Source organism: Lentzea sp. NPDC020367 (assembly GCF_044387305.1).
Taxonomy (GTDB): Bacteria; Actinomycetota; Actinomycetes; order Mycobacteriales; family Pseudonocardiaceae; genus Lentzea.
Map to the genome: position 1 here is coordinate 114,528 of NZ_JBIRVV010000014.1, position 57,671 is coordinate 172,198.

The following is a 57,671-nucleotide window of genomic DNA, read 5'->3' on the forward strand; positions in this document are numbered from 1 at the left end:
CGGTGAGTGGAAGGTCCCGGTCGGCGGCATGGGCGGGGTCACCGCCGAGCTGGAACGGGTCGCGCGCGAGGCCGGTGTGCGGATCATCACCGGCGCCGAGGTCACCTCCGTCGAGTCGGACGGCAAGACCGCTTCGGTGACCTACGGCGACACGACCGTCGAGGCCCGGTTCGTGCTGTCCAACGTGGCGCCGTCGGTGCTGGGACGGTTGCGGGGGCTCGAAGTCCACGACGCGCCGGGCTGTCAGTTGAAGATCAACATGTTGCTGCGCAGGCTGCCCGAGCTGAAGTCCGGCGTCGACGCGCGGGTGGCGTTCGCCGGCACGTTCCACCTCGACGAGTCCTACGACCAGCTGGAGACCGCCTACCTGGAGAGCGCCGCCGGCCACGTGCCGTCGGTGCTGCCGGGCGAGATGTACTGCCACTCGCTGACCGATCCGTCGATCCTCGGGCCGTCGTTGCAGGGCCACGAGACGCTGACGTTGTTCGGCCTGCACCTGCCGGCGTCGTTGTTCGAGGGCCGCAACACCGAGCTGCGCGACGAACTGGTGAAGCGCTACCTCGACCAGCTCAACGCGCATCTCGTGGAGCCGATCCAGGACTGCCTGGCGCTCGACGCCCAGGGCGACCCGTGCATCGAGGCGCGCACTCCGCTGGACCTGGAGGAGGAGCTCGGCCTGCCGGGTGGCAACATCTTCCACGGGGAGCTCGACTGGCCGTTCGCCGAGAGCGACGACCAGGTCGGCAAGTGGGGCGTGGAGACCGATGTGGACAACGTCTTCGTCTGCGGTGCGGGCTCCCGGCGCGGCGGCGGCGTGAGCGGCATCGGCGGCCACAACGCGGCGAGGGCTGTTCTCGAACGCATTTGAGACATTTTTGATGACACTCCGCGTCATCTCTGGTTACAGTTGGCGGCGTGGGGGACTTCTACGGAATCGCGGAGATCGCCGACGCCATGGGGCTCAGTCGGCAGCTGGTGGCCGTCTGGCGCAAGAGACGCTCGCACGGCATTCCCGAGCCGGACGCGGAACTCGCGTCCGGCCCGATCTGGCGGCGCGAGACGGTCGAGCCGTGGATCGAACGCACGCGCGGCCGGCTGGGTCTCGCCGGCACGCGCGAGTCCGCGAGCAGGAGCCTTCGGCTGCGCACCTGCCGCCGAGTACTGCGGCTCGCGGCGTTGATGCTGGAGGAACCGCAACGGCCGCGGGTGCTCAACGAGGCCGCGGACCAGTTGCGCGACCTCATCCACGAGGTCGACCAGGCCGCGGACGACGTCGTCGGCGCGTTGCTGCGCGAGCTCATCGAGCCGGTGCGCGACCCGGACGTTCCGGCGGAGCTGCTGCGGGTGCCGGTGATCGAGTCGCTGCCGCTCGTGACCGCCGTAGCGCGCAACTCACCAGACTGGTGACGAGCGCGCCCAACGCGGCCAGCGCCATGTCGGCGTGCGCGTCCCACATGTCGCCCTGCTGGCCGTTGTAGGCCTCGGCGACGTCGGGCGCGAGCGTCATCGCGATCGCCCACTCCAGCAGTTCGTAGAGCGCGCTCGTCGCGAGCACGATCTCCACCGACCGCACCCACTTCCGCCGCAGGATCGCGGTCAGGCACACGCCGTACGCGAAGTGCACGAGCCGGTCGAAGTGGTTGCGGTCCCAGGAGAACGCCTCCGACAGCCGCACGCCGAACAGCGCGTTCGTCCAGTCGTCGTACGGGACGAACGAGTAGATCCACCGCGCCGCGATCGTGTGCAGCGCAAGGAAAACCAGCGCCCACGCCCACTGCGCGGTGTCCAGCCTGCGTCTCAGCAGCCACAGCGCCATGATCGCCACCGCCGTCAACGAGCTGTGCAACGCCTGCTCGGCGGGCCACGGCGGGTTGATCCACGTCACCGCCACCAGCGCACCGAACGCGCCCAGCAGCCACCACTTCCCCCAGGTCATGCGCACAGCTTGGCGGATCTTGGGCGGTTTTATATCAGGATTTATATATCAAGGAACCTTGCTAAAGGTTTGTTGATGTGGGTACCGTGGTGGCATGACGGACGCTCGCATCAGTGACCCCAAGGCGCTTCGGGCGCTCTCGCACCCGTTCCGGTGGAAGCTGATCAACCTGCTCACCGAACAGGGACCGAGTACTGCCACGCAGTGCTCGGTGAAGCTCGGGGAGAGCGTTGCCACCTGCTCCTACCACCTGAACATGCTGGCCAAGTACGGCTTCGTGGCGGAGGTGGAAGGCCCGGGCAGGCAGAAGCCGTGGCGGATCGTCACGCGTCACCAGATGATCTCGACCGAAGGCCTCGACGACGAAGGGGCACTGGCTGCCGAGGCCGCTGAGATGGCCTACCTGGACCAGGAGTTCGAGCGCATCCGCGAATACGCGCGCCAGCACGAGCACCTGTCGGAGGAGTGGCGCGATCACTGGGGGATCAGCAGCGCCACGACGTTCCTGACGCGTGAGGAGTTGCGCGAGGTTCAGCAAGGGATACGGGCGTTGCTCGATCGCTACGACGAGCGCGTGGAGAACCCGGAGTCGCGACCTGAAGGCGCCCGAGCGGTGCGCTTCTTCGTCAGCACGACCGTTTCGCCGGAGTAAGTCCTAACTGAGGGGATTCATCATGTTGTCGCACCACCAAGCGTTTGCTATCGCGAAGATGAAGCAGTCTGAGGTGGAGGCCGACGCTGCCGTCCGACGGCACGTTCGCGCATCTGAGGAGGCTTCGAAGCCGGAGAAGCGGGTCGGCGGAGGCTTACTCGCCACTAGCCGTCGCCGCTGGAGGCTGTTCGGGCGCGTTCGACCGGCGTAGCGTGTGAGCTCCCCGCCGCCGTAAACGTTTTCAGGACGTTACAACGGGGAGGACATCCGTGTTACGGAGACTCGGCGTGGCGGTGACCGCGGCACTGCTGGGCATCACGATGCTGGCGGAACCCGCTCAGGCGGCGGACTTCAACGTCAAGGACTACGGGGCCGCCGGCAACGGCAGCGCGAACGACACGGCGGCCATCGACAGGGCGATCACCGCGGCGAACGCGGCGGGTGGTGGGACCGTGCGGTTCCCGTCCGGCACGTACCGCTCGCCCAACTCGATCCACATGAAGAGCAACGTCACGCTCCAGCTCGACTCCGGCGCCACGATCATGGGCGCGAGCGGCAGCGGCTACGACAAGCCGGAGCCCAACCCCAACGACAAGTACCAGGACTACGGCCACAGCCACTTCCGCAACGCCATGATCTGGGGCGACCGGCTGACCAACATCGGCTTCGTCGGCTCCGGCACGATCGACGGCGGTGGCGCGCTGATCACCGGCAACCCGGACAGCGGGCAGGCCGACAAGATCATCTCGTTGACGCGCTGCGAGAACCTCACGGTCAGCGGCATCAAACTCCGGCGCGGCGGCCACTTCGCGATGCTGATCAACGGGTGCCGCAACGTCACCTCCGACCGGCTCACGATCGACACCGCGAGCGACCGCGACGGCTGGAACGTCATCAGCACCACCAACGTCACGATCACCAACGGCAACTTCGCGGGCAACGACGACGCGCTGGCGTTCAAGAGCGACTACGCGCTCGGTCAGAAGCTGAGCAACGGCAACGTGAAGGTCTACGACACCAAGCTCAGCGCGGGGTGCTGCAACGCGTTGATGTTCGGCTCGGAGACGTGCGGTGACTTCACCGGCTACGACTTCCAGCGCATCGACATCAAGGGTTCCAACAAGTCGGGACTTGGGCTCGTCTCGATGGACGGCTCGGTCGTCTCCGACGTGCACTACAAGGACATCACCGTCAGCGGGGTGCGGTCGCCGATCATGCTCAAGGTCGGCGCCCGCAAGCGCTGCGGCAACAGTCCGGGCGTCGGCACCATCAAGAACATCACCTACGACAACATCACGATCAACGGCGCCTCGCCGTCGTTCAGTCCCACGATCATGGGCGATGTCGACGGCCACATCAGCGACGTGACGTTCACCAACGTGAAGATCAACGTGCCCGGTGGCAACGGCACGATGTCGACGAACCCGCCGAGCAACGACCGCACCAACTACAACCCGAACAGCATCGGCACCCGGCCCGCGTACGGCTGGTACATCCGTTACGCCGACCGAATCAGGTTCCTCAACAGCGCCGTCGCGTTCACGAACAACGACGGCCGGCCCGCGGTGATCGCCGACAACTCCACCGACCTGACGTTCGACACGTTCGGCTGGGCGCGCGGCACCAGCAGCCCGACGGACTTCCTCTTCCGCAACACCAACGGGTTCTGCGTCCGCAACTCGGGCTCGCCGCGCGTGCAGAACACCGGTTCGACCGAGAAGTGCGGGGTGGGCAACGACTTCAGCATCGCGGTCGATCCCGCGTCGCGCGTGGTCAAGCCGGGAGACACGGCGTCGTTCACCGTCAGCGCGGCCTCGACCGGCTCACCGGGGCCGATCAGCCTCGACGCCGACAACGTGCCGGCCGGGACGGTCGTGCAGTTCAGTCCGCCCACGATCAACCCAGGTCAGGCGTCCACGATGACCGTGGCGACGCTGCCGGACACCCCGCACGGCTCGACGAACATCAACGTCCGAGGCACGGCCGGTCAGATCACGCGGTCGGCCGTCGCGATCCTGACCGTAGGCGACCAGCCAGCGGAACTGGAGCTGAGCGGACTGACCGTGGCGGACACCGGGAACGCGGGCGACTGGTCGGTGCAGACCGGCCTGCGCACGGGCGTCGCGCAGTACGGCGACCGCGACTTCACGTTCAGCGCCGTACCGGACGAGGTGGCGGGAGCGAAGTGGATCCGCACGGCCAACGACTCGAAGTCGGCGACGCAGAACCCGTTGGCGCGCTTCGCGATCAACCGCGACGCGCTGGTCTACGTCGCGGTCGACACGCGGCTCGGCAAACGCCCGTGGATGGACGCGTTGTGGCTCGACAGCGGCCTGCAGCTGGTCAACACCGAAGGGACCCCGAAGACCTTCCGCCTGTACGCCAAAGGTTTCCGGGCGGGGACGGTCGAACTGGGACCCAACGGCGGTGCCAGCAACTACAGCGTGATCGTCAAATAGCTTCCAGGCGCACGATCACGGACTTGGAGGTCGGCGTTCCCGAGATGTCCGCCTTGGAGTCCAGCGGCACCAACGGGTTCGCCTCGGGGAAGTACGTGGCCACGCATCCCCGCGCGGTCGAGTAGGAGACGATCCGGAACGACTCGGCGCGGCGTTCGACGACGCCCGTCGGGTCGTCCTTCCACTCCGAGATGATGTTCACCATCTGCCCGTCGGTGAACCCCAATTCCTTGATGTCGTCGGGGTTCACGAACACCACGCGACGGCCGTCCTTCACGCCGCGGTAGCGGTCGTCCAGGCCGTAGATCGTGGTGTTGTACTGGTCGTGGCTGCGCAGGGTCTGCATGATCAGGCGACCCTCGGGGATCTCGATGACCGTCAGCTCGTTCGCCGTGAAGTTCGCCTTGCCGGTCGCCGTCGCGAACTCCTGCGAGTCACGCGGCGGGTGCGGCAGCACGAAACCGTCGGGCTGACGCACGCGCGTGTTGTAGTCGGTGCAGCCCGGCACGACACGGGAGATGTGCTCGCGAACGACGTCGTAGTCCTTCTCGAACTCCTCCCACGCCACGGGGTGCGAGGCGCCGAGCGTCTTGCGCGCGAGCCGGCAGACGATCGAGACCTCGGACAGCAGCTGCTCCGACGCGGGCTTGAGCCGGCCCCGTGAGCGGTGCACGACCGACATCGAGTCCTCGACCGTGACGAACTGCTCGTCCGAGTGCTGGACGTCGCTCTCGGTGCGTCCCAGGGCGGGCAGGATCAGCGCGGTGCGGCCGTGGACCACGTGCGAGCGGTTGAGCTTCGTGGAGACGTGCGCCGTCAGCGAGCACTGCTCCAGCGCCTTCTCGGTCACCGGCGTGTCCGGGGTGGCGCTGACGAAGTTGCCGCCCATCGCGATGAACACCTTGCCGCGGCCCTGGCGCATCGCGTTGATGGCGTCGACGGTGTCGAAACCGTGCTTGCGCGGCACGGAGATGCTGAACTCGTTCTCCAGGGCCAGCAGGAACTTCTCCGGCATCTTCTCGTAGATGCCCATCGTGCGGTCGCCCTGCACGTTCGAGTGGCCGCGCACCGGGCACAGGCCCGCGCCCGGCTTGCCGATCATGCCGCGCAGGAACATGACGTTCGTGACCTCGCGGATCGTGGGCACGCTGTGCTTGTGCTGCGTCAGACCCATCGCCCAGCAGGCGATCGTGCGCTTGGAGTCGACGAACATCCCGGCCACGCGGGTGATCTGCTCGCGGGTCAGACCGGTCGCGGTGAGCACGCCGTCCCAGTCGAGTTCGCGCAGGCTCTCCGCGTAGGCCTCGAAGCCGTGCGTCTTGGCCTCGATGAACGTCTTGTCGAGCTTGTCCCACTGCAGCAGCAGGTGTCCGATCGCCTGGAACAGCGCCTGGTCGCCACCGACCTTGATCTGCACGAACTCGTCGCTCAGCGCGGTGCCGCGGCCGACGATGCCCGCGACGTTCTGCGGGTTCTTGAACCGCATAAGGCCCGCTTCCGGCAGCGGGTTGATCGCGATGATCTTCGCGCCGTTCTTCTTCGCGTCCTCCAGCGCGCTGAGCATGCGCGGGTGGTTCGTGCCGGGGTTCTGGCCGATGACCACGATGAGGTCGGCGAGGTCGAAGTCCTTGATCGACACCGAGCCCTTGCCGATGCCGATCGTCTCGTTCAGCGCCGAGCCGGACGACTCGTGGCACATGTTCGAGCAGTCCGGCAGGTTGTTGGTGCCGAACGAGCGGACCAGCAGCTGGTAGAGGAACGCGGCCTCGTTGCTGGTGCGGCCGGAGGTGTAGAAGATCGCCTCGTCCGGGTTCGACAACGCTGTCAGCTCGTCGGCGATGAGCGTGAACGCCGCGTCCCAGCTGATCGGTGTGTAGTGCGTCGCACCCGGCCGCAGCACCATCGGTTCGGTGAGCCGGCCCTGCTGGCCGAGCCAGTAGTCGGTCTTCGTGCGCAGGCTCTCGATGGAGTGCTCGGCGAAGAACTCGGGCCCGATTCGTCGTTTGGTGGCTTCCTCCGCGACGGCCTTCGCGCCGTTCTCGCAGAACTCCGCCATCTTGCGGTGACCCTGTGGTTCGGGCCACGCGCAACCAGGACAGTCGAAACCTTCACGCTGGTTGAGCAGTCGCAACGTCTTGACCGTGCGCCCGACACCCATCTGCTCGACCGCGCGGTCGAGCGACACGAGCACACCGGGAATACCCGCTGCCCAGGTCTTGGGGGTGCTGACTTCGAGCGCGGACTCGTCGACGTCGTTCTGCGGGGGCTTGCTGCTCATGGCTGCATTCTTCGCTGATAGACGTCGGCGCCGCCAGCGCCCCCGAAGAACGCGGCGGCGCCGTCGGCACGGGCCCCAAGGGGTTTGAACGGTCCGTGACGGTCAATTGTGATCGCCGTCACTCTCGTCCGGCACCTCTGAAAGAGTGATCAATCGCAGCTGTTCTCGGTCGGCACCTGTCCGTCCACGGAGAAGTACTTCTTCTCGTCGCCGGCGACGCCCTCACCGTGCTTGGGCGGCTCGGTGAACTGCGGCGCGAGGAAGCCGTCCTTCGCAGCCTGGCACGCGATCGAGTACTGGAAACCCGTCGAGTCCGAGGGCCACAGTCCTTCGGGAGTGATCGAGTAGGTGATCTTCTCGCGGACCGCCGCGACCATCTCCATCTGACTGAAGAGCTTCTTCGGCTCCGGCGGCTCGAACGCGTAGGCGAACACGTAGTCCGCCGTCACCGCCGGGTAGCCGTCCTTCTCCCCGAGAGTCATCTTCCCGGACACCTTGATGCCGTTCGGGAGCAGCTTCGTGCCCTGCTTGAGCCGGGTGGTCCAGCCCGCGATCTCCTTCACGACGTGCTCGCGCACCTCCGGCGCCAGCATCGCGAGGAACCGGTCCGGCTTGTGCTCGCCGAGCATCACCGGGTCGAGGCGTGAGGCGATCAGCGCCTGCCGGACCTGCTCGAACGCCGGATTGGCGTCCGGCGCGACGATGCCCTTGTCGCCGTCTGGCCACTGCTCCGCGGGCGTGCCGGCGAACGGGACCTCGACGTTCGCCCCCGCGTACGGCAGCTTCACGTCCGGCAGCGAGGCCTCGCCGAACTTCCCCGCCTTGTAGAGCCCGAACAGCACCGCGCCGATGACGAGCAGGGCGATGGCGGACACGACCTTGCCGCTGTGTCTGCCCCGCCTGGCCTTCCGTCGTTGCCTGCGGATGTCCCGCTTGGCGCGTTTGTTCGCGGCACGGATCCAGGCCGCGTCCTTCAGATCAGGATGGTCATCAATGTCGTACTGCAACGTTCCCCCCAGATGTTCGGGGCACATCTTCGGTCACTCCGAACCACGCTGTCGACCGGCTTGCGGTTGCCGCGGGGGCGTTATCAGGTATCTCGTTTCAAGTCGAGACCCTGGCCTCCGTAGACTTCACGGCTGTGACTGAACTCGACACCGCAACCCAGCGTCCTGACCTCCCCGCCGCGTGGACTCCGGCGGAGGTAGAGGCGGAGCTGTACCAGCGGTGGGTCGACCGGCGTTACTTCGAGGCCGACGTCAAGAGCGACAAGCCGCCGTTCACGATCGTGCTGCCCCCGCCGAACGTCACCGGTTCGCTGCACATGGGCCACGCGATGAACCACAGCGTGATGGACGCGCTGTCCAGGCGCCGCCGCATGCAGGGCTACGAGGTCCTGTGGCTGCCCGGCATGGACCACGCGGGCATCGCGACCCAGAACGCCGTCGAGCGCGACCTGGCCAAGCAGGGCATGTCCCGGCAGGACCTCGGGCGCGAGAAGTTCGTCGAGCGCGTCTGGGAGTGGAAAGAGGAGTACGGCGGCAAGATCCTCGACCAGATGAAGCGCCTCGGCGACGGCATCGACTGGTCGCGTGAGCGCTTCACCATGGACGAGGGGCTCTCGCGCGCCGTCCAGACGATCTTCAAGAAGATGTACGACGACGGCCTGATCTACCAGGCCGAGCGGATCATCAACTGGTGCCCGCGCTGCCAGACCGCGCTGTCGGACATCGAGGTCGACCACAGCGAAGACGAGGGCGAGCTCGTCTCGATCCGGTACGGCGACGGGGACGCGTCGATCGTCGTCGCGACCACGCGCGCCGAGACGATGCTGGGCGACACAGCGGTCGCCGTCCACCCGGACGACGAGCGCTACCAGCACCTCATCGGCACCGAGGTCGAGCTGCCGCTGACCGGCCGCCGCATCCCGATCGTCGCGGACGCGCACGTGGACCCGAAGTTCGGCACGGGCGCGGTCAAGGTCACGCCCGCTCACGACCCGAACGACTTCGAGATCGGCCAGCGCCACGGCCTGCCGAACCTCACGATCATGGACGGCCGCGCGACCATCACCGCGCACGGGCCGTTCGAGGGGATGGACAGGCTCGAGGCGCGTCCGGCGATCGTCGCCGCGTTGCGCGCGGAGGGCCGGATCGTCGCGGAGAAGCGGCCGTACGTCCACTCCGTCGGCCACTGCTCGCGGTGCAACACGGTCGTCGAGCCGCGCCTGTCGCTGCAGTGGTGGGTCAAGGTCGAGACCATCGCGGAGGCCGCGTCCGCCGCCGTCCGCGACGGCCGCACCAAGATCCACCCGGCCGAGCTGAACAAGCGGTACTTCGACTGGACCGACAACCTGCACGACTGGTGCATCTCGCGCCAGCTGTGGTGGGGCCACCGGATCCCGGTCTGGTACGGCCCGGCCGGCGAGGTCGTCTGCGTCGGACCGGACGACGAGGTGCCGACCGGTGAGGGCTGGCGTCAGGACGAGGACGTCCTCGACACCTGGTTCTCGTCGGGTCTGTGGCCGTTCTCGACGCTGGGCTGGCCGGAGTCCACTGAGGACCTCCGCAAGTTCTATCCGACGTCCGTTCTCTCGACCGGCTACGACATCCTGTTCTTCTGGGTCGTCCGGATGATGATGTTCGGCCTGTACGCGATGGACGACGTCCAGCCGTTCGACCACGTCTTCCTGCACGGTCTGATCCGCGACCAGTACGGCAAGAAGATGTCGAAGTCCAAGGGCAACGGCATCGACCCGCTGGACTGGATGGAGCGCTACGGCGCGGACGCCACCCGGTTCACGCTGCTGCGCGGCACGAACCCCGGTTCGGACATGGCCGTTGCCGAGGAGTGGGCGGCCGGTTCCCGCAACTTCACCACGAAGCTGTGGAATGCCACGCGTTTCGCGCTGGCCAACGGTGCGACGGTGGAGCGTCCGCTGCCCGACCGCGCCGAGCTGACGGCGGCCGACCGCTGGATCCTCGACGAGCTCGACGTCTTGGTGTCCACTGTGGACTTGAACTTCGAGGCGTTCCAGTTCTCCCGTGCGTGCGAGGCGCTCGCCAGCTTCACGCGGGACGAGTTCTGCGACTGGTACCTGGAGATCGCGAAGGTCCAGATCGCGGACGGCCGCACGGAGGCCACGCAGTCCGTCCTGGGCCACGTCCTCGACGTCCTGCTGCGTCTGCTGCACCCGTCGATCCCGTTCATCACCGAGACGCTGTGGACGTCGCTGACCGGCGGCGAGTCGCTCGTCGTGGCGCAGTGGCCGTCCGTCTCGGGTGCCGAGCGCGATCTTGACGCGAAGGCGGAGATCGAGGGCCTGAAGAAGCTCGCGACCGAGATCCGCCGGTTCCGTTCCGAGCAGGGCCTCAATCCCGGCCAGAAGGTCGCGGGCAAGGTCCGCGGCGCGTGCTGCGTCGGCCTGATCGACCAGGTCCCGTCCGTTCGGTCGCTGACGCGGCTCACCGAGCCCGGTGACGAGTTCACCGTCTCGGCGACGCTGGAGGTCGGCCTGCCCAAGGGCGCGGTGAAGGTCGAGCTGGACCTGTCCGGCACGATCGACGTCGCCGCCGAGCGCAAGCGCCTCGCCAAGGACCTCGCCGTGGCGCAGAAGGAACTCGAGGGCACGACGAAGAAGCTGGGCAACGAGGCGTTCCTCGCCAAGGCGCCCGCCGACGTCAAGGCCAAGATCGAGGAGCGCAAGGCCACCGCCGAGTCCGAGATCGCCCGCATCAACGAGCGCCTGGCCGCGCTGCCGGAGGCGTAAGCACCGTGGAAACGAACCTCGACGAGTTCCTCGACGTCGAGAACGAGCTCAACCAGCGGTGGCCCGAGACCAAGCTCGAGCCGTCGCTGGACCGGATCAAGGCACTTGCCCACGTGCTGGGCGACCCGCAGACGTCGTACCCGGTCGTGCAGCTGACGGGCACGAACGGCAAGACGTCGACGTCGCGCATGGTCGATGCGCTCTTCACGCGCATCGGCCTGCGCACCGGCCGGTTCACGAGCCCGCACCTGCAGCTCGCGACCGAGCGGATCAGCCTGGACAACCAACCGATCAGCCCGGAGCGCTACGTCGAGGTCTACCGCGACATCGAGCCGTACGTCGCCATGGTGGACGCCAAGTCCGAGATCCGGATGAGCAAGTTCGAGGTGCTCACCGGCATGGCCTACGCGGCCTTCGCCGAAGCCCCGGCCGACGTGGCCGTCGTCGAGGTCGGCATGGGCGGCACGTGGGACGCGACGTCCATCGTGGACACCCGCGTAGCCGTGCTCACCCCGATCGGCATCGACCACACCGAGTACCTGGGCAACCGCCCGGAGGACATCGCGGTGGAGAAGGCCGGCATCATCAAGCCGGGCGCCGTGGCGATCGTCGGCGAGCAGACGCCCGAGGTCATGAAGGTGATCCACGAACGCGTGGCCGAGGTGGACGCGATGATCGCCCGATTCGGCAGCGAGTTCGGCGTCCTGTCGCGCCAGGTGGCCGTAGGCGGCCAGATGATCACGCTGCAGGGCCTGGGCGGCGTCTACGAGGACATCTTCCTCCCGCTGCACGGCGAACACCAGGCGAAGAACGCCGCACTGGCACTGGCCGCCGTCGAGGCGTTCTTCGGCGCGGGCCCCGAGCGCAAGATCGACATCGAGATGGTCCGCGAGGGCTTCGCCTCGGTCGTCACGCCGGGCCGCCTGGAGCGCGTGCGGTCCGCGCCCAACGTCTTCGTCGACGCCGCGCACAACCCGCACGGCGCCGCGGCTCTGGCTCGTGCGCTGCAGTCGGAGTTCGGCTTCCGCAAGCTCGTGGCCGTGGTGTCCGTGATGTCCGACAAGGACGCCGAGGGCATCCTCGCCGCCCTGGAACCGGTCGTGCAGGAACTGGTGATCACCACCAACTCCTCCCCACGAGCCATGGACCCGGACGTCCTGGCCGGCATCGCCGTCCCGATCTTCGGCGAGGACCGCTTCGAAGTGCGTCCCCGCCTGGTCGACGCCATCGAGGAAGCCATCCACCTCATCGAGGACGAGCAGTCCGGCGGCGGCATCATCGTCACCGGCTCGGTCGTCACCGCGGGCGAGGCCCGCGCGCTGTTCGGAAAGGAGCCGGCATGACCGCCCCGGCCCCTCTGAAGAAAGACCCGATGAAGGCGTTCCGGGGCATCATGGCCGGCACGCTGATCCTCGAGGTCATCGTCGTCGCCCTGGCCCTCCCGGTGATCGCCAAACTGCACGGCGGCGTCACGTCCCTGGTCGGCTGGGTCGCGTTCGGCTTCATCGCGGTGTTCATCGCTATGTGCGCGTTCGTCCGCAAGCCGTGGGCCATCGGGGCTGTCGTGGGGCTGCACGTGCTGTTGATCGCCACCTGGCTGCTGTTGCCGGCCATGGGGGTGATCGGCGTGATCTTCGGGCTGGTCTGGGCTTATCTGTTGTGGTTGCGCAAGGACCTGCTCAAGCGCATGGCCGAGGGTCGACTTCCGGCGCAGCAACAGCAGCAGGCCGAACAGCAGTCCTGACCGAACGCGTTTCCACGCAATTCGGCAATAACATCAACCAAAGAATTCCGCACTTCGTACCCTCGCTTGTCGCAATGCGACGGCGAGGGTTCGTCGTGTTCACCCGATCGTGCTTTGAAACTGGGACTGGTCCCGCGACCTGGCGCTATGCTGATTGGCGCACGAATCTGCGGGGAGGGCACTGGGGATGAGCGGGACCAAGGTCGATCTGGAGACGCTGCGCGCGGCCATCAAGGAGTACGAGTCGATCCGCGACGACCTGATGCTGGCCGAGAATCAGGGCAAGGCCCTGACCAGCATCCAGGGCGCCGGCAAGGACCGGCCGAGTCAGGTCTACGCGAACTGGGCCTCCAACGCGGGCAAGATGCACGAGTTGTCGAACAAAGAGCTGCAGAAGACGCTGACCACTCGGATCGACAATCTGAACGCCACGCTTGCCCAGTACGAGCGGACTGAGCAAGGCAACCGGGACAACCTCAAGTAGAAGGACAAGGCTGTTGCGCATCCGATCGATCGTCGTCGGCACAGCCGCTCTCGCGCTGCTGGCGGGTTGTGGCACCGGCACCACCGGTAGTGCCACCACGGCCAGTCCTCCGACGAGCACGAGCAACAGCGGGGGAGCGCCCAAGATCGGCGACCCGCTGGACGTGAAGTCCTTCGTGGCCGATCCGTGCAGCGCGATCACCGCGGCTCAGATTCAGGCGTTCGGGCTTCCCGGAGTCAGCGGCAGGAACAACACCAGCGCTGTCGGATCGAGTTGTGTGTGGCTGGGCGCCAGCACCGCCGGAAAGATGGCGCCGGGGATGACGCTTCTCCCCGATGGCACGGACCTGCGCACGATCCTTCCCAACAAGGACTCGACCTACCAGTACTTCGAGCCGCGACCCGCGGTCCAGAGCTACCCGGCGTACATCGCTCTCTCGGTCGACCAGCGCAAGGACGGCGGCTGCGAGCTCCTCGTCGGTGTCGCCGACGACAAGGCGTTCCTCTTCACCTTCTCCAGCTTCAACGGCAGCCCCAAGTTCGCTGACCCGTGTGCCGCGGTCACCGAGTTCGCCGATCTCGCCATCACCACGATCAAGGCAGGTGCGAAATGACAAGGCCCGCGCCCAGCTGCTTCACCGAGGACAACACCAGAGCCGAGGGGTTCTCGGGAGCTGAGATCTACTCCCAGATGACCAGCGGACCCGGCACCGGGTCGGCGCAGGTCGCGGCGAACATCGCCAAGGATCTGGAGCGCAGCTACGCCGGCATCGAAACCAGGCTCAAGCGGGTCGGTGAGACGCTGGGCGAGGCGTGGACCGGGGCCAGCGCGGACGGCGCTCAGGCCGCCGCCAACCCGATCAACCAGGCCATGGTTCAGATGCAGGACGCGCTGCGGCAGGCCGATCACTCCATCTCGAACCAGGTCTACCAGTTCAACCTGAACAAGAACCAGCTCAAGGACATGCCGGCGGCCAAGCCGGACACGAGCTTCTGGGACGACGCGACCCCTTGGGACACGGACACCGAGGACAAGGTCAACAGCTACAACGCTGAAGAGAAGCACAACCGCGAGGTCTACTCGGAGTTCCAGAGCGCCAGCAACACCAACCGAGGTGAGCTGCCCAAGGAGTTCCCCGGCGTCACGGCCGACACGTTGCAGGTCGAGATCGCCAACACCGGCGGCAACAACGGTGAGGAGAAGACCACGACGAGCAGCACCACCACCTCGCGCTCGTCCACGTCCGGTCTCCCGAACTCCACGAGCACGCCGCAGAGCACGACGGGCACCGGCTGGACCGTGCCCACCACGAACGGCGACCAGACCACGACCAGTTCGTCCGACACCACGAACACCAGCAACACCGGCAGGCCCGCCATCGGCGACAACCTCACTGGCAAGCCCCCGGTCGGCAGCGTGATCGACAGGCCGAACAACACGGGTCTCCCGCCCGTGGGCGTGCCCGTCCGCCCGAACACCGGTGGCCCCAACGGTCCTGGCGGCACCAGGGGCCTGGGTGGCGGCCCCAACGGGCCGGGCAGCGGTCGTGGTGGCCCCGGCGGAGCCGGCAAGTTCGGCGGCGGAGCAGGCGGCACGGGCGGAGCGGGCAAGTTCGGCTCCGGCGGAGTCGGCAGCGGCACCGGAAGTGGCAGCGGCACGTCCGCCCAGCAGCCCGGCGGCAAGGCCGGTGTGTTCGGAGGCATGGGTGAGACCGGTCCGAACGCGGCCGGTCGAGGTGGTGCGGCAGGCGCGGCAGGTCGCGCTGGCGGCGCCGGCATGGGCGGGATGGGTGGTCAGGGCCAGAAGGGCCAGGGCGAGGACGACTTGGAACACAAGTCCGCCGACTACCTCATCACCGAGGAGAACACGAACGAGATCATCGGCGACATGCCGATGGTCGCACCGCCGACGATCGGGGGGTGACGTGCTTCGGTCGTCCATCCAACTGTCCGACCTCGCCTTCGACGTGCTGTGGAAGCAGGAGAAGCTCGGGGAGTATCACCCGGCGCTCTCCGTCGACTCGCCCGGTGAGACCGAGGACGAACGCGTGCTCATCGAGCGCGACGTCATCGGTGAGCTGCGCCGGGTCGGGCTCGACCACCCGGACGTCCGGGGGACGCTGCACCTGATCGCCAAGGCGGAGCACGACTACTCGGCCTGGATCGCGGCCACGCCGAACGAGACCAAGCCCGTGGTCGTGGCGGCGAACTCGCAGCACGGTGTCCTTGCCGTGCACGACAACGGGTTCGTGCAGCTGCATCCGATCCGGCCGGACAACGCGCCGGAGGTCCTCGCGATGCAGTTGCCGGACGTGCCGGCCGGGCGTGGTGCGTCGATCAACGTGCACGCGACCGAGATCAACGTGCACCAGCCGGGCAAGGCGTCGCCGTCGATCTCGTTGCGCCAGTTGCTCGCCCAGCCCCGCCAGGGCACGGCGAAGCTGTACGCGGCGAAGCGCAACGGCGAGGGCAGGCAGCGCGCCAAGACCTTCCTCACCACGATCGACTTCGAGGACGGCCGCTGGCTCGTGGTCAAGTACACCGACCAGAACCACCAGACGTGGGTGCACGCCACGCCGGCGTCGCGCCAGATCATCACGGACTGGCTCAAGCGCCTCACGTAACACATTTACCGCCGCATAACCGAAATGCACGAGCGTCGCGGCTGTGAGAAAGCCATTCGCCATCGCCGCCGCACTGGCCGCGACGCTGCTGTCCGTCGGAACGGGCACCGCCCACGCCGAGACCGTCCCCGGTTGTGCCTCCGCCAAGCAGATCGGCACCACGGGCTACGTGAAGTACCAGGGCGCGACCATCGCGTCGGTCAAGCAGTTCGCCGGGTGCGGCAAGAACTTCGCCTACACCTGGGTCTGGGACTCCTACGCCGGTAACCACACCTACCGCGTCTCGAACTGGATCGCGGTGATCGACGGCAACGAGGAGTACCCCGGCGGCGACCTCCGCAGCGGCACCAAGCAGGAGTTGTGGGGCGCCGGAGCGGCCACGCTCGACAAGTGCACGCGCGCGGTCTCCAGCGTGACCGTGCCGGGCGGCGGCTACGTCAGCGGCTGGACCGACAAGCGCTGCTGAAGTTCACCTCGGGTTTCAGAGCTGGCCAGAACCGGCGACTAGAAACCGCGCATGACCTTCGACCGTCGCACGTTGTTCAAGGCAGGCGCACTCGGCACGGCCGCCGCGCTCGTGCCGAGTGGCATCAGCCTCGCGAAGACCGACCGCCCGACCCTCACCCACGGCGTGCAGTCCGGCGACGTCACCTGGGACGGCGGCATCGTGTGGACGCGCGCGGACCGTCCCTCGCGGATGCTCGTCGAGGTGTCCAACGACCCGAGGTTCCGCTTCTCCCAGCGCGTTCGCGGCCCGTTGCTCACCCCGGAGACCGGCGGAACCGGGCAGGTCAGGGTCTCGAGCCTGCTGCCGGGCCGCCCCGTCTACTACCGCGTCACGGCCGAGGACCTGCACGGACGCACTCGCAGCGAACCCGTCACGGGCAGCTTCACCACCGCCCCGATCGGCCGCGACGAGGTCAGCTTCGTGTGGTCCGGTGACGTCGCGGGCCAGGGCTGGGGCATCAACCCCGACATCGGCGGCATGCCGATCTTCAAGGCCATGGCCGACCGCAGGCCGGACTTCTTCATCCACAGCGGCGACAGCGTCTACTCCGACGGCCCCATGCAGGCGAGCGTCACGCTCCCGGACGGGCGGATCTGGCGCAACGTCGTCACGCCGGAGAAGTCCAAGGTGGCCGAGACGCTCGACGAGTACCGCGGCCAGTTCGCCTACAACTTCCTCGACGACAACGTGAAGCGCTTCGCCTCCCAGGTCCCGGTCTACGCACAATGGGATGATCATGAAGTTACCAATAATTGGTACCCCGGCGAGATTCTCGACTTGCCCCAGTACACCGAGAAGCGCGTGGACGTGTTGGCACAGCGTGCTTTCCAGGCGTTCCACGAGTGGATGCCGATCGACCAGAAGCGCGCGGTCGACGGCCGCGTGTACCGGAAGTTCGCGTACGGGCGGAACGTCGAGATCTTCGTGCTCGACATGCGCACCTACAAGGACAAGAACACCTCGCCCAAGGACCAGCCGGGCGTGATTCTCGGCGCCCGGCAGGCGAAGTGGCTCGTCGACGGGCTCAGCCGCAGCACCGCCACGTGGAAGATCATCGCGGCGGACCTGCCGATCGGCCTGACCGTGCCGGACGGCACCGACATCGAGGGCGTCGCGAACGGCCTGCCGGGCGCGCCCAACGGCCGTGAGCACGAGATCGCGTGGGTGCTGCGGGAACTCAAGCGCCGCCGCGTCAAGAACACCGTCTGGCTCACCGCGGACGTCCACTACACCGCCGCGCACCACTACTCGCCCGACCGCGCGGCGGTCGCGGACTTCGACCCGTTCTGGGAGTTCGTGTCCGGCCCGCTGCACGCCGGCGCGTTCGGTCCCAACGCGCTCGACCCGACGTTCGGCCCGCAGGCCGTGTTCGTGCACGCCCCGCCCGCCGCCAACACCACGCCGCTGGACGGGTTCCAGCACTTCGGCGAGGTCAAGGCGTCGCAGCACGAGCTCACGGTGTGGCTACGTGACGCGACCGGCGCTTCGCTCTGGTCCAAAACGCTCAAGGCCTCCTGACGCGAGACGTAGTGTCGGTGAGTGCCCATCTCGTTCGACACCTCCGGCTTCCGTCAGCTCGACCAGAACACCTGGCAGCACCCCAGCGGTGACCAGGCCGAACTGACCTACTACGGCGTGGTCCCGGATCTGCCCGCCGGGCTGGACGACCTGCCGAGGCTCAGGCACCACCTCGCCCTGATCCACGGCGAGACCGGCTGCCTGATCGAGGCGCACGTCGTCCAGCTCGGAGGAGTGCCCGCGCTGCTGCGGATCGTCAAGATGCCGTTGCCGAACCAGCCGAACGGGCAGGGCTTCGTCTGCTCCTTCACCATCCCCAAGTCGAACTGCAGCGCGGTGCTGCAGCTCGGGGCGATGGAACGCGGCATGACGGGCACCCGCGAGGCCATCCTGGCCGCCGAGATCGGGTTCCAGAACTGGATCAAGCCGCACCCGTACGCGCCCGAGCTCCAGGGCGTGCTGCCGTTCCACGCGGGCGATGACCCGCGCCACGACGCACGGTTCCCGGACCACCCGTTGGCGCGCGCACGGGCGTGGGCGCATCACGTGGTCCGCACGGCACAGGTGGATCCGCAGTTCGCCTCGCTGCCGCCGTTCCAGGTCCAGCCGCCGCCCCCGGTCGCGGTCGGCCAGACGCTGGTCACCGCGCTGCCGAGCTTGCCGGTCAAGGACTTCGTCGGCCTGCAGATCGGCGAGGAGACGACGTTCTGGCGGACGAGCGACTCGAAGCTGCGAGAGATGCTCGGCCGCGGCCTCATGGGGCGGTCGCCGCTCGCCGAGACCAGGTTCCGCGACATGCTCATGATCGACCCCGAGACGGGCGAGGTCATGATTCCCGACCGCTTCACCACCAACGGCGAGATGACCGCGCACGGCACGCGCCTGACCAAGGTCACGTTGCACCAGGCGGACGCCGAACTCTCGGACGAGGACGTCCTGGACGCCTTCCGGTGGGCCGGCCAGATGTGCGGCGAGGCGGCGGAACGCGGCGAGTACCTCTCCCTCGAACCGATCGAGAACCAGGGCGAGCAGGCGGATCCGCACGTCCTGCTGGCCGTGCAGCCGCACGAGGGCCAGCCGATGGCCATCGCCCAGTTCTCGCCGACGCCCACCGAAGGACCGCTCGCCGGCTCGCCGAGCCGCAGCGCGCCCGCGACCCGGGAGTCCGTCGTGGGCATCGGCCTGATCGCCGGGATGGCGGTCAACGAGTGGCGCTCACATCCGCTGCGGATGGCGATCACCTACAAGCGCCCGGCAGGCTGATCGCAAACATTTGCAAGGCCCGACGTATTGTTTCCCGCTGTTTGTCGTGGTTTCGTGCAGCAACCCTGCAAGAGTTTGCGACAAGGAGGTCGCGATGCGTCGGGTCGTCGCCGCGCTCGCTGCACTGGTTCTGCTGCCCCTCACACCCGTTCAGGCCGTTGCCGCACCACCGCAACGCCTGGCCGTGGGGGAGGTGGTGGACATAGCGCCCGGTGTGCGCGACGGGGACGCGAGACTCGCGTTGCCGCCCAAGCGGGACGACCTGCGGGGCGAGCGCTTCTACTTCGTGATGCCCGACCGGTTCGCGAACGGCGACCCCGGCAACGACCGCGGCCGTTCGAACGCCGCCGAGAACGGCTTCAACCCTGCTGACAAGGGCTTCTACCACGGCGGCGACCTCAAGGGCCTGCGCGGGAAGCTCGACTACCTCGACGGCATGGGCATCACGGCGATCTGGATGACGCCGATGTTCCTCAACCGCTGGGTGCAGGGCGACAGCGCCGGGTACCACGGCTACTGGACGCTCGACTTCACCAAGCTGGACCCGCACTTCGGCACCACGCAGGAGATGCGCGACCTGATCAAGGACGCGCACCGCCGTGGCATCAAGGTCTTCTTCGACATCGTCGCGAACCACACCGCCGACGTGATCAAGTACGCGGAGAACAAGACCCAGTACGTGAGCACGGGCGCGCAGCCGTATCTGGACGCCGACGGCAAGCCGTTCGACATCGCGGACTACGCGGGCAAGTCCACGTTCCCGAAGCTCGACGCCCAGAAGTCCTTCCCGTACACCCCGGTCAAGGACGGCCAGACGAAGTACCCGTTGTGGCTCAACGACTCCACGCTCTACCACAACCGCGGCGACTCGACGTTCTCCGGCGAGTCGAGCGAGCAGGGCGACTTCTCCGGCCTCGACGACCTGATGACCGAGCACCCGCGCGTGGTCAACGGCATGAAGGACATCTTCACCAGCTGGATCGACACGCTCGACATCGACGGCTACCGCGTCGACACCGTCAAGCACGTCAACCTGGAGTTCTGGCAGGCCCTCGCGCCGCACGTGAAGCAGTACGCGAACCGCAAGGGCAAGAAGGACTTCTTCGTCTTCGGCGAGGTCTTCGACTCCTCCCCGGAGAACACGTCGAAGTACACGACCACCGGCAAGATGCAGGCCACGCTGGACTTCCCGTTCCAGAGCAGCGCGCTGAGCTTCCTGTCCGGCAAGGGTTCCCAGCGCCTCGGCGAGGTGCTGCTGGACGACGACCGCTACACCGACGCCGATTCCAACGCCTCCTCGCTGCCCACCTTCCTCGGCAACCACGACATGGGGCGCGTCGCGTGGATGATCCGCAACGACAAGCCGGGCATCTCGGACGCGGAACTGCTGGAGCGCCTCAAGCTCGGCAACACCCTGATGTACCTGTGGCGCGGCAACCCGGTCGTCTACTACGGCGACGAACAGGGTTTCGCGGGCACGGGCGGCGACAAGCTGGCGCGCCAGGACATGTTCGCCTCCAAGACGCCGGAGTACATGGCGGAGAAGCTCGTCGGCAGCGACCGCACCGGCGCCCAGGACAACTTCGCCACGTCCCACCCGCTGTACCAGCAGCTCAAGGCCCTGGCCGCGCAGGTCGACCGCGATCCCGTGTGGCGCGACGGCAACCAGGTGCTCCGGTACGCCGACGGTGACGTCTTCGCGTTCAGCCGCATCCTCGGCCGAGAACACCTCGTCGTCGCGAACGCCGGCACCTCGCCCGCGACCGTCACCGTGCCCGTGTCGTCCTCGGCCTTTGAGAACGCACAGGTCCAGAACGGCCGCGTGACGGTGACCGTGCCCGCGCTGTCCTCCCTGGTGCTCAAGGGAACCAGCGACGTCGCGAAGTCGAAGCCCGCGCCCGTCCTGGTGGCCCCGGCCGCCGGAACGGTGCTGGACGAGCGCGTCGAACTCCGTGCGGACGGCATCAGCGCGCCCAACGCCGCCGCCACCTTCGCCGCCCGCGTCGAGGGCACCCGCGACTGGACCGTGCTCGGCACCGACGACGCCGCTCCTTACCGCGTTTTCGCTGACCTGTCGGCACTTCCGGGTGCGGCCGTCGGCAAGCGCGTCGAACTGCGGGTGGTGGCGAAGTCCGGTGAGATCGGCGCGGACGGCGCGTTCGTGTCGCTCGTGGCCGCGCCGCCGATCCCCGATCCCGGCACGAAGAACCCTGACTGGCTGGTCGTGCACTACGCGCGCGACAACTACGACGGCTGGGGCCTGCACGCCTGGGGCGACGTCGAGACGCCGACCGAGTGGAACGCCCCGCTGCCGTTCGCGGGGGAGGACGCCTACGGGCGCTTCGCGTGGATCAAGCTGAAGCCGGGCGCCAAGTCCGTCGGGCTCATCGCGCACAAGGGCGATGAGAAGGACACGTCGGTGGACCGGTTCGTGGACCCGAGCGTGACGCCCGAGATCTGGCTGAAGCAGGGCGACCCGGCCGTGCATCCGTCCGAGCAGGCGGCCACGGGCAAGGCGGTCGTGCACTACGTCGGCGACGCGTCCGGTGCCGTGGTGCGTGTTGCCGGCCGGGCTGACGTGCCGTTCACCAACGGCGTCGCGGAACTTCCGCCCACCACCGACTTCTCCGTCGTGCGCGGAACGACGGTGGAGGCTTCCGGCAAGTTCACGAGTGGCCACTCGTGGATCGCGGGCGGGAAGGTGCACGCTACGAAGGCCGCCGCCGAGAACCGGGCGGTGATCCACTACAACCGCCAGGACGGCGACTACACCGACTGGACGATGTACCACTGGACGGGGTCCGCGGAGCCGTCGCCGGGCTGGAACCAGTCGCGGGTGCCGGACGGGCGTGACCAGTTCGGCGTCTACTGGTCGGTGCCGCTCGCGGCCGGCGCGGCCGGCCTGAGCTACCTCGTCCACCGCGGCGACGCCAAGGATCCCGGTCCCGACCAGTTCCTCGACCTGGGGCAGAAGGGCAACGAGGTGTGGCAGCTGCAGGGCAACGAGACCTACCTGCTGCCGTCCAGCGTCGGCCCGGCCGCCGATGACGACCTGACCAAGGCCAAGGCGATCTGGATCTCGAAGGACAAGGTCGTCTGGGACGTGCCGTCCGTGCAGTCCGACGGCTACCGGCTCGAATACGGCTCACGGGTGCTGCGGATGGCTCCCACGACCGAAGAGGTGCCGGCCCAGTTCCCACACCTCAAGGGCAAGCCGGTGTTCGCCGTGCGCGGGTTCGTGGACGAGGCGTTGCGGGACAAGCTTTCCGCCGTGCACGTCGACGCGGGCGGTGCGATCCGGCACCGCACGAGCGTGCAGATCGCGGGCGTGCTCGATGACCGGTTCGCTTCCGCCGCAACGAAACTGACGTTCGGGCCGACGTTCGACCACGACCGCGCGTCGGTCCGGTTGTGGGCGCCCACTGCCACCAACGTCAAGCTGCGCCTGTTCGACCAGCCTTCCGGCGAACCGAAGAAGGTCGTGCAGCTCAAGCGCGACGACGCTTCGGGCTCGTGGACTGGAACGGGTGACTGGAAGAACAAGTACTACCAGTTCGAGGTCACCAACTGGCAGCGCACGGTCGTGGTCACCGACCCGTACTCCGTGGCGCTGTCGGTGAACTCGACGCACTCGCAGTTCGCTGACCTCAAGGCGAGCAGTTCGATGCCTGCGGGGTGGTCGAAGGACGTCGCGAAGGGCATGGGCGGCGCGATCACCGAACTGCACGTGCGGGACTTCTCGATCAACGACCAGTCCGTCCCGGCAGGGGATCGCGGCACCTACAAGGCGTTCACGCACCGCGACTCGACCGGCATGAAACACCTCAAAACGCTGGCCGCGGCGGGCATGGACACCGTGCACCTGCTGCCGACGTTCGACATCGCGACGATCCCCGAGAAGCGCTCCGACCAGGCCACGCCGGCCTGCGACCTGCCCTCGCTGCCGGCGGATTCCGACCAGCAGCAGGCCTGCGTCGGCGCGGTCGCGGGCAAGGACGGCTTCAACTGGGGCTACGACCCGTTCCACTACGACGTGCCCGAGGGCTCGTACGCCACGGCGGACGCGCAGAACGGTGCAGCACGGTCCAAGCAGTACCGCGAGATGGTGAAGTCGTTGCACGACAACGGCAACCGCGTGGTGGTGGACGTCGTCTACAACCACACGGCGGCTTTCGGTGACGCACCGACGTCCGTGCTGGACAAGGTCGTGCCGGGCTACTACCAGCGGCTCAACCTCGACGGCTCGGTCGCGAACTCCACGTGCTGCGCGAACACCGCGACCGAGAACGCCATGATGGGCAAGCTCGTCGTGGACTCGGTGGTGCGCTGGGCGCGCAACTACAAGATCGACGGCTTCCGGTTCGACCTGATGGGCCACCACCCGAAGGCCAACATCCTCGCGGTGCGGGCGGCACTGGACGCGCTGACCGTCGAGAAGGACGGCGTGGACGGGCGCAAGATCGGCGTCTACGGCGAGGGCTGGGACTTCGGCGAGGTCGCCGGCAACGCCCGGTTCGAGCAGGCCACGCAGGCGAACATGGCCGGCACGGGCGTCGGCACGTTCAGCGACCGGCTGCGTGACGCCGTGCGCGGCGGCGGGCCGTTCGACGACGACCCGCGTGTGCAGGGGCTCGGCTCCGGTCTGGCCGGGGACGTGAACTCCTCGCCCGCCAACGGTGACGTGGCCGCGCGGCTGGAGAACTACAGCGACCTGGTGAAGCTGGGCATGGCGGGCAACATGGCGTCGTACCGCTTCCAGTCGACGGCCGGGCCGGTGGTCGCCGGTCGGGACGTGAAGTACAACGGCACGGCCGCTGGGTACACCGGTCAGCCGTTGGAGGCGATCACGTACGTCGACGCGCACGACAACGAGACGTTGTTCGACGCGTTGACCTACAAGCTGAAGCCAGAGACGTCCGCCGCCGACCGCGTGAAGATGCAGACGGTGGCGCTGGCACCGGCGTTGCTCGGGCAGGGGCGGCCGTTCGTGCACGCGGGCACCGAGTTCCTGCGCTCGAAGTCGTTGGACCGCAACAGCTACGACTCGGGGGACTGGTTCAACGCCTACGACCCGTCGTTGCGCGACAACGGTTTCGGCCGCGGCCTGCCGCCGAAGGCCGACAACGAGTCGAAGTGGCCGTACGCGAAGCCGCTGCTGGCCGGGCCGAAGCCGTCCTCCGCGGACATGAAGGCCTCGCTGGACGCGACCCTGGAGTTGCTGCGGATCCGGCAGTCGTCGCCCCTGTTCTCCCTGGGGTCGGCGGATCTGGTGCAGCAGAAGGTGTCGTTCCCGGCGGCGGCTTCCGGCGTGATCGTCATGCACGTCGACGACACGGCCGGGCCGGACGTGGACCCGGCTCGTCGCGGGCTGCTCGTGGTGATCAACCCGTACCCGACGGACCAGGCCGTGACGCTGCCTCCGGGCGACTGGAAGGCCGTGACCAGCGAGAAGAAGGTCGGCGCCGCGCGTTCGGTGGTCGTGCTGGAGCGATAGTCCCGTCGAGAAATAGTTTCGTTCCGGATTAGTTTGGTACCGTGGTGCTCATGGGCACGACGGGGTGTACTGACCTGATGATGCTGCTGCATCGGACGTCGCACGCGCTGGAGACAGAGCTGACGGCGAGGCTCGCGGAGATCGGACTGACTCCGCGAGCCCGCTGCGTGCTGTCTGTCGCTCTGGACGCGGACCGCACGCAGACGGAGATCGCCGACGTGGTCGACATCGACAAGACGACCATGGTCGTGACGATGGACGCGCTCGAATCCGCTGGGTACGCCGAGCGCAAGCCGTCGCCGACGGACCGCCGTGCGCGCGTTGTGGTCGTGACCGACTCGGGGCGCGAGATCGTGGCCAAGGCCGACGACGTGTACGCGGAAGTCGTGGGCAGTGTGCTCGGCTCGTTGCCGAACGACCAGCGGGAAGGCCTGGTCAAAGGCCTGACGACCCTGGTGGAAGGTCGCCTGAGCACTGTCGTGCCGTGTGAGAAGCCGCCGCGCAAGCGTGCTCTGCGTCATGCCGTTGGATAGAAGATAGTCCCGTACAAAACTATCTGCTACGGTTCCTCTTATGACTTCAGGGGGACCGAAGACGGATTCGCGCTGGCTCGCGCTGATCGTGCTGTGCGCAGGGATGTTGATGATCGTGCTGGACCAGACGATCGTGAACGTCGCGCTGCCCGCGATCGAAGAAGACCTCAAGTTCGGCCAGGCCGGTCTGGCCTGGGTCGTGAACGCGTACCTGATCGCCTACGGCGGTCTGCTGTTGCTCGCCGGTCGTCTGGGCGACCTGATCGGGCACAAGAAGGTGTTCCTGCTCGGCCTCGGCGTCTTCACGGTGGCGTCGCTGCTGTGCGGCCTGTCCCTCAGCGCCGAGATGCTGATCGTGTCGCGCTTCGTGCAGGGTGCGGGCGGTGCGCTGGCCACGTCCGTGACGCTGGGCATGGTCGTGACGATGTTCCCCGAGCCTGACGAGCAGAGGCGCGCCATCGGCGTGTTCAGCTTCGTCGCGGCGGCGGGCGCGTCCCTGGGCCTGTTGCTCGGCGGTGTGCTGACCGACGGCATGTCGTGGCACTGGATCTTCTTCGTGAACATCCCGATCGGCATCGTGGCCGCTGTCGCCGCCGTGCGTCTGGTGCCTGACTCCGTCGGTCTTGGCCTGCGTGAAGGCGCGGACGTTCTCGGTGCGCTGCTGATCGTCGCCGCGGTGATGCTCGGCGTCTACACGATCGTCAAGGCGGAGCACTACGGCTTCGGCTCGGTCCACACGCTGGGGCTGGGCGCCGTGGCGGTGGCGTTGCTGGTGGGATTCGTTTTGCGCCAACGGACCGCCGCGAAGCCGTTGCTGCCGTTGCGGGTGTTCAAGTCCCGCAACGTGACCGGCGCGAACCTGGTGCAGATCTCCATGGTCGCCGGCATGTTCGGGCTGTTCTTCCTCGGGACCTTGTACATGCAGCTCGTGCTGCAGTACACGCCGTTGCAGATCGGCCTGGCGTTCATGCCCGTCGCCGGCGCGATCGCGGTGTTCTCGGTGTCGCTGTCGGCGCGCCTGAACTCCCGGTTCGGCGAGCGCAACATGCTGATCGTGGGCCTGCTGTTCATGCTGGTCGGCATGGTGGTGTTCACGCAGGTGCCGGTCGACGGCTCGTACCTCGCGAACATCCTGCCCGCCGTCGCGCCGCTGGGCATCGGGCTGGGCCTGTCGTTCCCGGCGCTGATGACGCTGGCGATGTCCGGTGCCTCCCACGACGAGGCGGGCCTCGCGTCCGGGCTCGTGAACACGACCGCGCAGGTGGGCGGTGCCCTGGGCCTGGCGGTGCTGGCCACGACCTCGACCACCTACACGTCGTCGTTGCTGGCCTCGGGCGTCGGCCGGCTGGAGGCGCTGACCTCGGGCTTCCACTTAGCGTTCTGGATCTCGGCCGTGCTGGTGGCGGTGGCTTTGGGACTGGCGGTGTTCGTGCTGCGGCAGGTCACCGTGTCGCGGGATTCCGGACCCGTTCTGGTGCATTGACGTCGAAAAGGGGTGCCGAGGCCTGTTCGTCGGCCCCGGCACCCCTTTTTCGCGCGGACTAGATCTGCAGTTCGGACTCGATGCGCTTGAGCTGGTGGCGGGCCAGCGCGAGGTTCGACGAATCCCTTTCCAGCACGAGGTACAGGAAGAGCGAGCCTCTGGATTTCATGCCGCTCATCAGCCGGATCAGGTGGTACTGCCGGTGCAGCGTGATCAGGATGTCCTCGATGGTGTCGCTGAGGCCGAGGGTCTGCATCACGCGCAGCTTCGACCGCACGACCTCGGTGTTTCCGGCCGCCGCGACCTCCAGGTTCAGCCAGTCACCGCCGCCGCTGGTGCCGAGCGACATCCCGCTGTCGTAGTCGACCAGCGCGACGCCGACGGCGCCGGAGATGGACATGGCCTCTTTCATAGCGATATCGATGTTCATCAGACTCCACTTTTCTGTGTCAACTGGTGATCGAGGCGACGTGACCGGTTTCTCGCTCCTCGATCGCATGCGGACACGTCTCCACATTGCCGAGAGCAATGAACCCAATTCGGACATGTGCTGCGACCATTTTTATTCGGTGGACGGTGCGTTGGGCGCCATGATCGAGCCGATCCGCTCGATCGCGGGGCGGGACTCGTGGAGAAGACGCCCGAGGTTGAGTCCCTTGTCCCCGAGCACGACCATCAGCGCCGTCCTGCTGACGGCGTACACGGCCATGTAGCCGCTGCTGCCGAACACCACGGTCTGGTTGAGCTTGCCCAGGCCGATCACCTCCGCTGCCTGGCGTGCGATGCCGAGGTCGGCGGCGGCGAGTGCGGAGATGTGCGCGGGCTCGACGTTCTTCGCCACGTCGGTGAGAATGGGAATTCCGTCGGACGCGGCCAACACCGTGTCGGTCACTCCGGCGACGTTTTCTCGAAGCTTCCGCAGTTCGGTGGCCAGGGCGTCGTAGTCCAATGCAGTTCCTTTCCGCTGCTCTGCCCTGTTTCTGCGCGGGGGCGCAACGAGGGCAGGCCCCAGTGTGAAAAACTGAACGCGGTCGCCGGCGGGGCGATTTGCAACAGTTCTTCACCGAGCATTCGGGAGATCTCGACGGTGACCGGGTGCAGACTCCGCCCGGTCGCGAAAGCGATGTCTCGCGCACTGCGTCGTCCGGTGGCGTGCGCGATGATCTCCCGTCGTTCCGCGGTGGACGGCTCGGCTCCGCCGACGGCCACCACGCGGTCCAGGTAGGGCGACAACGGGTGTGGCAGCGAGGCGACCACGTCCAGTCGTGCGGTCGTGTCCGCCAGCAACACCTCCGGCGCGACACCGTCGGCTGAGGGCAGCAGGGGTTCCTCCGCGTTGTCCTCGACGTCGCATCGTTCGACGTCACCAGCCACAACGGCGAACGCACCGTCTTGCATGGCGGCCGTGGCGACGGCCTGGATCTCGTCGAGCCCGAGGTGCCCGCGAGCGATGAGCGCCGCCTGCAGCGACCCCATCTCGACGCTCTCCACCAGCGCCGCGTCCCAGTCCTCCGCACTGACCCTGCCCGAGCCCAGCAGCAGCACCTCCACTCCGGGTGACCCCGCGCTGTCGACCGCGATCACCGCGCCGTCCCGCAGGTGGAACACGCCGCCCGCGTTGCCCGTGACGCGCAACGTCCCGGTCAGCCGATCAATGTGACATTGCGCCAGGGCGTGCGCGAGGACGTCGAATGCGGCTCGGTAGTCGCGTTTCAGAAGTCACTCCGGGTTAATTCGGGCTTACTCGGCGGAATCGTGTCGTACTCATCGCCCTAAATGGGCACCTACTGCTCATCCGAAGAGCGACCGCCGTCGTTACTTCTTACCCGCAGGAGTCGTACGGGCACGCCCGAAATCACACGATCGAGTGAAGCATTCCAGATCGTGTGGCAATGGTGTTGTTTGTTTATTTAATGCCTATGGAATCGGTTTCTAGTGTTCTGCCAGCTCTTCGCGCTTCCGGACGTCCTCCGTGCGCAGGATCCTGAACTTGCGGTCGTGGGCGCCGAGGACCTTCAGGAAGCCGGGGCTCGTCTCGAACACGTAGACCTCCTCGGCGTCGTTGATGCGCTCCTTGGGCACCCACGGCGTGCTGACGATGGCGGCGACCGCCAGCGCCGACCCGGCCAGGAGCCAGGCGAACCACTTGAGCAGCCACCGCGCGTTCCTGATGGCGAGCACCATGGCCGCGCCGATCGCCACGGCTCCCAGCGCGAGCCACCAGCGGTGGTACGTCAGCGTGTGGGACACCATCAGGGCGATGAGCACGATCAGCGTGAGAAGCGCCGTCGTGTTCGCACGCTCGGGGTCCTTGCGCGTGCGGAAGTAGAAGAAGAACGTGGCCGGCGTGACGATCATGAGCAGCACGGTGCTGATGCGGTCGTCGGCCATGAACGTGCCCAGGAACAGGCCTGGGGCGTCGTCCAGTTCGAGGGTGTGGAGGAGCGCGAAACTTGTGTGCCAGTTGTAGTGGCTCACTGCCAGGAGGCGCAGGAGGACGAAGAGGACTGCGGCGCCGGTCAGAGCGGACCCCGTGTGCTTTGCGCTCATGAGGCATGACTATGGCCTATTGGGTCTGGGTGGTCAGATCACCGGATGCCAGAGGTATGTCGGATGACGTAGGTATGAGGTCAGACACCGGCCGTGCCGGGCCAGTGGCTACCCTGTTGGCCACATCCCGTACCTGTTCTTCAAGGAGTCACACCGTCGTGTCCGAGCGCACCCTGGTTCTCGTTAAGCCCGATGGCGTTGCCCGTGGTCTCGTTGGCGAGGTGATCGCCCGGATCGAGCGCAAGGGCCTCAAGCTCGCTGCCCTCGAGCTGCGCACCGCCGACCGCGCCACCGCTGAGCAGCACTACGCGGAGCACGACGGCAAGTCGTTCTACGGCGACCTCGTCGACTTCATCACCGGTGGGCCGTTGGTTGCTCTTGTGGTGGAGGGTGTTCGGGCTATCCCGGCCTTCCGTCAGCTTGCCGGTGGGACTGACCCCGTTGAGAAGGCCACGCCTGGCACGATTCGTGGGGACTTCGGGACTGAGGTTCAGTACAACCTGGTGCACGGGTCGGACTCGGCCGAGTCTGCTGAGCGTGAGATCAAGATTTGGTTCCCGAACCTCTGAGGGGTTTGACGGTTCTGGGGGGACGCCTGCGTTTGCGCGGGCGTCCCCCTGTTTCGTTGGCGGGTGGCGGTTTCGTGTTCGTAGGTGGTTGGGTTGCGGGCGTTTGCTTGCGTTGATTCCTGGGGCTCCGCCCCAGACCCCGCCAATCTGATCAAAAGCCGGGGTCTACGCCATGCGTAGGTAGATGGCACGCCTGTTGCTTTGGGCGGAGGCGCGTTGCTTTGTGGGGCGCGTTGGTGGGGTGGCTTCGTCACGAGCCGAGCCAAGAGCGGGCCACAGCTAGGAAGGGATGTCAAACGGACGAAAAGCGTGTCCGTTTGACATCCCTTCCTAGCTGCAGCAAGAGCTATGGCACGACTCGTGACGAAGCCACCCCACCCAGACCGCACGGTAAGGACGGCTCGCCTTCGGCATCGCGGGTGGGCGGGCGCTTGCCATGAGCGTGTGCGGGATCAAGCCCCTCGTCTTGGGCTGGCGCCCAGGCCGCCTGCCGTTGCGCCGTTCAGAGTGGTGCCCTCCGGGTAGCCGAGCGGTAGGTACATCCACACGTCGTCCCAGCGTTCGGTTCCTACGGCGATCGCGTTCGGCATGCGGCCGCATTCCTGGAAGCCCAAGGCCTCGTACAGCTCGATGGCGCCGTGGTTGTTGCCGCGTACGCCCAGGGAGAGGATTTCGATGCCCTGGGCTCGTGCGTTGGCGATCAAGCCCTCCATCACCTGCTTGCCCAGGCCCAGTCCGCGGGCCGATGGGTGGGCCATGATCTGTTGGACTTCGGCTCGGTGCTGGAAGACGGCGGTCGAGCCTCGGCGCCAGAGGCCCACGGCGCGTACTACGCCGTCCACTGTGGCGGTGGCGAAGGCTGCGTTGCCGTCGCGGACCTGCTTCAGGACGGTGTCCAGCCAGGTTGAGATTCGGTCGTGGGTCGGGGGCTCGTGGTAGCCGACTGCGCCGCCTGCTGCCACTACGTCGTGCACGACTGTGTGGATCTCGGTGCGGAGGGTGTCGTCGGCTTCCGAGAGCCAGTGCAAGGTCGTCGTGGGCATGTGGCGATCGTAATTGCGTCGAGAATTGTCAGACCTGTTCGTTAACGTCGGGTGGGTGGACAACCTCGTTGAGGCCAAGGCTCTGACCAAGCACTTCGGGTCGTTCGAGGCCGTGCGCGGCATCGACGTCGAGGTGCGCAGAGGTGAGGCGTTCGGGTTTCTCGGGCCCAACGGGGCGGGGAAGTCGTCGACCATGCGGATGATCTCGTGCGTCTCTGGGCGGAGCGGTGGCGAGCTCTCGGTGCTGGGGATGGATCCGGCTACTCAGGGGCCGCAGATTCGCGCGCGGCTCGGGGTGGTGCCTCAGCTCGACAACCTCGATACCGAGTTGACGGTTCGGCAGAACCTGCAGATTTACGGGCGGTACTTCGGGATGTCTCGGCAGAAGTGTCGGGAGAAGGCCGAGGAGCTGCTGGAGTTCGCGCAGTTGGTCGACCGGGCTGATCACGAGGTCGAGCCGCTCAGTGGTGGGATGAAGCGGCGGCTCACGATTGCGCGGTCGTTGGTCAACGATCCGGAGTTGTTGTTGCTCGACGAGCCGACCACCGGGTTGGACCCGCAGGCTCGGCATCTGTTGTGGGACAGGCTGTTCCGGCTGAAGCAGGACGGCGTCACGCTCATCATCACCACGCACTACATGGACGAGGCCGAGCAGCTGTGCGATCGGCTCGTCGTGATGGACGGTGGGCGGATCGCGGCTGAGGGGTCGCCCAGCGAGCTGATCAACCGGTACTCCACCAAGGAGGTGCTGGAGTTGCGGTTCCAGCCCGGGGCGGAGAAGCCGGATCTTGAGAGGTTCGCGGAACGGGTCGAGGTGCTGCCGGATCGGTTGCTGCTCTACACGCAGGACGGGGAAGCGACCCTTCAGAGGGTGCATGAGCACGGGGTTGCGCCCGTGCAGAGTCTCGTGCGGCGCAGTTCGCTGGAGGACGTGTTCCTGCGGCTCACCGGCCGGACGTTGGTGGACTGATGCAGACGCTCAGGGCCTCCTGGTTCGGGTTCGAGAAGCATTGGACGTGGTACCGGCGCAACTGGCGGGCCACGGTCGTGTCGAGCTTCCTGACGCCCGTGTTGTTCCTGCTCGCGCTGGGGCTCGGGTTCGGGTCGCAGGTGCAGTCGACGGCGTTGATCGGCGGCGTGCCGTATCTCGAGTACCTGGCGCCCGCGCTGGTCGTCGTCACGGCGTTGCAAGGGGCCACGTTCGAGTCGACGTACGCGATCATGTCGTCGTTTCTGTGGCAGAAGTCGTACGTCGGGATGGTGGCCACGCCGATCACGCCCGCGCAGGTGCTCTACGGACAGATGTTGTGGATCGGGTCGCAGATGTTCGTGCGGTCCGCTGTGTTCGTGGGGATCGCTGTGGTTCTCGGTGCGGCGGCCGGGCCCGGGATTCTCGTGGCGATTCCGGTTGCGACGGTGGCCGCGTTGGCGTTCAGCGCGCCGTTGGTCGCCTACAGCGCGACGTTGGACAAGCCGGACGGTTTCACCACGATCTTCCGGTTCGTGATGATGCCGATGACGTTGTTCACCGGGGCGTTCTTCCCGGTCAGCCAGCTGCCGGAGTGGCTGTTGCCGGTGGTGTGGCTGACGCCCGCGTGGCACGGCATCGAGCTCGCCAGAGGCACGACGTTCGGCACGATGGACCTCTTACCGGCGTTGGGGCATCTCGCATATCTCGTGGTGTTGACGGCCGTGGGCATCGCGCTCGGCGTGAAGTTCTTCCACCGGAGGCTGGCGGTATGACGCAGACCCTCGATCGCGAGAAGGCCGTGCCCGCCAGCGTGGGGCTGTTGTGGCGCGTGATTCCGCCGGGGCTCTACGGCGGCAAGGCGAGCATGCTCGTCGAACGGGCCGCGGTCGTGAACCGGCGTGCGTGGTTCGTGCTGGTCGGCGGGGCGTTCGAGCCCGTGTTGTTCCTGTGGTCGCTGGGGCTCGGGTTCGGGCAGATGGTGACGGCGGTGGCCGGGCCGGACGGGCGGCCGATCAGCTACGCGGCGTTCGTGGCGCCCGCACTGCTGGCGGCGAGCGCGATGAACGGGGCCGTGTACGACGCGACGTTCAACGTGTTCTTCAAGTTCAAGTACGTGAAGCTGTACGACGCGATGCTCACGACGCCGATGGGGCCGATGGACATCGCGATCGGGGAGATCTCCTGGGCGCTCATCAGGGGCGGGCTGTACTCGGCCGGGTTCCTCGCGGTCATGCTCGGGATGGGGCTGATCTTCTCGCCGTGGGCGGTGCTGGCGTTGCCGGCGGCGCTGCTGGTGGCGTTCGCGTTCGCCGCGGTGGGGATGGCGGCGACGACGTTCATGCGGTCGTGGCAGGACTTCGATCTCGTGCAACTCGCGGTGCTGCCGCTGTTCCTCTTCTCGACGACGTTCTACCCGCTGTCGGTCTACCCGGGCTGGTTGCAGACGGTGGTGACGTGGACGCCGCTCTACCACGCCATCGAGCTGATGAGGGGCCTCACGCTGGGCGTTGTCGGCTGGGGCATGCTCGGCCACGTCGCCTACTTCGCGGTGCTGGCGGCCGTCGGAACGGTCGTCGCGGCACGCCGATTGGGCAAGTTGTTGCTGGACTGAGGCGCGATTCGGCCTGTGACTGTGGGGGCCGTTACTCTGGTCGTGTGAGTGTCGAGTCTGTTTTCCCCAGGTTGGAGCCACTGCTGCCGCGGATCTCGAAGCCGGTGCAGTACGTCGGCGGGGAGCTCAACGCGACCGTCAAGGACTGGGACGCGGCGTCCGTGCGCTGGGCTTTGATGTACCCCGACGCGTACGAGGTCGGGCTGCCCAACCAGGGCGTCATGATCCTTTATGAGATCCTCAACGAGCTGCCGGACGTGCTCGCCGAGCGCACGTACGCCGTGTGGCCGGACCTCGAGAAGCTCATGCGTGAGCACGACGTCCCGCAGTTCACGGTGGACGGTCATCGCCCGGTGAAGGCGTTCGACCTGATGGGCATCAGCTTCGCGACGGAGTTGGGCTACACGAACATGCTGACGGCGCTGGACCTCGCAGGCATCCCGCTGCACGCGAAGGACCGCACCGAGGACGACCCGATCGTGGTCGCCGGCGGGCACGCGGCGTTCAACCCCGAGCCGATCTCGGAGTTCGTGGACGCGGCGGTGCTGGGCGACGGCGAAGAGGCCGTCCTCGAGATCACCGAGATCGTCAGGGCGTGGAAGGCCGAGGGCAGCCCCGGTGGCCGCGACGAGGTGCTGACCAGGCTCGCCGAGACCGGCGGCGTGTACATCCCGCGCTTCTACGACGTGGAGTACCTGCCGGACGGCCGCATCCAGCGCGTCGTGCCGAACCGCGACCGGGTCCCGTTCCGCGTCTTCAAGCGCACCACGATGGACCTCGACGCGTGGCCCTACCCGAAGCAGCCGCTGGTGCCGCTCGCCGAGAGCGTCCACGAGCGGATGAGCGTCGAGATCTTCCGCGGCTGCACCCGCGGCTGCCGCTTCTGCCAGGCGGGCATGATCACCCGCCCGGTGCGCGAGCGGTCCATCGAGGGCATCGGCGCGATGGTCCAGAAGGGCCTGGCGGCGACCGGCTTCGAAGAGGTCGGCCTGCTTTCCCTGTCCAGTGCGGACCACAGCGAGATCGCCGAGATCACCAAGGGCCTCGCGGACCGCTACGAGGGCACGAACACGGGCCTGAGCCTGCCGAGCACCCGCGTCGACGCGTTCAACATCGATCTCGCGAACGAGTTGTCCCGCAACGGAAGGCGCTCGGGTCTGACCTTCGCGCCCGAGGGCGGCAGCGAGCGGATGCGCCGCGTCATCAACAAGATGGTGTCCGAAGAGGACCTCATCCGGACGGTGTCGGCCGCGTTCTCCAACGGCTGGCGGCAGGTGAAGCTCTACTTCATGTGCGGCCTCCCGACCGAGGAGGACGAGGACGTCCTGCAGATCGCGGAGATGGCGAAGAACGTCATCCGCGCGGGCCGGCAGGCCAGCGGCCGCAACGACGTCCGCTGCACCATCTCGATCGGCGGGTTCGTGCCCAAGCCGCACACGCCGTTCCAGTGGGCCGCGCAGTGCGACCCGGACGTCGTCGACGACCGTCTCCGCAAGCTCCGCGAGGCCGTGAACAGCGACCGCAGCCTCGGCCGCAACATCGGCATGCGCTACCACGACGGCAAGCCGAGCCTCATCGAAGGCCTGCTCAGCCGCGGTGACCGCCGCATCGGCAAGGTCATCGAGGCCGTGTGGCGCGACGGCGGCCGGTTCGACGGCTGGAGCGAGCACTTCTCCTACGACCGCTGGACCGCGAAGGCGGCGGAACAGCTGGAGCCGCTAGGCGTCGACCTCGCCTGGTTCACCACCCGCGAGCGCGAGGAACTGGAGGTCCTGCCCTGGGACCACCTCGACTCGGGCCTCGACAAGGAATGGCTCTGGGCCGACTGGCAGGACGCGCTCGACGAGCGCGAGCAGGACGACTGCCGCTGGACCCCGTGCTTCGACTGCGGTGTCTGCCCGGCGATGGGCACGGACATCGAGGTCGGTCCGACGGGCCGCAAGCTGCTGCCGATCTCCCCGGTCGGCGTCGGCTCGCCGGTGAAGAACCCCGCTCTCACGCCGTAACGGCCGATATCCCGCCCACCATCACGCCCGGTCCCGCGACCGTGGCCGTGATGGTGGGCGGGCCGGCCGAGCGAGTCGCCCATGTCGACGGCGACGTCCGCGCACGAGCCGTCCGTGTCCCAACACGCGCACGATCGCGTCGTGTTCACTCGGCGTGGCGGGCTGGACCAGGATCGAAGACGGCCTCGACGGACGTGGACGATCACTTCGTGACGGCGGCCAGCGCGTCCACGAGTCCGTGGCCGTAGAACGAGTTGTACTCCGAGTACCCGGTGCAGAACGCGTCCTGCACACCCGTCCCGTTCAGGTCGTAGTCGCCGGGACAGGCCAGCGTCTCTGCCTGCGCGTTCAGCATGCGGCCCAGCGACACCGCGTCCGTCTCCGGATGTGTCGACGCGATCAGCGCCGCCACCCCGGTCGCGTGCGGAGTCGCCATCGACGTGCCGCACGAGTAGTCGTAACCGGACGGCACGGTCGACAGCACGCAGCCGGTCGGGGTGCGCGGATCGCCACCCGGTGCCGTCACGTCGATCGCGCCCAGCCCGTACGAGCTGTACCCGGCCTTGGTCTTGGTCGACTCGACCGCCGACACGCCCACCACGTTCTTGAGTTGTGCCGGGAGCACCACGCACGTCGAGTCCACCGGCCGCGTCTGCGCCTCGCCGTTCGTCGGCGACATCGAGTCGCGACCCGGCCGGGACAGGTCCGCGGCGGCGTTTCCGGCGGCGGCGACCGTCAGCACGTTGCGCGAGGTCGCGTAGTCCACGGCACGCCGCACGGCCTCGTAGATGATGCGCTGACCTGGCTCGCTCTGGCACGTGAACAGGTACGGGTCGATGAAGTAGCTGTTGTTGGTGATCGTCATGTTCTGCGAGGCGGCCCACATGAAGCCGCACACCGCGTACTCGGGGTAGATGAACCCGTCGTCGTCCACGACCTTCACGGACGCGATGCGCACGCCCGGTGCGACGCCCGTGGTGCCGCGGCCGTCGTCAGCCGCGGCGATGGTGCCGGCGACGTGCGTGCCGTGGGCGGAGGTCGTCGGGATCCACGCGGACGGTGACGTGTCGGGCTTGCCGGTCAGGCACCCCGCGGACAGTTCGGGGGCCAGCGCGCCGACGAGATCGGGGTGGCGGGCGTCGACGCCGGAGTCCAGGACGCCCACGACGACGGACTTGGAACCCGTCGTGATCTCGTGCGCGGCCGGCGCCTTGATGAGATCCATGTCCCATTGTTCGGCCGAGCGCACGCCGGAGGGCCGGAACAGCTCCGTGTCGTCCTTCTTCCGCTTCACCGACCGCTTGGCGATGCTCTCGCCTTGGGCGCTGTAGGCCCGCTCCGGGCCGATCAGCCTGAGGAAGCCCGGGTCGGGAGAGGTGGCCACCGCGACCGAGATCTGCGGGTAGTAGACGGTGGTCAGGCCGCACGCCTCGGTGATCTCCGCGTTCGCCGTCTCAGCGGGCGTGGACTGCGGAAACACCACCAGGTAGCGCAGCAGCGGACCAGGCTGGATGCAGGAGGGGACCTCGGGTGCGGGGTCCGGTTCCGCGCCGGCGGGCAGGGATGCCGCCAGACACCCGGCGACGAGCAGTGCGGTCATCGCCGCCGCTCGAGCGCGGTGGGGCAGAGGCACCAGGGACCTCCAGTCGGCAGGGCGTCCAGTCAGCCGGACCGTAGCCACGCGCAACGATCTAGACAAGCTGAACGTTCTGAATCGGGTTCACGGTACCGTCCTACTGGACGAACAGCCTGCGCCGATGGGACCGCTCACCCGTCGGAACACCAAGGGGAGCTCCGCTGAGCCGCAACCTGCCCAACAACCCGTCGGCCGTCGCCGTGCAGAAACTGCGCCTTCGCTACACCAAGCGGGGGAGGCTGCGTTTCACTTCGCACCGCGACATCGCTCGCACGTTCGAACGTGCGCTGCGCAGGGCAGGCGTACCCATGGCGTACTCGCAGGGGTTCAGCCCTCACCCGAAGGTGTCGTGGGTCGGCGCCGCGCCGACCGGTGTCGCGAGCGAGGCGGAGTACGTCGAGGTGTCGGTGGTCGAGGAGCTCGACCCGGAGGCGCTCAAGGTCGCGCTCGACGAGGCGTTGCCACCCGGCATCGACGTCGTCGACATCGTCCAGGCGCGCGGTGGCAACCTCACCGAGCGCATCGACGCGAGCGAATGGCGGATCGAGCTCGACGGCGTCGAGCCCGATGATCTCGCGAAGGCGGTGAGCGTCTTCCTCGCGGCGGAGTCCGTCGAGGTCGAGCGGCTCACCAAGAACGGCACGAAGATGCTCGACGTGCGGCCGGCCGTCGTGTCAGCGCTGGTCGAACCACGTTCGAGCGACGCCGGACACGATGACACCGCTTTGTCACGACCGTGTGGGATACTCATGACGGTTGTACGGCAGGTAACGCCTACCGTGCGACCCGACGACGTGCTGAATGCGCTTCGCGTCGTGGCCGATCTCGTGCCCCCGGTACCTGCGAGAGCAACCCGGATGGCGCAGGGACGGCTCGACGGCGAGGGCAGGCTGGTGGACCCGCTCCAGCAGGACAGAGAGTCCTGACGAGCGCAGGAACGTCAACCGTGACGCGCAAACAGGAGGAGCGGCGCTGACAGCGGCGTCGTCGTGGGACCTGCGCAAGCGTGCGCCCAGTGAGGCGCCACGCCACTGCGCGCGAGGCAAGGATTCCCGCCGCGAGCAGCGGTGGAGAGAGACAAGAGAGGCCCCTGCGCGGCCGCGTCCTCACGGGACGCGCCCGGGGGTGGAGGAGCTGCATGTCGAACAAGGACAAGCCTGCCGGTGTCACCGGCGGGCAGGGCGTGGTTGCCGCACGCCCTGAACTGGCGGACCTGCCGGACAAGTTGCGGGTCCACGCTCTGGCGAAACTGCTGGACGTCAGCAGCAAGGACGTGATGACTGCGCTGGCGGACCTCGGTGAGGTCCCCAAGAGCGCGCAGTCGAGCGTCAGCCGCGACGTCGCGCTGAAGGTCGCCGAAACGCTCGTCGACTGGGACGACGTGGTCACCGGTGAGGTCACCGAGGACTACGAGGCACCCGCGATCCCGGCGTTCGAGGCACCGGCGCTCGCGCCGATCTTCGCCGCGCCGAGCGCGGTGTTCCTGCCGCCTCAGCCGATCGAACGGCCTAAGGCACCGCCCTCGCCGTTCGTCGTCGAGGAGGAGCCGGTCGTCGAGGAGAAGTCCGTCGGCGAGATCGCCGCGGACGAGCTCGAGGCAGCCGAAGCCGCCGAGACCGACGCCGACGCGGAGGTCGACGGTGACGACGAGGCGGACAGCCGCCGTCGTCGCCGCCGTGGCCGTCGTGGCCGAGGCCGCGGCAAGGGCACGGACGCCGAGGGTGGCGAGGAGACCGACGAGGCCACGGCCGAGGACGCCTCCGAGCCCGCCGAGAGCGACGACGCCGCCGAGGCGGAGGACGAGGGCGACGAGAGCTCGACCCGTCGCCGCCGTCGCCGCCGTCGCCGCAAGACCGGCGCGGAGGACGAGGTCACCTCCGAGGACGACCCGCCGAACACGGTCGTGCACGTCCGCGAGACGCGGGACGCGCGCGACGACAAGGCCGACTCCGAGGCCGCGCAGAGCGAGGTGCGCAGCATCCGCGGCTCCACGCGCCTGGAGGCCAAGCGCCAGCGCCGTCGTGACGGTCGCGAGGCCGGCCGCCGCCGTGCCCCGGTGCTGACCGAGGCCGAGTTCCTGGCCCGCCGCGAGGCCGTGGCCCGCACGATGGTCGTCCGCGAGCGCGGCGACCGCACCCAGATCGGCGTGCTGGAAGACGGCGTGCTGGTCGAGCACTTCGTCACGTCGTCGGGCTCCGGCTCGATCGTGGGCAACGTCTACCTCGGCCGCGTGCAGAACGTGCTGCCGAGCATGGAAGCCGCGTTCATCGACATCGGCCGCGGCCGCAACGCCGTGCTCTACGCCGGTGAGGTCGACTGGGACGCCGCCGGTCTCGAGGGCAAGTCCCGCAAGATCGAGCAGGCGCTCTCCAGCGGCGACTCGGTGCTCGTCCAGGTCACCAAGGACCCGGTCGGTCACAAGGGCGCCCGCCTCACCACGCAGATCAGCCTGCCCGGCCGCTTCCTCGTCTACGTGCCGGGCGGCGGTGCCACGGGCATCAGCCGCAAGCTGCCGGACAACGAGCGCAAGCGCCTCAAGGACATCCTCAAGCGCGTCGTCCCCGAGGACGCCGGCGTGATCATCCGCACGGCCTCCGAAGGCATCGCCGAGGAGGAGCTGGGCCGCGACGTCACGCGTCTGCAGGCTCAGTGGAAGGTCATCAAGGAGAAGTCCGACAGCACCTCCACCAAGGCGCCGACGCTGCTCTACGAGGAGCCGGACCTGCTGGTGAAGGTCGTCCGCGACCTGTTCACCGAGGACTTCGCGCAGCTCGTCGTCCAGGGCGACGAGGCGTGGGAGGTCATCGACTCGTACGTCCGCCACGTGGCGCCGGACCTGCAGGACCGCCTGAAGAAGCACGTCGGCAACAACGACGCGTTCGTCGAGTACCGCATCGACGAGCAGCTGATGAAGGCGCTCGACCGCAAGGTCTGGCTGCCCTCGGGTGGCTACCTGATCATCGACCGCACCGAGGCGATGACGGTCATCGACGTCAACACCGGCAAGTTCACCGGTTCCGGCGGCAACCTCGAAGAGACCGTCACGCGCAACAACCTGGAGTCGGCGGAGGAGATCGTCCGCCAGCTCCGGCTGCGCGACATCGGCGGCATCATCGTCATCGACTTCATCGACATGGTCCTGGAGTCGAACCGCGACCTGGTGCTGCGCCGCCTGACCGAGTGCCTCGGCCGCGACCGCACGCGTCACCAGGTCGCCGAGGTCACCTCGCTGGGTCTCGTGCAGATGACCCGCAAGCGGGTCGGCACCGGCCTGCTCGAGGCGTTCAGCCAGACCTGTGAGCACTGCCGCGGCCGTGGCGTCGTCGTGTCCACCGAGCCCGTGCACTCGCACGGCGGTGGCAACGGTGGCGGTCAGCAGCAGCCGCAGCAGCAGAGCAGTGGCCGCAAGTCGCGCCGCAACAAGGGTGGCGGCGAGCAGGCGGCCGAGACCACCGAGGTCGTCGAGGCGTCCGTCGAGGCGCCGGAGGCTCCGGTCGAGCCCGAGGTCGTCGAGCCCGGCGAGCCCGAGGACACCTCCGAGGACTTCGTCGCGGCCGACCAGGAGCACGAGGCCCACGGCCGTCGTCGCCGTCGTCGCCGTGGCCGCGACAAGGAGCCGCAGGCCGTGGTCGACGCGGTCGTGGTCGAGGAGCAGGCGCTCAACGGTCACGTGCCGCACGAGGTCGCGGAGGACCCGGCACCCGTCGAGGTCGAGCCCGTCGTCACCGACGCCGAGCCCGAGGTGATCGAGGAGGCGGCCGAGGAGCTCGTCGAACCGGTCGTCGTCGAAGAGGCGCCGGTCGAGGTCGCGAGGCCGCTCGTGACGGGCCGCATCGGTGCCCAGCGGCCCGTGCTGGTGGTCGAGCCCGAGCAGGAGCCCGTGGCGGCCCCGCAGCCGGTCTCCGCACCCGAGCCCGTCGCCGCGGCCCCCGTGGCCGCTGTGGAGCCTCCCGCGGCACGTCCGCGGCGTCGTGCGGCCAAGCGCGCCGCCGGTGCCCCCGCGGCGGAGGCGCCCGCGCCGATCGTCGTCGTCGAGGTGCCCAAGCAGCCCGAGGTCCAGATGCCCGCACCGGTGGTCACCACCACCCGCAGGCGCCGCGCCGTGTCGCGGCCCGCGGGACCGCCGGTCCAGGAGGACTGACGCGAGGAAAGTGAGAACCGGGGTCGCCTGCGGGCGGCCCCGGTTTTCGCTTGTGAGGGACCGCACAGCCTGCGGGAACGTGATCAGGGCACCCCAGTTTGCTCCGGCAGTACCCACTCCCGTAACCTTGTGGACGGCCCGCCATCCGACGGGTCCTGTCGTGTGCCCCCTCTGCTGTTTTCCTTCGCAGACGGGTTGGCGCATGGCCCGTCACCATCGAGTAGCAGGAGACTTCCGTCCTGATGTACGCGATCGTCAAGACCGGCGGCAAGCAGTACAAGGTCGCTGTCGGCGACATCGTCGAGGTCGAGAAGCTCGAGGGCGAGCCGGGCACCGAAATCTCCCTCCAGGCGCTGCTCGTGGTCGACGGCACCAACGTCACCGCAGACGCGGCGGCCCTGGCGGAGTTCTCGGTTACCGGCAAGCTGGTCGAGCACACCAAGGGCCCGAAGATTCGCATCCACAAGTTCAAGAACAAGACCGGTTACCACAAGCGGCAGGGTCACAGGCAGAAGCTGACCCGTGTCGAGGTCACCGGCATCACCGGTAAGTGAGGACCTGACTTCTCATGGCACACAAAAAGGGTGCATCCAGTTCCCGCAACGGCCGTGACTCCAACGCCCAGTACCTGGGTGTGAAGCGGTACGGCGGTCAGGTCGTCAAGGCCGGCGAGATCCTGATCCGCCAGCGCGGCACCAAGTTCCACCCCGGCGTCGGCGTCGGCATCGGCAAGGACGACACGTTGTTCGCCCTGCTGCCCGGTGCGGTGGAGTTCGGTTCGAAGCGCGGTCGCAAGACCGTCAACATCGTTCCGGTCGCGGTCTGAGGACCGTTTCCGCAACGTAGATAGACCTCTGCGAGGGGCGGGACCGGTCATCCGGCTCCGCCCCTCGTTGTTTGTCCAAAGTCTTTGAGAGGAAGTATTTCCGTGGCCCGCTTCGTAGACCGGGTGGTGATCCACGCTGCCGCCGGCAACGGGGGCAACGGGTGTGCTTCAGTGCACCGCGAGAAGTTCAAGCCGCTCGGCGGCCCGGACGGCGGCAACGGAGGCAGTGGCGGCAACGTCATCCTCGTCGTCGACTCGCAGGTGCACACCCTGCTGGACTTCCACTTCCGCCCGCACGCCTCCGCCACCAGCGGCAAGGCCGGTGCCGGCGCGAACCGCGACGGCGCCAACGGCGACGACCTGATCCTGCGCGTCCCGGACGGCACCGTCGTGCTGACCGAGTCCGGCGAGATCGTCGCGGACCTCGTCGGTGAGGGCACGCAGCTCATCGCGGCGGCCGGTGGCCGTGGCGGTCTGGGCAACGCCTCCCTCGCGTCCAGGGCCCGCAAGGCTCCCGGTTTCGCGTTGCTCGGTGAGCCTGGCGAGACGCGGGACCTGGTGCTGGAGCTCAAGTCCGTCGCGGACGTCGGCCTGCTCGGCTTCCCGTCGGCCGGCAAGTCGTCGCTGATCTCGGTGCTGTCCGCGGCCAAGCCGAAGATCGCCGACTACCCGTTCACGACGCTGGTCCCGAACCTCGGTGTGATCACCGCGGGCGACACCATCTTCACGATGGCGGACGTCCCCGGTCTGATCCCCGGCGCGTCGCAGGGCAAGGGCCTCGGCCTCGACTTCCTGCGCCACATCGAGCGCACGGCCGTTCTCGCGCACGTCGTCGACTGCGCGACCTACGAGCCGGGCCGCGACCCGATCGCGGACATCGACGCGCTGGAGAAGGAACTCTCGGAGTACACGCCCGCGCTGGGCGGCAACTTCGAGGACCGTCCGCGCGTGGTGATCCTCAACAAGGTCGACATCCCGGACGCCCAGGACCTCGCCGACATCGTCCGCCCCGAGATCGAGGCCCGCGGCCTGCCGGTCTTCGAGGTGTCGACGGTGTCCCGCCAGGGCCTGCGGGAACTGACGTTCAAGCTGGGCGAGGTCGTGCGCGAGTACCGCGCGGCCCAGCCGAAGAAGGAGTCGACCCGAATCGTGCTGCGGCCGACCGCCGTGGACGACCAGGGCTTCACCGTGACCGAGGACCCCTCGGTCGAGGGTGGCTTCATCGTGAAGGGCGAACGCCCCGAGCGCTGGATCCGCCAGACCGACTTCTCCAACGACGAAGCCGTCGGTTACCTCGCGGACCGCCTCAACAGGCTGGGCGTCGAGGACAAGCTCGTGAAGATGGGCGCCGTCCCCGGTTGCCAGGTCACCATCGGCGACCTGATCTTCGACTGGGAACCGACCACCCCGGCCGGCATCGCGATGACGATGACCGGACGTGGCACGGACATCCGTCTCGAGAACAACGACCGCATCGGCGCCCATGAGCGCAAGGCCCTGAAGAAGGCCCGCCGCGCGCCCGGTGACTACGGTGATCTCAGCGAGGAGTAACACAGTGACGGCCCCCGCGGTCTCACAAGCTCGAACCGCGGTCGCCTCGGCGAACCGCATCGTGGTCAAGGTCGGTTCTTCTTCGTTGACCACGGCAGAAGGTGGCCTCGACCCAGCGCGGTTGGACGCGCTGGTCGACGCCCTCGCCGCTCGTGCCGCGGCAGGCAGCCAGGTCGTGCTCGTGTCCTCGGGCGCGATCGCCGCCGGCCTGGCGCCGTTGAAGCTGTCCCGCCGTCCGCGCGACCTCGCCACTCAGCAGGCCGCCGCGAGCGTGGGGCAGCTGACTCTCGCGCACGCCTACGCGAACTCGTTCGGCCGCTACTCGTTGACCGTCGGCCAGGTTCTGCTGACCGCTGACGACGTGGTGCGTCGCGCCCACTACCGCAACGCCCAGCGCACGTTCTCGCGTCTGCTGGCTCTCGGCGCGGTTCCGGTCGTGAACGAGAACGACACCGTTGCCACCGAAGAGATCCGCTTCGGCGACAACGACCGTCTCGCGGCACTGGTCGCCCACCTCGTCGGCGCCGACGCGTTGTTCCTGCTGTCGGACGTGGACGCGCTCTACTCGGGCGACCCGCGCAAGCCGGGAGCCGTGCGCATCTCCGAGGTCGCGTCAGCGTCCGATGTGGACGGTGTGCAGGCCGGAACCGTTGGCGCGTCCGGCCTCGGCACCGGCGGCATGGCCTCCAAACTGGCCGCGGCTCGCCTGGCTTCGTCGGCGGGCATTCCGGTGCTGCTGACCGGTTCGGCTGAGGCCGGCCGCGCGTTGACCACCGCCGACGTCGGCACGGCCTTCGCCGCCACGGGTTCGCGCCTCACCGCGCGCCGCTTCTGGCTCGGCTACGCCACCGACGCCAACGGCCGCCTGCACCTCGACGACGGCGCGGTCGCCGCGGTCGTGGGCAGGCGTCGTTCGTTGCTGGCCGCCGGAATCACCGGTGTGGACGGCGACTTCGAGGCAGGCGACGTCGTGGAGCTGGTCAGCCTCGCCGGCGAGGTCGTGGCCCGAGGCGTGGTCGGCTACGACGCGGCGGAACTGCCGTCGTTGATCGGCCGCAAGTCCCACGACCTGCCGGAAGAGCAGCGCCGCGAGGTCGTGCACGCGGACGACCTGGTGCCACTGGCTAGGTGAGTTCCACGCCCTTCGTCTCCGGCAACGTGAGGACGACGAGGAACGTGATCACCGCGCTGATCGCGACGTACCAGAAGAAGACGGTGCCGCCCACGGCCTGGATGACCAGCGGGGCGGTACCGCCGAACACGGCGACGGTCAGGTTGTACCAAGCGCCGATGCCGAGCCCGCGCAGTTCGGTCGGGAACAGCTCGCTCATGATCGCGGGTGCGATCGATGTGATCGCCGTGTAGAGCCCGAGCCCCACGGCGAACACGATCACGAGGTTCGTCAGGCCGGGTTTGACCAGGCTCGACAGCGGCACCACCAGCAACGCCATCGCCGCCGACCACACGAGCATCTGCGGTTTGCGGCCGTAGCGGTCCGCCATCCACCCCATCGGGTACTGCAGCGCGATGAACACGACCGTGCCGATCGACAGCGCCAGGAACACGTCGATGTCGTGGGCGCCCTTGGTCTTCACCGCGAACGGCGTCAGTGCGCTGAAGAACGTGTAGAAGCTCAGCGTCGAGAGCAGCGTGATGCCGATGAGCTGCCCGACGGCTTTGGGATGCTCCTTGAGCGTCATCATCAACGGGTTGCGCAGGCTCTCGGCCTTGGCCTTGTTCTCCTCGAACTGCTCCGTCTCCTTGAGCTCCCGCCGCAGCCACAACCCGATCAGGCCCAGCACGCCGCCGATCAGGAACGGCACGCGCCACCCGTAGGAGGCCATCGCGGCCTTGTCGAGGTTGCGCGACAGGAAGAACCCGAGCAGCGACGCGATCAGCACCGCCGCGCCGGTCGAGATGTAGAAGAACGACGAGTACCGGCCGCGGTGTGTGGCCGGCGCGATCTCCGCCAGGTACGCCGACGCGTTCGACACCTCGCCGCCCAGCGCCATGCCCTGCGCGATGCGGGCGAGCACCAGCAGTGCCGGGGAGAGCCAGCCGACCTGCTCGAACGTCGGCAGCAGTCCGATCGCGACCGAGCCGCCGGACATCAGCACGATCGTCAGCAGCATCGCGGTCCGGCGTCCTCTGATGTCCGCGAACCGGCCCAGCAGATAACCGCCGAGTGGCCGGAAGAAGAAGGCGAGGGCGAACGTCGCGAACGTGCTCAGCAGCGCCGCGGCCTCGTTGCCGGACGGGAAGATCTGGGTGGCGAAGTAGATGCTGAAGGCCGTGTAGATGCCCCAGTCGTACCACTCGACCGCGTTGCCGGCTGACGACGCGACAAGCGTGCGCACGGGCAGTCGATGCGTCTGCGATGTAACCGCCATAGACGCACCCAATCACATACGGCGACGAATCGGCGCGTATGTCTCAACCGGTTCATTGGTCAGGAAGTCGACGATCATCGCGTTGCACAGCGCGGGTTTCTCGTGCAGCAGCCCGTGCGACGTGCCCGGAACGACCGCGAGCTCGGCATTCGGCAACGCCCGGTACATCGCCGTGGCGTGCTCCAGCGTCACCTCGTCATCGTCGCCGATCATGATCAGCGTCCGGTTCGGCAGCTTCCCGAGATCTGTTCCGGTCAACGCGGGCGAACTGCGGTGCATCGGCGTGAGTTCCGTGGCCGGGTCCCAGCCGTCGTGGTGGTAGACGCCGCACACGACCACAAGCCGTTGCACGAGATCAGGTCTGAGCACGGCCGTGAGGAGCGCGATCGTGGCGCCGTCGCTGCAGCCGAGCAGGTGGGCGGGTCCAGTCCGCTCCAGGAACTCGATGGTCTCGTGCGCCATCTCGGTGTGGTCCTGAGTGGCCTGGTCGACGCGATGGGGTGCGTGCAACGCGAAGTCGGCGAGGGCGTCGAGCTGCGGTCCGAACGCCGAAGGGTCGAATCCACCGGGATGCAGGAGTACGAGTGAGTCAGCCATGTGCGGGTGGACCTTCCCGATCGTCGATACTCATCGCCGTGCGATCTATTGGTTTGGTGACGTTGGTGGTCCGCGACTACGACGAGGCGATCCGCTTCTACGTGGAGGGACTCGGGTTCACGCTGGTCGAGGACACTCCGCAGGGCGACAAGCGCTGGGTCGTGGTGTCGGCGGGGGAGGGGACGTCGCTGCTGCTGGCACAGGCTGACACAGGTCAGCAGCAGGCACGAGTGGGCGATCAGACCGGTGGCCGCGTCGGGTTCTTCCTGAACACCGACGACTTCGACCGCGACCACGCCCGCATGGTCGCTTTCGGCGTGCACTTCCGCGAGGAGCCGCGGGACGAGGTCTACGGTCGCGTGGCCGTGTTCGAGGACCTCTACGGCAACCGCTGGGACCTGCTTCAGCCCACCCGCGCCTGACCGGGCGACACCCCGACGATCCGTTTGAACGCCCGGCTGAACGCGGCCTCCGACTCGTACCCGAGGCCGCGGGCGATCTCGCTGACCGTGCTGTCGCGGTCTTTCAGCCTGTTCATCGCCACGTGCATGCGCCACCGCGTGACGTAGCGCATGGCTGGTTCGCCGACGAGTTCGGTGAACCGCGCCGCGAACGCCGACCGGGACATGGCCGTCTGGTGCGCGAGGCGTTCGACGGTCCACGGCTGGGCGGGATCGCGGTGGATCAACGCGAGTGCTTGCCCGATCTGCTGGTCCTGCAACGCGCCGAGCCAGCCCGTGCGCGCGGCCGGGTCGTTGGCGAGCCACGAGCGGATCGTCTGGATCACCAGCACGTCCGCGAGCCTGGTGATGACCGCTTCGCCGCCGGGTCGCACGGCCTGGGCCTCGGCGGCCATCAGGTCGATCGTGGCGCGCATGTCGTCGGCGCGCTGCACGTACAGCACGTGCGGCAACACGTTGATGAGGTGCTTCGCGGCTGGGTGGTCGAAGCGGACCGCGCCACACACGAGGTGCGTCATGGCACCGTCGCCGCCGTGCCGCAGGATCGCGTAGTTGTCGGTCTCGAACTCGTGCGGCAACGTCGTGACGATCGGCGACTCCGCGTCGCCGTGGAAGAGCCGGTGGCCCTGGCCGCCGGGGACGAGCAGCACGTCGCCGGGTTCGAGCGAGGTGACCTGACCGTCGACCTCGACGTCGCAGCGGCCGCTGGTGAGGACGTGGAACCAGAGGCAGTCCGCCATGTCGGGCATCGTCAGGCCCCACGGCTCGGTGAGCTCGTTGCGGCAGTAGAAGGTGCCGGACATCCTCAACAGGTGCAGTGCCTCGCCCAGCGCGTCCGTCATGGCGTTGATTCTGGACGAACGAGCAAGCCCGCGCGATGAATTGTCATTGAGAGTCCGGCGTTCGCAGGTCAGAGTGAGTGCCATGGGGACAATCACGCTGATCGCAGCCGCCGCCACCGGTCTGATGGCCGGAGTGTTCTTCGCCTTCTCCGTCGCCGTCATGCCCGGTCTGGCCGACCTGCAGGCCGAGCAGGCCCGCGAGGCCATGCGCCGGATCAACGTCCGCATCCAGAACCCGGTGTTCCTGCTGGTGTTCCTCGGCACCGCCGTCCTGTGCGGCATCGAGGTCTTCCAGGGGCGGATCGTCGGAGGCCTGCTCTACGTCGTCGGGTCGTTCCTGCTGACGATGTTCGTCAACGTGCCGATGAACAACCGTCTCGAACGGACCGACGACGCCTACTGGCCCGAGTACCTGCGCTCGTGGACGATCTGGAACCACGTGCGCGCGTTGGCCTGCCTCGCGTCGATGGTCATCTTGCTACTCGGATTCTGAGGCCGTTCTTGGGGCGCATCGCGGCGAGGCCGGTCGGCGTGAGGCGCTGGGGGAGCAGTTCGGGTTTCGGCCGCTCCAGCAACGCTTTCAGCATCACGGTCAGCTCGGTCGTGGCGAGCCCGGCGCCGACGCAGCGGTGCGGGCCGCCGCCGAACGGCAGGAACTCGTGCGGCGCCGGCTTGGTCTCCCAGCGGTCCGGGTCGAACTTCAGCGGGTCCGGGAACACCTCGGCCAGCCGGTGCGTGACGTACGGGCTGTACAGCAGGAACGCGCCCTGCTTGATCTTCTTGCCGGCGAACTCGAACGGCTGCGCGGCGACCCGTGCGGAGACGACCGCCGGTGGGTACAGCCTGAGCGTCTCGTTGACGACGTTGGCCAGGTAGTCGTCGTCCTGCTGCGCTCGCTCCCAGACCCCGTTGTGCCGCAACAGGTTGAACACCGCCCACGCCATCGCGCCGCTGGTCGTCTCGTACCCGGCCGCGATCAGCGTGACGATCTGGTCGCGCACCTCCAGATCGCTCAGCCCATCGCCCTGCACGAGAGAGGTGAGCACGTCACCGGCCGTCTTGCCCTGACGCGTCTCCTCGATCGCCCTGTACACCCGCGCGTCAACGGCTCGGCGTGCTCTCATCGCGTTGCGCCAGGTCGGGGACTTCATCGTCCTGAGCAGCTTGACGACCGCCGGGTTGCGGTCGATCAGGTTGATCAGCACCTGCAGGTGCGCGCCGAAGAAGTCCGAGTCCTGCGCCAGTTCCTCGCCGAACAGCGCGTGGATCGTGCTGCGCCGGATCGCCCTGCGGAACTCCTGGTATGCGTCGACGGTCTCGCCCGGCCGCCACGCGTCGATCGTGGCCTCGGCGTTGGCGCGCATGACCGGCACGTAGCTCGCGATCTGCCGATGCGCCAACGCGGGCTGCACGAACCGGCGCCGCCGCTTGTGGTCCTCGCCGTCGCTGACGATCAGCGACGTGGGCCCGTCCACCGGCACCAGCGACTGGAACGCCTGTTCCACCTCGAACAGCTCGGAGTTGCCGAACACGAACTGATTCGCCTCCGGCCCGAGCAGGTAGGTGTACGGCCCCACCCGCACGACCGGTCCGAACCGCCGGTGCAGACCGGAGAGGAGGTCGGCCTGCCGGTACCGCACGACGTCCGGAATCATGGCGCTGACAGTGCCACACCGCGTCGGGGGACGGTTCGCAATGGCAGCACGGGTTTCACTGCCCACCGCGGACGTCGGTGGCGTGCGCATCGCCTATCGCCGTGAGGGATCCGGTCCGGCCGTCGTGCTGTTGCACGCCCTGGCCAGCAGCTCCGCGACGTGGTCCTCGCTCACCCGCGACCTGGTGGCGTCCGGTCGCGAGGTGATCGCCCTGGACCTGCGCGGACACGGCCAAAGCTCGTGGACCGGCGACTACCTCCTCGACTCGGTGCAGCGCGACGTGGTGGGCACGCTCGACGCACTCGGCATCGCCGGCTTCGACCTCGTCGGCCACTCGCTGGGCGCCCACGTCGCCGCTCTGCTGGCAGGCCGGGAGCCGGACCGCGTCCGCGCACTCGTCCTGGAAGACCCGCCCGTGCCGCCCCGATCAGGCCCGCCCCGGTCGCCGAGGCGCGGGTTGTCGCTGTTCCTCGCCGTGCAGGGCCTGCTCCGACGCGAGTTCGACCGTGGCATGGTGTCCCCGGTCCTGACCCAGCTCCGCGCCCCCGATCCCCTGTGGTGGGACTGCCTTTCTGCGATCAAGGCCCGGACCCTGGTGATCGGCGGCGGTCCGCGCAGCACCATTCCGGGGGAGCGGCTGGCCGCGATGGCCGCCGAGATCCCGCACGCCGAGCTGATCACGATCGACGCGGGCCACCGGATCCACAGCACGCGGCCCGAGGAGTTCCGCGACGCCGTGCTGCGCTTCCTGCCCTGACGGCCAAACGGCTCACATCGACTCGCGTTCGGGTGAAGGTCGTGTCATCCCGAACTACTTTTGCGAGACCCTTTCGCCGGGTCGGGGGACCCTCCGCACGGAAGGCATCCTCGATGTCCCGAGCCAGGCTCGCGATGGCGCTCACCATCGGCCTTGTAGGCGCGAGCGTCGTGTTCGCTCCAACGGCGTTCGCCGACCACTTCGTCTCGAAGACGTTCCAGCCGACCGGCGGCGAACAGACCTACACGATCCCCGCGGGCGTCAAGAAGCTCCACGTCGTCGCCATCGGCGGACGCGGCGGCAAGGGCGCGGACGGCGGCGACGGCTCGGCCCCGAGCGGCAGACCGGGCCACCGGTCCGAGGCGGACCTGGCCGTCCCCGCGGGCGTGACGCAACTGGTCGTCGGCGTGGGCCAGAACGGCGGCGACGGCAACGGCGCGACCGGCGGCGATCCCGGCTACGGCGGCGGTGCGTCCGGCGGCTTCGGCACCCCGTTCGCAGGCGGTGCGGGCGGTGGCGCGAGCGACGTCCGGATCTGCTCAGGACAGTCGTGCGACAAGGTCATCGTCGCCCCCGGCGGCGGAGGCGGCGGCGGACGCTGCTTCGCGATCGGCTGCCTCTCCGGCAACAACGGAGGCAACGGCGGTGACAACAACGGCGGCACGCCCGGCATCCCCGGCCCAGGCGGATTCCCCGGCTTCCCGGGCATCTCCGGCCTCGCCGGAGTGGGCGCGCCGGGCAACCCCGCGACCGCGGGCGGTGGCGGCGGTGGAGGAGGCGGCGGTGGCTGGTACGGCGGCGGAGGCGGCGCGTCCGGTGCCCAGGCGCCGACCCCGCTGATCGTCGCCGTGGACGGCGGTTCCGGCGGCAACGGCTCCGCCCGGGCAGGAGCCGGCACGTCGAACTTCTCCACCGGCGAAACGGCGGACGAGCCGTCCGTGACCATCAGCTACCTGGTCGAATCCACCACGATCACCTACACCGGCCCCACGTCCGGCTTCGCCGGCGACCCGGTGACCCTCTCCGCCCGCCTCACCACCGCGACCGGCCCGGTGCCGGGAGCCCAGCTGGTGTTCCGCCTCAACGCCGACGAGACCTGCGTCGGCACCACCGACACCGATGGCCGGGCGACCTGCTCGATCACCCCGGCCGAGTCCGCGGGCACCTACCCGCTGGCGATCGGCTACGGCGGCGACGTGACCCACCAGCCGTCGAGCACCGAAGTCCAGTTCGCGGTCACCCGCAAACCGACCACGCTCACCTACACCGGTGCCCTGACCGGCGACTTCCACGACCCGGCAACGACGTCCGCCCGCCTCACCCTGACCGGCCCCGGCACCCCGGTCGCGTCCCAGCCGGTCGAGTTCAAGCTGAACAACGCCGAAACCTGCACAGGCACCACGAACGCCGACGGCGTCGCCTCCTGCTCCCTGACGCCCGGCGAAGCGGCAGGCACCTACCAGCTGACCGCGTCGTTCGCCGGCAGCAAAGGCCTCCTCCCGTCCAACGCCGCCACAGATTTCGCGGTGACCAAAGAAGAAACCAGCCTGACCTACCTGGGCGACACCAAGGTGGCCAACGCCGAACCGGCCCGTCTGTCGGCCAAACTGACCGAGGACGACGCCACGCCGGTCGCCGGACGCGGCATCCAGCTCACCCTGGGCGGTACGCAGTCCTGTGTGGACACCACCGACGCCGCAGGCCTGGCGGAGTGCACGATCGCCTCCCCGGACCAACCGCTCAACGCTGCGGCGACCGTGCCCGTGACAGCGACGTTCACCGGCGACCAGTTCTACGAGCCGAGCAACACCTCTGCCACGCTCGCCCTGCGCCACCTGACAGGCCGAGGCTTCGGCCTCTCCGGCAAGGCGGCGGGCCTCACCGTCGCGCCGACCCCGGACACCGGCGAAGTCCGCACGGCCAAAGCCGCCACCACCGCACCACCTTGCGCCGCAACGGTCTCAGCCCCGGTAGGAGCCTGGGCGCTGTGCACGTCGGTGACGACGACCCTGGCCCCCGGCACCTCGACCACCCGCACGTCCGTGGCGGAACTGGGCATCAGCCTGGTGGCCCTGCGAGACGTGGTGGCAACCTCCCGCAGCGCCTGCGGCACCACGACCGGCAACGTCACCATCGGCGCGCTGACGGTCGCCGGCGTCACCGTCCCCGTCGCAACGGCACCCAACACCACGATCTCGTTGCCCGGCGGCAAGATCGTGATCAACGAACAGGTCCCGGTCTCTGGCGGCCTCAAGGTCAACGGCGCCCACATCACCCTGCCCGGCGTGGACCTGGTGGTGTCGTCCGCGACCTCGGCCATCCACAACTGCTAGTCCCTCGGGGGAGGGGGTCAGTTCGTCACCGCCAGCGCGAACGGCAGTACCGCGGACACCCCCTCCTTCCTGAGCATCCGAGCCGCCACCGTCATCGTCCACCCGGTGTCGATGTGGTCGTCCACCAGCAGAACCGGACCGTCCACACCGGACAGATCCGGTACCTCGCCGGCCCGCACCAGCCCGGCCAGCCGTTGCGCGCTGTTGGCCCGGTGCGTCGACTCACCGAGCCACACGGTGCCCAGGAACGGCAGCCGCCCGATCGACGCGATCTTCTGGCCGAAACTGCCGACCAGCTCAGGGCGCCTGCGCGAGCCGACCGTCACCACGCCGACGGGCCGTTCGTCCCAGCCCCACGCCGTCAGCACCTTCACGCAGGCCGCGAACACGTCGTCCGGGATCTCGCGGTCGGCGCCGTCCGCGAGCAGGTCACGCAGCCTGTTGCCCCAGCCGATGTCGGTGAGGCGGCCGAGCGCCCGGCCCGTCGCCGCCACCTCGGTCGCCGGGATCTTGCCGGACAGCGGGACGCCGATCGCGCCCATGCCCGTCGGCCACATCTTGCGCGGCGCCACGTCCAGGCCGGGGCGCAGCAGCCGTTCGCGAGCGGCCTCCGCCGCCACCTCGGACACCTCGACCGACAACCGCTCGCCGGTGCAGTTGTCACAACGCCCGCAGTCGTGCGAGGTCGGGTCGTCCAGCTGGTCCTGCAGGAACTTCATCCGGCACGCGTCGGTGCGCTGGTACTCGATCATCACCTGCTGCTCGGCCTTGCGCGCCTGCGCGATGCGCGCGTACCGCTCACCGTCGTACTCCCACGGCCGGCCCGTCGACTCCCAGCCACCGCGCACCCGCCGGACCGCGCCGTCGACGTCCAGCACCTTCAGCACCACCTCGAGCCTGCCGCGCGACAGCTCGACCATCGGTTCCAGCGCCGCCGTGGAGAGCGGTTTGCTCGCGCCGTCGAGTGCGGACAGCACCTGCCGCACCACCACCTCGGGCGGGAACGCCAGCGAAGTGAAGTACGCCCAGATGTCGCGGTCCTCGTGGCCCGGCAGCAGGACCACCTCGGCCCGCTCGACACCGCGGCCCGCGCGGCCGATCTGCTGGTAGTACGCGATCGGGGAGGACGGGGCGCCGACGTGCACGACGAACCCCAGGTCCGGTTTGTCGAAACCCATGCCGAGGGCGGAGGTGGCGACGAGCGCCTTGACCTTGTTGCCGAGCAGGTCCTCCTCGGCGCGTTCCCGTTCGGCGGGGTCGGTCTTGCCCGAGTACGAGGCCACCGCGAAGCCGCGTGAGGCGAGGAACGCCGCGATGTCGTCCGCCGCCGCGACCGTGAGCGTGTAGATGATCCCGGAACCGGGCATGCGGTCGAGCTGTTCGGCCAGCCACCCGAGGCGCGACTCGGCCGTGGGCAGCAGGGCGACCGACAGACGCAGGCTGTCGCGGTCCAGCGGTCCGCGCAGCACCAGGGTGCCCTCGTCGGCGCCGAGCCCCAGCTGCTCGGTGACGTCGTGGACCACCCTGTCGTTGGCCGTCGCCGTCGTCGCCAGCACCGGCACGCCCGAGGGCAGCTCCGTCAGCAACGTCCGCAGCCTGCGGTAGTCGGGCCGGAAGTCGTGCCCCCAGTCCGAGATGCAGTGCGCCTCGTCGACGACGAGCAGACCCGCCGACGCCGTCAGCGACGGCAGCACCGCGTCGCGGAAATCAGGGTTGTTCAGCCGTTCCGGACTCACCAGGAGCACGTCGACGTCGCCGGCCGCGACCTGCTCCTGCACGGCGTCCCACTCGCCGGGGTTCGCCGAGTTGATCGTCACCGCGTGCACACCGGCCCGTGCCGCGGCGTCGATCTGGTTGCGCATCAACGCCAGCAACGGAGACACGATGATCGTGGGGCCCTCACCGAGCTCACGCAGCAACGCCGTGGCGATGAAGTACACGGCCGACTTGCCCCAGCCCGTGCGCTGGACGACGAGAGCCCGGCGGCGCTGGGCCACCAGGGTGTGGATCGCGGTCCACTGGTCCTCGCGCAGCACCGCCTCCGGGCCCGCCAGTGCCCGGAGCCGTTCCTCCGCCAGTTCTCGCAACGCGATGTCGTCCATGAGGGCCAAGCTTGCCAGGCCACTCTGACAATTGTGATTGTCGCAGGTCGTAAGCTGTATGACGTGACTGATGACCTGCGCGATCAGGTGCACGCGGCAGCTCGCCGCGCCCGTGTCGCCGCCGACGAACTCGTCCTCGCCACCCGCGAGCGCAAGGACACCGCGCTCTACGAGATGGCCGCCGCGCTCCGCAAGCGCGCGCCAGAGATCATCGAGGCCAACCAGAAGGACCTCGAAGCCGGCAAGGCAGCAGGTCTCCCGGACAACATCCTGGACCGCCTCACCCTGAGCGACGATCGCGTCGACAGCATCGCGACCGGCCTGGAAACCGTTGCGCGCCTGGGCGATCCGGTCGGCCAGGTGATCACCGGCGGCATCCTCCCGAACGGGCTGGAGCTCAAGCAGGTCCGCGTCCCGATGGGCGTAGTCGGCATGGTCTACGAGGGCCGTCCGAACGTCACGGTCGACGCCGCCGGCCTCGCGCTGAAGTCGGGCAACGCCGCACTGCTGCGCGGTTCCTCGACCGCGGAGAACTCGAACACCACGCTCGTCGCCGTCCTGCGCGACGCACTCGAAAGCGTGAATCTGCCGGCCGACTGCGTGCAGCTCCTGCCGTGCCACGACCGCGCGTCCGTCACGCACCTCATCACTGCTCGTGGCCTCGTGGACCTGGTGATTCCGCGCGGTGGCTCAGGTCTGATCAACGCCGTCGTCGAACAGGCGACGGTTCCCACGATCGAGACCGGCGTCGGCAACTGCCACGTCTACGTGGACGCGAACGCCGACCTCGACATGGCCGAGGCGATCGTCCTCAACGCCAAGACGCGGCGCACGAGCGTGTGCAACGCGGCGGAGTCCCTGCTGGTGCACAAGGACGTCGCGCACGAGTTCGTCCCGCGCATCACCAAGGCGTTGCAGCAGGAGAGCGTGACCATCCACGGCGACGAGGAGTTCGCGCAGCAGCCCGACGTCGTCACGGCCGACGACGCCGACTGGGGCACCGAGTACCTGAGCCTCGACATCGCGGCAAAGGTCGTCGACTCGCTGGACGAAGCGGTGAAGCACATCGCGACGTACGGCTCCGGCCACAGCGAGGCCATCGTCACGAACGACGTGGCAGCGGCGCGCAGGTTCACGGCCCGTGTGGACGCAGCGGCGGTGTTCGTCAACGCCTCCACGGCCTTCACGGACGGCGCGGAGTTCGGCATGGGTGCGGAGATCGGCATCTCCACGCAGAAGCTGCACGCCCGCGGCCCGATGGGCCTGACCGAGCTGACGTCCTCTAAATGGGTCGTGTGGGGCGAAGGACACACACGCCCGAAGGCGTAGCTCTACGTTCGGAGACATGGCTCCCACCTACCCGTTCTCCGAAACTGACGGCCTGACCCTCGATCCGACCTATGAACGTCTACGGCGTGATGAACCGGTCACGCGCGTGACGTACCCGTACGGCGGCGAGGGTTGGCTCGTCACGTCCTACGAAGAGACGAAGTTCGTCCTGGGCGACCCGCGGTTCAGCCGTGCGCGGACGGTCGGCCAGGACGTGCCGCGGATGCAGCCACTCATCGCGCCAGGCGGATCGATCCTCACGCACGACGGCGCGGACCACGCGCGCATGCGCCGGTTGGTGTCCAAGGCGTTCACGGTGCGCCGGATCGAGGAACTGCGGCCGCGCGCCCAGCAGATCACCGACGAGCTGCTCGACCGCCTGGACAACCCCGGTGACCTGGTCGAGGGCTTCACCATGCCGTTCCCGATCACGATCATCTGCGAACTGCTCGGCGTGCCGTTCGAGGACCGCGCCGACTTCCGCAAGTGGTCGAACCAGGCGCTGACCACGGTCGGTAGTTACACGCCGGAAGAAGCGATGGACGGCGTGATGAAGCTGCACGCCTACTTCACCGAACTCGTCGCGAAACGCCGTGCGCACCCCACGGACGACTTGATGGGCGCGCTCGTCGCCGCCCGCGACAACGACGACAGGCTCAGCGAGGACGAACTCGTCCGGTTCGGCATCACGTTGCTGGTCGCGGGGCACGAGACGACGGCGAACATGCTCGCGAACAGCGTCGTGACGCTGTTCGACCACCCGGACGCCTTGAAGCGCCTCCAAGACCACCCCGAGATGCTGCCGAACGCGATCGAGGAACTGCTGCGGTTCATCCCGCTGGGCAGCGGCGCCGGCTTCCCCCGCATCGCGACCGAGGACGTCCAGGTCGGCAACGCGCTGGTGAAGGAGGGTGACGCCCTGTTGGTGGTCGTGTCGTCGGCGAACCACGACGAGGCGATGTACGCCAACAGCGCCGAGCTGGACCTGGAACGCGAGGTCGGCCAGCACATGCAGTTCGGCCACGGCATCCACTTCTGCCTCGGTTCGCAGCTCGCCAGGATGGAACTGCAGGTCGCCCTGGGCACGTTGCTGCGCCGGATGCCCGGTCTGCGGCTCGCGGAACCCGTCGAGTTCCGCAAGGGATCGCTGGTCAGAGGCCCGCTGAGGCTCGTCGTGGCCTGGTGAGAAAAAATCTTGGGCCGATCCGCGTAATGGGGGACCGGTCCGCGCGTTCCTCCAGTGCGCGCGGCTTTGCTTCGGGGTGAGCCGCGACCCGAACGGCCCGTCCTCCCCCTGGGCCGTGCGGTGTGATCAGCACGACCGGCGTCAGGCCATGGGAGCGGCCCGACGCCGGTCTACGCTGTTTCGATGCGCATCGGCGTCATGGGCGGCACGTTCGATCCCGTCCACCACGGCCACCTCGTGGCCGCCAGCGAAGTGCAGGCCAGGTTCGACCTGGACCGCGTGATCTTCGTGCCGACCGGACAGCCCTGGCAGAAGTCGTCGCGGGAGGTCTCCGCCGCCGAGGACCGCTACCTGATGACGGTCATCGCCAC

49 protein-coding genes (2 of these 49 cut by a window edge) are annotated in these 57,671 nt (G+C 68.2%); 35 read left to right on the plus strand and 14 right to left on the minus strand.

Going from position 1 to position 57,671, the window contains the following annotated elements:
* Both ACH413_RS39250 and ACH413_RS39255 read left to right on the plus strand, forming a co-directional pair.
* Positions 1-868, plus strand: partial view of an NAD(P)/FAD-dependent oxidoreductase gene (locus tag ACH413_RS39250; RefSeq protein WP_360046150.1) — the 3' portion only. 647 nt of this gene lie to the left of the window's left edge; 868 of the gene's 1,515 nt are visible here — the last part of the coding sequence; its start codon lies beyond the left edge, outside the window; the stop codon is at positions 866-868.
* A gap of 47 nt (positions 869-915) precedes the next feature.
* Positions 916-1,407: a hypothetical protein gene (locus ACH413_RS39255; protein ID WP_143139052.1), complete on the plus strand. Its 492-nt coding sequence runs from the start codon at positions 916-918 to the stop codon at positions 1,405-1,407.
* Here the strand turns inward: ACH413_RS39255 and ACH413_RS39260 are convergent.
* Positions 1,298-1,936, minus strand: coding sequence for a DUF2238 domain-containing protein (locus ACH413_RS39260; protein WP_360046152.1), 639 nt, complete (start codon positions 1,934-1,936; stop codon positions 1,298-1,300). The genes ACH413_RS39255 and ACH413_RS39260 overlap by 110 nt on opposite strands.
* A 94-nt stretch (positions 1,937-2,030) precedes the next feature.
* Between ACH413_RS39260 and ACH413_RS39265 the strand changes: the two genes are divergently transcribed.
* Positions 2,031-2,588: a helix-turn-helix domain-containing protein gene (locus ACH413_RS39265; RefSeq protein WP_360046154.1), complete on the plus strand. Its 558-nt coding sequence runs from the start codon at positions 2,031-2,033 to the stop codon at positions 2,586-2,588.
* Between the two features lie 269 nt (positions 2,589-2,857).
* Complete coding sequence (locus ACH413_RS39270) at positions 2,858-5,047, plus strand: glycosyl hydrolase family 28 protein (RefSeq protein WP_360046156.1); 2,190 nt, start codon at positions 2,858-2,860, stop codon at positions 5,045-5,047.
* On the opposite strand, the gene ACH413_RS39275 is transcribed toward ACH413_RS39270, so the two are convergent.
* Both ACH413_RS39275 and ACH413_RS39280 read right to left on the minus strand, forming a co-directional pair.
* Positions 5,040-7,325, minus strand: coding sequence for an FdhF/YdeP family oxidoreductase (locus tag ACH413_RS39275; RefSeq protein ID WP_360046158.1), 2,286 nt, complete (start codon positions 7,323-7,325; stop codon positions 5,040-5,042). The two genes, ACH413_RS39270 and ACH413_RS39275, sit on opposite strands and share 8 nt — an antisense overlap.
* 149 nt (positions 7,326-7,474) lie before the next feature.
* A complete protein-coding gene (locus ACH413_RS39280) occupies positions 7,475-8,332 on the minus strand; it encodes a hypothetical protein (protein WP_360046159.1) in 858 nt (285 codons plus the stop codon).
* 134 nt (positions 8,333-8,466) lie between these two features.
* Here ACH413_RS39280 and ACH413_RS39285 point away from each other — a divergent pair, with 134 nt between their 5' ends.
* The 13 genes from ACH413_RS39285 to ACH413_RS39345 all read left to right on the plus strand — a co-directional run bounded on the left by ACH413_RS39285 (position 8,467) and on the right by ACH413_RS39345 (position 26,744).
* Complete coding sequence (locus ACH413_RS39285; protein ID WP_360046161.1) at positions 8,467-11,094, plus strand: valine--tRNA ligase; 2,628 nt, start codon at positions 8,467-8,469, stop codon at positions 11,092-11,094.
* 5 nt (positions 11,095-11,099) lie between these two features.
* Positions 11,100-12,437, plus strand: coding sequence for a folylpolyglutamate synthase/dihydrofolate synthase family protein (locus ACH413_RS39290; protein ID WP_360046163.1), 1,338 nt, complete (start codon positions 11,100-11,102; stop codon positions 12,435-12,437).
* Positions 12,434-12,838: a DUF4233 domain-containing protein gene (locus tag ACH413_RS39295; RefSeq protein ID WP_360046165.1), complete on the plus strand. Its 405-nt coding sequence runs from the start codon at positions 12,434-12,436 to the stop codon at positions 12,836-12,838. Before ACH413_RS39290 ends, ACH413_RS39295 begins: the two co-directional genes overlap by 4 nt.
* A 187-nt stretch (positions 12,839-13,025) precedes the next feature.
* On the plus strand, positions 13,026-13,322 hold the full coding sequence (locus ACH413_RS39300; protein WP_360046167.1) for a PE domain-containing protein: 297 nt from the start codon (positions 13,026-13,028) through the stop codon (positions 13,320-13,322).
* 13 nt (positions 13,323-13,335) lie between these two features.
* Positions 13,336-13,935 (plus strand): DUF3558 domain-containing protein, encoded by a 600-nt coding sequence (locus ACH413_RS39305; protein ID WP_360046169.1) that lies wholly within the window; start codon positions 13,336-13,338, stop codon positions 13,933-13,935.
* A complete protein-coding gene (locus ACH413_RS39310) occupies positions 13,932-15,245 on the plus strand; it encodes a hypothetical protein (protein ID WP_360046171.1) in 1,314 nt (437 codons plus the stop codon). Before ACH413_RS39305 ends, ACH413_RS39310 begins: the two co-directional genes overlap by 4 nt.
* A 1-nt stretch (position 15,246) precedes the next feature.
* Positions 15,247-15,945: an ESX secretion-associated protein EspG gene (locus ACH413_RS39315; RefSeq protein ID WP_360046173.1), complete on the plus strand. Its 699-nt coding sequence runs from the start codon at positions 15,247-15,249 to the stop codon at positions 15,943-15,945.
* Between the two features lie 43 nt (positions 15,946-15,988).
* A complete protein-coding gene (locus tag ACH413_RS39320; RefSeq protein ID WP_360046175.1) occupies positions 15,989-16,411 on the plus strand; it encodes a hypothetical protein in 423 nt (140 codons plus the stop codon).
* Between the two features lie 51 nt (positions 16,412-16,462).
* A complete protein-coding gene (locus ACH413_RS39325; protein ID WP_360046177.1) occupies positions 16,463-17,971 on the plus strand; it encodes an alkaline phosphatase D family protein in 1,509 nt (502 codons plus the stop codon).
* Positions 17,972-17,992: 21 nt separating this feature from the next.
* The gene (locus ACH413_RS39330; protein ID WP_360046179.1) at positions 17,993-19,234 is read left to right on the plus strand and encodes a hypothetical protein; all 1,242 of its coding nucleotides are present in this window, start codon (positions 17,993-17,995) and stop codon (positions 19,232-19,234) included.
* Positions 19,235-19,328: 94 nt separating this feature from the next.
* Positions 19,329-24,728, plus strand: a complete 5,400-nt coding sequence (pulA, locus tag ACH413_RS39335) for a pullulanase-type alpha-1,6-glucosidase (protein ID WP_360046181.1) — start codon at positions 19,329-19,331, stop codon at positions 24,726-24,728.
* Positions 24,729-24,778: 50 nt separating this feature from the next.
* Positions 24,779-25,261, plus strand: coding sequence for a MarR family winged helix-turn-helix transcriptional regulator (locus ACH413_RS39340; RefSeq protein ID WP_360046183.1), 483 nt, complete (start codon positions 24,779-24,781; stop codon positions 25,259-25,261).
* A 40-nt stretch (positions 25,262-25,301) separates the two neighbouring features.
* Positions 25,302-26,744 carry a DHA2 family efflux MFS transporter permease subunit gene (locus ACH413_RS39345; RefSeq protein WP_360046185.1) on the plus strand — a complete coding sequence of 481 codons (1,443 nt, stop codon included), beginning with the start codon at positions 25,302-25,304 and terminating at the stop codon, positions 26,742-26,744.
* Positions 26,745-26,802: 58 nt separating this feature from the next.
* Here the strand turns inward: ACH413_RS39345 and ACH413_RS39350 are convergent, their stop codons facing one another.
* The 4 genes from ACH413_RS39350 to ACH413_RS39365 all read right to left on the minus strand — a co-directional run bounded on the left by ACH413_RS39350 (position 26,803) and on the right by ACH413_RS39365 (position 29,294).
* A complete protein-coding gene (locus ACH413_RS39350) occupies positions 26,803-27,174 on the minus strand; it encodes a hypothetical protein (protein ID WP_360046187.1) in 372 nt (123 codons plus the stop codon).
* A 132-nt stretch (positions 27,175-27,306) separates the two neighbouring features.
* The gene (locus ACH413_RS39355) at positions 27,307-27,636 is read right to left on the minus strand and encodes a roadblock/LC7 domain-containing protein (RefSeq protein WP_360046189.1); all 330 of its coding nucleotides are present in this window, start codon (positions 27,634-27,636) and stop codon (positions 27,307-27,309) included.
* Entirely contained in the window at positions 27,633-28,379 is a 747-nt protein-coding gene (locus ACH413_RS39360) for a hypothetical protein (RefSeq protein ID WP_360046191.1), read from the minus strand. Before ACH413_RS39360 ends, ACH413_RS39355 begins: the two co-directional genes overlap by 4 nt.
* A gap of 297 nt (positions 28,380-28,676) precedes the next feature.
* Complete coding sequence (locus tag ACH413_RS39365) at positions 28,677-29,294, minus strand: hypothetical protein (protein ID WP_360046193.1); 618 nt, start codon at positions 29,292-29,294, stop codon at positions 28,677-28,679.
* A 158-nt stretch (positions 29,295-29,452) separates the two neighbouring features.
* Between ACH413_RS39365 and ndk the strand changes: the two genes are divergently transcribed.
* Positions 29,453-29,863 carry a nucleoside-diphosphate kinase gene (gene ndk / locus ACH413_RS39370; protein WP_360046195.1) on the plus strand — a complete coding sequence of 137 codons (411 nt, stop codon included), beginning with the start codon at positions 29,453-29,455 and terminating at the stop codon, positions 29,861-29,863.
* 452 nt (positions 29,864-30,315) lie between these two features.
* Here ndk and ACH413_RS39375 read toward each other — a convergent pair whose 3' ends face one another.
* Complete coding sequence (locus ACH413_RS39375) at positions 30,316-30,906, minus strand: N-acetyltransferase (RefSeq protein WP_360048931.1); 591 nt, start codon at positions 30,904-30,906, stop codon at positions 30,316-30,318.
* Positions 30,907-30,961: 55 nt separating this feature from the next.
* Between ACH413_RS39375 and ACH413_RS39380 the strand changes: the two genes are divergently transcribed.
* The 4 genes from ACH413_RS39380 to ACH413_RS39395 are packed head-to-tail and all read left to right on the plus strand — an operon-like array spanning position 30,962 to position 35,494.
* Complete coding sequence (locus ACH413_RS39380) at positions 30,962-31,876, plus strand: ATP-binding cassette domain-containing protein (protein WP_360048930.1); 915 nt, start codon at positions 30,962-30,964, stop codon at positions 31,874-31,876.
* A complete protein-coding gene (locus ACH413_RS39385) occupies positions 31,876-32,649 on the plus strand; it encodes an ABC transporter permease (protein WP_360048928.1) in 774 nt (257 codons plus the stop codon). The genes ACH413_RS39380 and ACH413_RS39385 overlap by 1 nt, the downstream gene beginning before the upstream one ends.
* A complete protein-coding gene (locus tag ACH413_RS39390) occupies positions 32,646-33,488 on the plus strand; it encodes an ABC transporter permease (RefSeq protein WP_360048927.1) in 843 nt (280 codons plus the stop codon). The genes ACH413_RS39385 and ACH413_RS39390 overlap by 4 nt, the downstream gene beginning before the upstream one ends.
* A 44-nt stretch (positions 33,489-33,532) precedes the next feature.
* The gene (locus ACH413_RS39395) at positions 33,533-35,494 is read left to right on the plus strand and encodes a TIGR03960 family B12-binding radical SAM protein (protein ID WP_360048926.1); all 1,962 of its coding nucleotides are present in this window, start codon (positions 33,533-33,535) and stop codon (positions 35,492-35,494) included.
* 202 nt (positions 35,495-35,696) lie between these two features.
* Here ACH413_RS39395 and ACH413_RS39400 read toward each other — a convergent pair whose 3' ends face one another.
* A complete protein-coding gene (locus tag ACH413_RS39400; protein WP_360048924.1) occupies positions 35,697-37,094 on the minus strand; it encodes a S8 family serine peptidase in 1,398 nt (465 codons plus the stop codon).
* Between the two features lie 236 nt (positions 37,095-37,330).
* On the opposite strand from ACH413_RS39400, the gene ACH413_RS39405 reads away from it, so the two are divergent.
* From ACH413_RS39405 to proB, 6 genes are all read left to right on the plus strand, one after another.
* A complete protein-coding gene (locus ACH413_RS39405; protein ID WP_360048923.1) occupies positions 37,331-38,056 on the plus strand; it encodes a TIGR03936 family radical SAM-associated protein in 726 nt (241 codons plus the stop codon).
* Between the two features lie 212 nt (positions 38,057-38,268).
* Positions 38,269-41,271, plus strand: a complete 3,003-nt coding sequence (locus tag ACH413_RS39410) for a translation initiation factor IF-2 N-terminal domain-containing protein (protein ID WP_360048922.1) — start codon at positions 38,269-38,271, stop codon at positions 41,269-41,271.
* A gap of 242 nt (positions 41,272-41,513) precedes the next feature.
* The gene (gene rplU / locus ACH413_RS39415; protein ID WP_360048921.1) at positions 41,514-41,825 is read left to right on the plus strand and encodes a 50S ribosomal protein L21; all 312 of its coding nucleotides are present in this window, start codon (positions 41,514-41,516) and stop codon (positions 41,823-41,825) included.
* Between the two features lie 14 nt (positions 41,826-41,839).
* Positions 41,840-42,097 (plus strand): 50S ribosomal protein L27, encoded by a 258-nt coding sequence (rpmA, locus tag ACH413_RS39420; RefSeq protein WP_090071165.1) that lies wholly within the window; start codon positions 41,840-41,842, stop codon positions 42,095-42,097.
* Between the two features lie 102 nt (positions 42,098-42,199).
* Entirely contained in the window at positions 42,200-43,648 is a 1,449-nt protein-coding gene (obgE, locus tag ACH413_RS39425; RefSeq protein WP_360048920.1) for a GTPase ObgE, read from the plus strand.
* Positions 43,649-43,652: 4 nt separating this feature from the next.
* Positions 43,653-44,780, plus strand: a complete 1,128-nt coding sequence (proB, locus tag ACH413_RS39430; protein ID WP_360048918.1) for a glutamate 5-kinase — start codon at positions 43,653-43,655, stop codon at positions 44,778-44,780.
* On the opposite strand, the gene ACH413_RS39435 is transcribed toward proB, so the two are convergent.
* Both ACH413_RS39435 and ACH413_RS39440 read right to left on the minus strand, forming a co-directional pair.
* Positions 44,773-46,038, minus strand: coding sequence for an MFS transporter (locus ACH413_RS39435; RefSeq protein ID WP_360048917.1), 1,266 nt, complete (start codon positions 46,036-46,038; stop codon positions 44,773-44,775). The two genes, proB and ACH413_RS39435, sit on opposite strands and share 8 nt — an antisense overlap.
* A gap of 12 nt (positions 46,039-46,050) precedes the next feature.
* A complete protein-coding gene (locus ACH413_RS39440; RefSeq protein ID WP_360048915.1) occupies positions 46,051-46,635 on the minus strand; it encodes an alpha/beta hydrolase in 585 nt (194 codons plus the stop codon).
* Between the two features lie 38 nt (positions 46,636-46,673).
* Here ACH413_RS39440 and ACH413_RS39445 point away from each other — a divergent pair, with 38 nt between their 5' ends.
* On the plus strand, positions 46,674-47,057 hold the full coding sequence (locus ACH413_RS39445) for a VOC family protein (RefSeq protein WP_360048914.1): 384 nt from the start codon (positions 46,674-46,676) through the stop codon (positions 47,055-47,057).
* Here ACH413_RS39445 and ACH413_RS39450 read toward each other — a convergent pair.
* Complete coding sequence (locus ACH413_RS39450) at positions 47,039-47,938, minus strand: AraC family transcriptional regulator (protein ID WP_360048912.1); 900 nt, start codon at positions 47,936-47,938, stop codon at positions 47,039-47,041. The two genes, ACH413_RS39445 and ACH413_RS39450, sit on opposite strands and share 19 nt — an antisense overlap.
* 82 nt (positions 47,939-48,020) lie before the next feature.
* Between ACH413_RS39450 and ACH413_RS39455 the strand changes: the two genes are divergently transcribed.
* On the plus strand, positions 48,021-48,431 hold the full coding sequence (locus tag ACH413_RS39455) for an anthrone oxygenase family protein (RefSeq protein ID WP_360048910.1): 411 nt from the start codon (positions 48,021-48,023) through the stop codon (positions 48,429-48,431).
* Here ACH413_RS39455 and ACH413_RS39460 read toward each other — a convergent pair.
* Positions 48,409-49,593, minus strand: a complete 1,185-nt coding sequence (locus ACH413_RS39460) for a cytochrome P450 (protein ID WP_360048909.1) — start codon at positions 49,591-49,593, stop codon at positions 48,409-48,411. The genes ACH413_RS39455 and ACH413_RS39460 overlap by 23 nt on opposite strands.
* A gap of 40 nt (positions 49,594-49,633) precedes the next feature.
* Here ACH413_RS39460 and ACH413_RS39465 point away from each other — a divergent pair, with 40 nt between their 5' ends.
* Complete coding sequence (locus tag ACH413_RS39465) at positions 49,634-50,350, plus strand: alpha/beta fold hydrolase (RefSeq protein WP_360048908.1); 717 nt, start codon at positions 49,634-49,636, stop codon at positions 50,348-50,350.
* 113 nt (positions 50,351-50,463) lie between these two features.
* Positions 50,464-52,683, plus strand: a complete 2,220-nt coding sequence (locus ACH413_RS39470; RefSeq protein ID WP_360048906.1) for an Ig-like domain-containing protein — start codon at positions 50,464-50,466, stop codon at positions 52,681-52,683.
* 17 nt (positions 52,684-52,700) lie between these two features.
* Here ACH413_RS39470 and ACH413_RS39475 read toward each other — a convergent pair whose 3' ends face one another.
* A complete protein-coding gene (locus ACH413_RS39475; RefSeq protein ID WP_360048904.1) occupies positions 52,701-54,785 on the minus strand; it encodes a RecQ family ATP-dependent DNA helicase in 2,085 nt (694 codons plus the stop codon).
* A 30-nt stretch (positions 54,786-54,815) separates the two neighbouring features.
* Between ACH413_RS39475 and ACH413_RS39480 the strand changes: the two genes are divergently transcribed.
* The 3 genes from ACH413_RS39480 to nadD form a co-directional block, all read left to right on the plus strand.
* Entirely contained in the window at positions 54,816-56,114 is a 1,299-nt protein-coding gene (locus ACH413_RS39480; RefSeq protein WP_396425632.1) for a glutamate-5-semialdehyde dehydrogenase, read from the plus strand.
* A 16-nt stretch (positions 56,115-56,130) separates the two neighbouring features.
* Complete coding sequence (locus ACH413_RS39485; RefSeq protein WP_360048901.1) at positions 56,131-57,300, plus strand: cytochrome P450; 1,170 nt, start codon at positions 56,131-56,133, stop codon at positions 57,298-57,300.
* Positions 57,301-57,483: 183 nt separating this feature from the next.
* Positions 57,484-57,671, plus strand: the 5' portion of a protein-coding gene (gene nadD, locus ACH413_RS39490; protein ID WP_319981660.1) for a nicotinate-nucleotide adenylyltransferase. 394 nt of this gene lie beyond the right edge of the window; 188 of the gene's 582 nt are visible here — the first part of the coding sequence; its start codon is at positions 57,484-57,486; its stop codon lies off the right edge, out of view.

What these genes read in the sequence shown, in the direction of transcription:
- ACH413_RS39260 (WP_360046152.1), bottom strand. Translation starts at nt 1,936, where the DNA reads ATGACCTGGGGGAAGTGGTGGCTGCTGGGCGCGTTCGGTGCGCTGGTG.
- ACH413_RS39265 (WP_360046154.1), top strand. Translation starts at nt 2,031, where the DNA reads ATGACGGACGCTCGCATCAGTGACCCCAAGGCGCTTCGGGCGCTCTCG.
- ACH413_RS39275 (WP_360046158.1), bottom strand. Translation starts at nt 7,325, where the DNA reads ATGAGCAGCAAGCCCCCGCAGAACGACGTCGACGAGTCCGCGCTCGAA.
- ACH413_RS39295 (WP_360046165.1), top strand. Translation starts at nt 12,434, where the DNA reads ATGACCGCCCCGGCCCCTCTGAAGAAAGACCCGATGAAGGCGTTCCGG.
- ACH413_RS39300 (WP_360046167.1), top strand. Translation starts at nt 13,026, where the DNA reads ATGAGCGGGACCAAGGTCGATCTGGAGACGCTGCGCGCGGCCATCAAG.
- ACH413_RS39310 (WP_360046171.1), top strand. Translation starts at nt 13,932, where the DNA reads ATGACAAGGCCCGCGCCCAGCTGCTTCACCGAGGACAACACCAGAGCC.
- ACH413_RS39325 (WP_360046177.1), top strand. Translation starts at nt 16,463, where the DNA reads ATGACCTTCGACCGTCGCACGTTGTTCAAGGCAGGCGCACTCGGCACG.
- pulA (WP_360046181.1), top strand. Translation starts at nt 19,329, where the DNA reads ATGCGTCGGGTCGTCGCCGCGCTCGCTGCACTGGTTCTGCTGCCCCTC.
- ACH413_RS39340 (WP_360046183.1), top strand. Translation starts at nt 24,779, where the DNA reads ATGGGCACGACGGGGTGTACTGACCTGATGATGCTGCTGCATCGGACG.
- ACH413_RS39345 (WP_360046185.1), top strand. Translation starts at nt 25,302, where the DNA reads ATGACTTCAGGGGGACCGAAGACGGATTCGCGCTGGCTCGCGCTGATC.
- ACH413_RS39350 (WP_360046187.1), bottom strand. Translation starts at nt 27,174, where the DNA reads ATGAACATCGATATCGCTATGAAAGAGGCCATGTCCATCTCCGGCGCC.
- ACH413_RS39365 (WP_360046193.1), bottom strand. Translation starts at nt 29,294, where the DNA reads ATGAGCGCAAAGCACACGGGGTCCGCTCTGACCGGCGCCGCAGTCCTC.
- ACH413_RS39375 (WP_360048931.1), bottom strand. Translation starts at nt 30,906, where the DNA reads ATGCCCACGACGACCTTGCACTGGCTCTCGGAAGCCGACGACACCCTC.
- ACH413_RS39385 (WP_360048928.1), top strand. Translation starts at nt 31,876, where the DNA reads ATGCAGACGCTCAGGGCCTCCTGGTTCGGGTTCGAGAAGCATTGGACG.
- ACH413_RS39390 (WP_360048927.1), top strand. Translation starts at nt 32,646, where the DNA reads ATGACGCAGACCCTCGATCGCGAGAAGGCCGTGCCCGCCAGCGTGGGG.
- ACH413_RS39400 (WP_360048924.1), bottom strand. Translation starts at nt 37,094, where the DNA reads ATGACCGCACTGCTCGTCGCCGGGTGTCTGGCGGCATCCCTGCCCGCC.
- ACH413_RS39410 (WP_360048922.1), top strand. Translation starts at nt 38,269, where the DNA reads ATGTCGAACAAGGACAAGCCTGCCGGTGTCACCGGCGGGCAGGGCGTG.
- rplU (WP_360048921.1), top strand. Translation starts at nt 41,514, where the DNA reads ATGTACGCGATCGTCAAGACCGGCGGCAAGCAGTACAAGGTCGCTGTC.
- rpmA (WP_090071165.1), top strand. Translation starts at nt 41,840, where the DNA reads ATGGCACACAAAAAGGGTGCATCCAGTTCCCGCAACGGCCGTGACTCC.
- ACH413_RS39435 (WP_360048917.1), bottom strand. Translation starts at nt 46,038, where the DNA reads ATGGCGGTTACATCGCAGACGCATCGACTGCCCGTGCGCACGCTTGTC.
- ACH413_RS39440 (WP_360048915.1), bottom strand. Translation starts at nt 46,635, where the DNA reads ATGGCTGACTCACTCGTACTCCTGCATCCCGGTGGATTCGACCCTTCG.
- ACH413_RS39450 (WP_360048912.1), bottom strand. Translation starts at nt 47,938, where the DNA reads ATGACGGACGCGCTGGGCGAGGCACTGCACCTGTTGAGGATGTCCGGC.
- ACH413_RS39455 (WP_360048910.1), top strand. Translation starts at nt 48,021, where the DNA reads ATGGGGACAATCACGCTGATCGCAGCCGCCGCCACCGGTCTGATGGCC.
- ACH413_RS39460 (WP_360048909.1), bottom strand. Translation starts at nt 49,593, where the DNA reads ATGATTCCGGACGTCGTGCGGTACCGGCAGGCCGACCTCCTCTCCGGT.
- ACH413_RS39465 (WP_360048908.1), top strand. Translation starts at nt 49,634, where the DNA reads ATGGCAGCACGGGTTTCACTGCCCACCGCGGACGTCGGTGGCGTGCGC.
- ACH413_RS39470 (WP_360048906.1), top strand. Translation starts at nt 50,464, where the DNA reads ATGTCCCGAGCCAGGCTCGCGATGGCGCTCACCATCGGCCTTGTAGGC.
- ACH413_RS39475 (WP_360048904.1), bottom strand. Translation starts at nt 54,785, where the DNA reads ATGGACGACATCGCGTTGCGAGAACTGGCGGAGGAACGGCTCCGGGCA.
- ACH413_RS39485 (WP_360048901.1), top strand. Translation starts at nt 56,131, where the DNA reads ATGGCTCCCACCTACCCGTTCTCCGAAACTGACGGCCTGACCCTCGAT.